This window comes from Draconibacterium orientale (genome assembly GCF_900111425.1).
GTDB lineage: Bacteria > Bacteroidota > Bacteroidia > Bacteroidales > Prolixibacteraceae > Draconibacterium > Draconibacterium orientale.
Genome location: NZ_FOHT01000034.1, coordinates 1 through 57,671, shown reverse-complemented (window position 1 = coordinate 57,671; position 57,671 = coordinate 1). Strand labels below are relative to the sequence as shown.

Here is a 57,671-nt window from a genome sequence, read left to right as displayed (position 1 = left end):
TATTAAGTTAATTATTAGGTAGTTATGGCAAATTTAGATTTAAGCAAGTACGGAATTGTTGACGTACAGGAAATTATCCACAACCCTTCATACGAGAAACTTTATGAAGAAGAAATGAATCCTGCTTTAGAGGGATTCGAAAAAGGTCAGTTGTCAGAGCTTGACGCTGTAAACGTAATGACAGGTGAATTCACTGGTCGTTCTCCTAAAGATAAATTCCTTGTAGATAACGAAGCGTCTGAAGATATTTGGTGGACTACTCCAGAATCTCCAAACGATAACAAAAAAGTTTCAGAGGAAGCTTGGTCTTACTTAAAAGAAATCACAGCAAAACAACTTTCTGGAAAGAAATTGTATGTTATGGATACTTTCTTAGGTGCTAACGAAAACTCTCGTTTGAAAATTCGTTTCATTATGGAAGTAGCATGGCAAGCTCACTTTGTGAAAAACATGTTTATTCGTCCTACTGAAGAAGAACTTGCTAACTATGGTGAGCCTGATTTCGTAGCCATGAATGGTTCTAAAACTCAAAACGACCGTTGGGAAGAGTTTGGTATGAACTCTCCAGTATATACTGTTTTCAACTTGAAAGAAAAAATGCAAGTGATCGGTGGTAGCTGGTATGGTGGTGAGATGAAAAAAGGTATGTTCGCTATGATGAACTACTACTTGCCAAAAGCGGGTATGGCTGCTATGCACTGTTCTGCTAACGTAGGTAAAGATGGTGATGTTGCTATCTTCTTTGGTCTTTCTGGTACTGGTAAAACTACTCTTTCTACTGACCCTAACCGTCAGTTGATTGGTGATGATGAGCACGGTTGGGATGATGAAGGTGTATTCAACTTCGAAGGTGGTTGTTATGCAAAAACCATTAACCTGGATAAAGATGCTGAGCCGGAAATTTACGGAGCTATCAAACGTAACGCTCTTTTGGAGAACGTTACTCTTGATGCTGATGGAAAAATTGACTTTAATTCAGGTCCGGCAAACACTCGTGTTTCTTATCCAATTCACCACATCGATAATATTGCTGTTCCATCAAAAGCAGGTCATGCTAAAAAAGTTATTTTCTTAACTGCTGATGCATTTGGTGTAACTCCTCCGGTTTCAAAATTAACTCCGGAACAAACTAAATATTATTTCTTATCAGGATTTACTGCAAAATTAGCAGGAACCGAGCGTGGTGTTACTACTCCACAGCCAACATTCTCTGCTTGCTTTGGTGGTGCTTTCCTTTCACTTCACCCAACTAAATACGGTGAGGAATTGGTGAAAAAAATGGAAGAACACGGAGCAGAAGCTTACCTGGTGAACACCGGATGGAACGGTACCGGCAAACGTATTTCTATTAAAGATACTCGCGGTATCATTACTGCTATCCTTGATGGTTCAATCGACAAAGCTCCAACTAAGAACTTACCAATCTTCAACCTTGAAATTCCTACTGAATTAGCAGGTGTTGATACTGGTATTCTTGATCCAAGAGATACTTATGCTAATGCTTCTGAATGGGAAGAAAAGGCTAAAGATCTTGGTGCTCGCTTTATTAAAAACTTCGTTAAATACACTGATAACGAAGAAGGTAAAGCATTGGTTGCTGCTGGTCCTCAAGTTGACTAATTCAGATCAATCTTTATATATTATAAAAACCTTCTGTCTTTGGGCAGAAGGTTTTTTTGTGCCCTAAACGGTTCCTTTTACGTGCGACAGGGAATGGTTTCTCAACAAAATGCAGCCTTTCGCACTTCTCAAAATCACGTGGCTTAGAAATATCTCCGTTTAAAATTACCGGGAGGAGGTTCGTTTTAGCTCATCAATAATTTTTGATGTTGTTGCCGCAATATTATAAAACAAGCGCAGCTGTTGCCGTTTTAAACCAGCTTCGGTGTTTCTGATTTGTTGCTGCAGTGTCATTAGCAGTTCCGACAGATCGGATGACAACTTCTCTTCGCGTAAGGTACTTTCTTTTCCGGCTTCACTCATCTTATTATGAATTTGCAGAAACAGCGATTCAATGTTTTTGAATCGCTCAATATTGGCTTCGCGATGCGCTCCCAGTGCCGAAATGTGCGAGAGTAAAGCATGATTCAGATAAGTATTGGTGAGTACACTATCCATTTTGTGTTGTTTACTTTTCGGCTCTTGCCTCATGCTGTTCCAGGCCTGTGCAAGTTCGTTATCGGCCAGGTGCGCTTCACGTCGTGCAATGCGGTATTGCAGGTCGTCGCTACTTGCTTGCTGGTATTCTCTGGCAATGGCTTGAAAATAGTTCCTGTTCTTTTCGAGTGCCGCAGAAATAAGCCCGGAAATGCGCCGGTATTGCCAGCCCGGCCACAAAAAGCGAATGGTGAGAAACGACAATGTTGCCCCAAGCAGGGTGTCAACCAAACGCGGAATCATACTGTTTATGCCTCCATCGTTTGAAATAATGTTAAAAGCACTCAGTACAAAAGTGGTTACAAATATTACCGCTACCGAGTATTTTTTTCGCAGCCAGTAGAAAAAGGCCATCGCCGAGCCCATCATCAGTAAAACCTGTGCTGCAGTGGTGGTAAAAATTTGCAGTAATGCGGCGCCGATAACAATCCCGGTGGCCGTTCCCAGTAAACGCTCAAACAGGCGGCGGCGGGTGTCGCTGTAGGTAATTTGGCTAACAAATAAACTGGTTAGCATTACCCACTGGCCTTTATCAAGATCAAGATAAATCTGGAGAATGTAGCCCAGAGCAAAGGTTAAGCTGAGCCGCAATGCATAGCGCATTCGTGGATGACGAAGAGTAAGCTGCTCTTTTAGGCGTTGAAACGGTGTGCGTTCGTCGCGCCGTAAACGGGGAATCGAGGTGCCTTCTTCCAGGTTGTCGAGGTATTTTAACGAAACGTGCGAACGGTGTAAATTGTGATGTAGCAGGATCAGGTCCTGGGCATCTTCCACAGGCATGGTTTGCAGTTTGTCGTCGATGGCTTTTGAAATCCACTCCAAAGCCGGCGGATGATTGTACGACCTTCCGGTAAGCATATTTTCTGCCACCATTCGCGAAGCATAAGCCAACTGGCGAAGCATTTCACCAAAACCTTCCAAAATCTCGATTTGTTCGTTGCTGTTTCCCAGTTTATCGTGGCGCTGGTGGGTCGATGCGGCACGCTCGTGCAAACTTTGCAACAACATAAAACGCTGAAGATAGTTGTTCAGAGGCTCGGTGCTCTTCATTTCGCGGGCGTAGTTGTTCAATACGTTTTTTATGCTCTCAAGTGCATTCACCACATTTACGTTTAGCAAAGCCAGGTCTTTATTTATGTCTTCCTGGTCTTTTTTTAGGCTGGGAAAAAGCAGGGCTTTCTTGTCGAGGTAATTTCCCAATGCCCTGAAACCGCTGGCCATTTGCTGGTCGAGTAAACGCCACGGATTTCGGAAGATCAAAATCAAAGTGAGTATGCCATGAAACAAAGCTCCGGCAGGTAATAAAACTGCCTGCCAATACCAGGCCGGACTGATTTGGATGCCGAGCATTGCGTAAATACCTACTAAAATAGAGCCGAAGGTAATGGCGCGGTACCGTTCGCCAATTCCTCCAATTAAAATAAATATGATGGTGGAGAGGATAAATCCGGCGCCAAGTATCCAGGTGTAATTATTTAAAAGCCCTACCGAGAAACTTGATATAAAAAAGCTGAGAATGGTTATCGACAACGATTTTATACGCCCTTTCGGATGGTCATCGGTTTCCGACAAAGCGCCGGCCAAAGCTCCCAAAGCCAGTGTTACCCCAAAAAACGGCAGGCCGGCAATTATAAATGGTACGGCCAATACACCCATTGAAATTGTGGCGCGCAAGGCAAACAAACGGTAGGGATGCAACAGAAATACATCGCGGAAAAATTTTATGTTCGTTCGCAAATGGCCTTTTTCCTGGTTCTTCATTGGTAATGCGTAAAATTGTTTTTTACAAAGCTAATGAATGAGAACAGAAAATAACGACTAAAGTTTTTAGCTCTTAGCAATAATATTTTGTAAGGTAGCTTTTATTGTTGGGTATTCGAAATTAAAACCTGCGTTTAGCAGTTTTCGGGATGATACATTTGGTGATTGTGTTAGCAATTGGGCTGCCTTGCCAAACACCAGTTTCAAAGCAAAAGCAGGAATAGTAAAAAATGCAGGACGCTTTAATTGCCGGGCAAAAGTTTGGGTAAATTCTTTATTTGATATCGATTCGGGGGCGGTTAAATTAAAAGTATCACTTGTTTCAAGTGTTTCGGTAGCCCAAACGAATGCATTAACCACATCCTGTTCGTGAATAAAGGGAAAAGCCTGCTCGCCCGACCCGATCTTACCCCCGAGGCCCAGTTTAAAGGGTAGCAGCATGTTGTGTATGGTTTTTGCCTCTTTTCCAAAAACAATTCCGAGCCGAAAAACAATGGTTTGCACATTCATGGGTAAAACCCTTAGTTCGTTTTCCCAGTCCTTTACCACTTCTCCAACAAAACCGTCATCAAAGTTTGTGCTTTCTTCGGTGTGCGAATCCCCTGATCTGTACAGGCCAATTGCCGATGCTGATACTACTTTTTTGGGGCGTTCATTTTCGGGTAAGTCAATAATTGCTTTTACCAGGTTGCGCGTGGTTACCACCCGGCTGTTGTATATGTTTTTTTTATTTTCTGCTGTCCAGCGCTGTAAAATAGGGGCACCGGCAAGGTTAATTATCACATCGGCGTTGCGTAATTCTTTCTGAAGATTTGTTGATGCTCCATAAAGTAGGTTGCGATTAATGCCTGACACAGCATGCCCTTTTTTCAGCAATTCTGATGAAATGAGCCGGCCAATATATCCGTTACTTCCTGTGAGTTTTATTTTCATCTTACCCTGGTTTATTAGGATAACAAAATCTTTAGCTTTTAGTTCCTTAAAATTTGTTAATCGCGCTTGCTAATTGTTACTTTTACCAGATCGAAAAAAATGACAAAGCACAGACAGCATATTTTTGTACGATTGCACAGGTGGCGGTTAAAGCACCTGGGCGAGCGGGGTTTTTTAACCGTGCTAAGTATTATTATTGGTGTTTTGTCGGGAATAGCGGCTGTTGTTCTTAAAAATACGGTGCGTTTTACGGAAGAAATGGTTCACAATCTGGTTGCGAATGAAGTACAGAATTATATCTATTTCGCTTTACCCGTTGTTGGAATTTTTCTCGCAATTCTGGTTATTAAATATATTGTTCGCTCGGAAGTCAGACACGGAATTCCCAATGTGTTGTATAGTATCTCAAAACGAAAAGGGAAAATCTCAAGGCATAACTTATTTTCATCGGTTGTAACGGCTTCGTTAACCGTTGGTTTTGGCGGGTCGGTAGGGCTGGAGGGGCCAACAGTTGCCACCGGAACTGCCTGGGGATCGTGGATTGCCAGTATTTTCCGGCTCAACTATAAAAATACGATTTTGATGCTTGCCTGTGCTTGCGCCGGAGCCATGGCAGCTATTTTTAAAGCGCCCATTGCAGCTATTGTTTTTGCTGTGGAGGTAATAATGATCGACCTGACCGTATTTTCGCTGGTGCCGCTTTTGCTCGCGTCATCAACTGCGGTGGTAACCTCGTATTTATTTTTGGGGCAGGATGTACTTTACCCGTTTAATGTGGTTGATGCTTTTGAATTGGGCGATTTACCTTTCTACATTGCTTTGGGAGCTGTAACCGGTTTTGTATCGGTATATTTTACGAAAATGTACTTGTTTGTAGCCGATATTTTTGAGAAATTGAAAAGCAGCCGAATACGTTTGCTTGCTGGCGGTGCCGGTCTGGGAGCGCTGATCTTTCTTTTTCCGTCACTTTACGGCGAAGGTTACGAGTCGATAAACGAATGTTTGGCCGGCGACTTAAACTATCTTTTCGATAATAGTTTTTTCTATTCGTTACGTGAAGAATTGTGGGCAGCCATGCTACTTATTGTAGCTGTAATTTTGCTGAAGATCGTAGCCACATCGCTTACCTTTGGAGCAGGAGGTGTTGGTGGTATTTTTGCGCCAACGCTTTTTATGGGAGTTAATACTGGAATGCTTTTTTCGCTGCTTATTAACCGACTGGGCATACGAGACCTAAATTCGAATAACTTTGCATTAATAGGAATGGCCGGGTTAATTGCCGGCGTTTTACATGCGCCACTCACCGGAATATTCCTGATTGCAGATATTTCAGGAGGGTACAAGTTGTTTGTGCCGCTCATGGTTACGGCTACATTTGCATACCTTATTGTCAGGGCATTTACGCCAAACTCGGTTTATCATATTCAGTTGGCACGGCGCAAAGAATTGTTAACCCACGATAAAGATGCCAATGTGTTGCAGTTGATGCAAGTAAAAAATTTAATTGAAACCGACTTTGAAGTTTTGTCGCCCGATGCAACTTTGCGCGACCTTACTGAAGCCATTACCAGGGGCCACCGCGATTTGTTTCCTGTTGTAAAAAACGATGGAACGATGGTGGGAATGGTAAAAATGGACGACGTGAGAACGATGATCTTCAACCATGAACTATACGATACAGTGAAAATAAGCGAGTTGATGTATATGCCTGAATTTTCGATCGACCCGAATGACAGCATGGAAATTGTTACTGCTAAATTTGAATCATCGGGGCGCTACAACCTGGCGGTGATAGAAGAAGGCAAATACATTGGATTTATTTCGCGGGCACGTGTGTTTACCCGCTATCGTAAACAGATAATTGATGTTTCTCATGTTTAGAATTTTTAGAATTAACAAGTTGTTGATGAGTAAGTTGCTTAATCGACTTGTTGCCTGGCGAATTGCAAAAATACCGGAAAAGAACTTTTTGTATTTGCTAAGTTTGATTGTTGGGCTGGTAAGTGGATTGGCTGCCCTGCTGTTAAAAAACCTGATTCACTTTGTTGCCGAAGAGTTAACCGGCGTAATTTCTGTTGAAGGGTTTAATTACCTCTATTTGTTGTATCCATTTATCGGGATATTGTTAACGGTGTTGTTTGTTCGCTATATTATTCGCGATGATATTGGGCATGGCGTCTCAAAAATTCTGTATTCAATTTCGAAAAAGAGCAGTAAGCTGAGGCCATCAAAAACCTACTCATCGATGATTGCCAGTTCGTTAACCATCGGTTTTGGAGGATCGGTAGGATCGGAGGCACCAATTGTACTTACCGGTGCATCAATAGGTTCGAACCTGGCACGCATATTTAAATTACGGTATAAATACATTACCCTTATGGTTGGCTGTGGAGCGGCCGGTGCAATTGCAGGTATTTTTAATGCGCCAATGGCCGGTATTGTTTTTACCCTTGAAGTGCTGATGCTCGATTTAACCATGGCCTTTCTAATCCCGCTGCTGATTTCGGCGGTGTCGGCCACAGTAATCTCGTACTTTTTTATGGGCGAAAGCGTAATGCTCCATTTTGATCAGGTGGCACCATTTCATATTAATATGATTTGGATTTACATACTTGTGGGAATTTTTACCGGCTTGCTTGGCATTTATTTTACGCGCGGAACCATGTTTCTTGAAAAGCGTTTCGCGACGATAAACAACTGGTTTGTTCGTGTGCTTATCGGTGCTGTTACGCTGGGTATTTTAATTTTTATTTTTCCTCCGCTTTGGGGCGAAGGTTACACCAGTATTAACTCGGTTTTTAATAATCAGGGGGCCGATTTATTGAACAACTCCATGTTCTTTCAATGGAAAGATAATCCGTACGTTGTACTGATTGTGCTGGCCGCAATACTTATTTTTAAGGTATTCGCCATGTCGGCAACAACCGGCTCGGGTGGTAACGGAGGTATTTTTGCTCCAACACTGTTTACCGGTGCAATTGCCGGTTATTTTCTGGTATTTTTGCTCAACACTTTTTTCGATTTGGGAGTGCCTGAAAATAACTTTGCACTGGCTGGAATGGCCGGAATGATGGCAGCCGTTATGCATGCTCCGCTTACAGGAATATTTTTAACTGCTGAAATTACAGGAGGTTATGGCTTGTTTATTCCCTTGCTTATAACTTCAACGGTGGCGTATTTAACCATCATGCGTTTTGAGCCCCATTCCATTTATACCAAACACCTGGCACAAACCGGCGATTTGATTACGCACCACAAAGACAAAGCTATACTTCGCTCGATGGAAGTAAAAAAATTGATAGAGAACGACTTTGAGATTATTTCTCCCGATGCCAGTTTGGGCGATCTGGTAAAAGCCATTTCAAAATCGAACCGGAACCTTTTCCCGATTGTTGATGAAGAAGGTTATATGAAAGGGATGGTGAAACTCTCGAAGGTGAAACACCTTATTTTCGAGCACGAGCTGTATGACCAGGTGATGGTGAAAGACCTGATGTTTATGCCTGAATTTTATATTTCGTCGAAAGACAATATGGAAACAGTGGCGAAAAAATTTGAAACCTCAAACCGGTACAATCTTGCTGTTATCGACGATGGGAAGTATCTTGGTTTTATTTCGCGCGCAGTGGTATTCTCGAATTACAGAAAAACGTTGGAGTATTTCTCGCACGAATAAAGCTTTGTACGAGAATCAATAAAAGGTTATCATTATTAAAAACCTGCCGTGAGCTGATTCCTGGAATACATTTTGTTTACTTTTGAAATCAATTAAAAGTATTAAACTATGATATCCCGTCGTTCCTTTTTAGCAAAAAGTTCGTTAATGCTTGCCGGCGCAGGTGTAGCCACGAAAGCGTTTTCAAATTCGGTTTTTCAGTCAGCAAATAAATTCCCGGTTGTAATCTCAACATGGAATCATGGTATGGCTGCCAACGAGGCTGCCTGGGAGATATTGGCGAAAGGAGGCCACTCGCTTGATGCGGTGGACGCAGGAGTGCGTGTTCCCGAAGGCGATCCAAATGTAATTACCGTTGGAAAAGGCGGAATTCCCGATGCCAGCGGAAAAGTAACGCTCGACGCCTGTATTATGGACGAGAAAGGACGTGCCGGAAGTGTAAGCTATTTGCAGCACATCGTTCATCCTGTTTCGGTGGCTCGTCTGGTAATGGAGAAAACGCCGCATGTAATGTTAAGCGGGAAAGGAGCACTGGAATTTGCACTTGATAATGGTTTTGAAAAAGAAAAGCTGCTAACCAAAGCCCGTAAAAAGGAGTGGAAAAAGTGGAAAAAGGACAACAAGGAATTCACTAACAATATTAATATTGAGAATGTTACTGAAGATAACCACGATACCATTGGGATGTTGGCGCTCGATGAAGACGGACGTATTTCAGGAGCTTGTACCACCAGCGGAATGGGCTATAAAATGCCCGGCAGGGTAGGCGATTCTCCAATAATTGGAGCCGGTTTGTTTGTTGATGGCCAAGTGGGAGGCGCAACAGCTACCGGATCGGGCGAACTGGTAATGAAAACGCTGGGTTCGTTTCTGGTGGTTGAACTAATGCGCAGCGGCATGTCGCCCGACCGGGCTTGTGAAGAGGCCGTTCGACGCATCGCTAAAAAGATTCCCGATTATCAAAGCCATCAGATTGGTTATATTGCTTTAAACACAAAAGGTGAGTACGGTTCGTTTTGTATCCAGCCCGGTTTTAACTATGCTGTAAAAACGGCTGAGCAAACCGAGCTTATTGAGGCTGAAGCCTGGCTGAAGACCTTATAAAGCGATCAGGTTATTGCTCTCTTAAAATAGAAGATGAACATTTCTCATTCAAGAGCTATTTTATTTCAACACCTTTAAAACATTCATGATGCCCGGGAATCACCAACAGGAATGAAAGTGAAGCCTGACGACAGCATTTCCTAAAAGTAGTTGGATAACAAGGCGCATACAGCGATTGTGCCTTGAATAGCTTATTGATTGCGCCTTTGATTTACTTTCATATTACCCCCGGGTTTCACCCAAGGTTAATCCTATTTTATCCCTTCGGGATATGGAACAGAATTACAAGGTTAATACGAGTTAACTGAACAGCGATGTTTGACTCTAAAGCTTTTTATGGCGCTGAAAGCGTAGAATGTGATTAACCCGGTGTGCAGCACCGGGATGAAACGACTGAAGGGAAATCGTTTGGAATAGTTAGCTGATAAAGGATTGCCCGTACTATCGGACGAAAAACGGCTGTCTTCCTTTAATCGACTTTCAGAAAAAAAGGTGTTCGAAAAAACGAACACCTTCTTTTAAATATCTTTCGGGAAGCTTACCAACGGTCGCCACCGCCGCCACCACGACGATCGTAACCACCGCCGCCGCCTCTGCGGTCGCCACCGCCGCCACCGCGACGATCGTAGCCACCACCACCGCTTCTGCGGTCGCCGCCACCACGGTTGTAACCACCACCGCCACCGCGGTTGTAGCCACCACCGCCGCCACCGCGATTAAAATCACGACGTGGACGCTCTTGTGGAGCATTTGCTTCCTTAACTACGATTTGTTTTCCTTCAATTTCAGTTTCATTAAGTGCAGCAATTGCTGCATTAGCTTCTTCTTCGTTTGGCATTTCAACAAAACCAAAACATTTCGAGTTTCCCGTTTCTCTGTCAAAAATAACTTTGGCAGATGCTACTTCTCCGTGTGCAGAGAACAGCTCATTTAAGTAGTCACCTGTAATCGATGAGTCTAACTTTGCAACAAATAAATTCATAAAAAATAGAAAAATATAAATGTATAAATGTAAAAACTGGCGGCTGTATGCCGCTTTATTTTCAAAAAATTATTGTTAAGTAATAAGAACGTGTCAGACATTAAAACGGAAAATCACAAACACAGGTGAAGTGCGAATTAAAATCTTATATCAAAGTAACGGACTAATTATTAGATTATCACAATAAAAACCTTGTTTTTTTAATTAAAATCTCAAAAAAAATATTCAAATAACAGAGCCTCTCCGAAGAAAGGCCCTGGTAAGGTGAGATTTAAATTAATTTCTTCCGGTTTTCGGAAGATGTTTTTCGTTACTTCTTGTAAGCTAAAATAATAAATTTGTTAGAATTCGTAATGAGGAGCGATAATTTTTTTATTCCGTAATATGTTAATTACTGCATCAACTATCTGGTCGTCTTCCATTGTGGCATAATTAAAAATAACGTCAAAATCCTCGTTTTCGGCTTTCCTACCAATAATCTTTTCAATAAAAGCATCTCTCTTTTTGTCGGCTTGAGTAATGTATTCAGCAGCTTCTGTTTGGGTCATATCTTTAATTTGCATTATTCGGTTAATTCGCCACTCTGCAGGTGCTTCAAGCCTGATGTTTAGTTTGTTGGGTATGCTTCTTAAAATTGCTCCTGCCGAACGGCCAACAATAATCGTGCGTCCGTGGTTGGCCAGCCTGCAAATAATTCCTTTTAACGCCGCAATCATTTTATCGTCCGATATATCGTAAATCGTTTCATCGGCAAAAGCTTTTCCAACGTCTTTTAAAAACAATATCGATTCTTCGGCATCCTCATATTCTCCCCATTTCAATTCATCGGTCAATTCTTCTACAACCTCCAAAAACATATCTTTGTCAACATATTTCCATTCCACATCGGTTTTAGTTTCCGACATGTAGCTGTACCCGGTCAGTATTTTCGAAAGCTTAATGGCTATGCGCTTTGCCGAGCATCCGGCTTGTCGCGAAATGGTAAGAAAAGGACTGGGATAATCGCCTGACTCGAGGTTGATGCATTTCGATTCTGTTAGATAACTGTTCAGAAAATTTTTCATATGATTAGCATTGTTGTTTCCAGCCGTTTCATAACCGGAGTACTCGTATTGTTTTTGCAGGCAATTTACAATCAAATTTTGTGGAATAGAAGCTAATGTGTTATACAATAGCATGTATGGCGAATGTTATTCAGCAACTTTTGTGCGGAAAACTTATTTCTGTATTTTTATAATCAAGAATTTTGTGAGTAATAATTTCATTCGTAATCGAACATGAATAATCAGGTTATAGTGGCGTTGGCTTCGTTTGGTATGTCGGGGAAAGTATTTCATGGCCCCTTGTTGAAAGTGAATCCGAATTTCAGGGTAAAACTGGTGTTGGAGCGGTCAAAAGAACTTTCGAAAGCGTTGTTGCCCGATGCGACGATTGTAAAAAGCTACGACGATATATTAACCGATACCGAAGTTGAACTGGTTGTTGTAAACACGCCTGATCGATTGCATTATACCATGGTGAAACAGGCTCTGGAGGCCGGAAAACATGTGGTGGTTGAAAAACCGGCCACCTTGCGGAGTGCGGAATTACAGGAGCTGATTGAGCTGGCACAGGCGAAAGGTTTGGTTTTTACTGTTTTCCAGAACCGCCGGTGGGATGGCGATTTCAGAACGGTGCAAAAAGTAATAAAGGAAGCCAAGTTTGGGCGGCTGGTAGAGTTTGAATCGCATTACGACCGTTACCGCACCGAAATTACACCCGACAGCTGGAAAGAAGAGGGCGATGAATATTGCGGTGTTTTGTATAACCTCGGGGCGCATATGGTTGACCAGGCCTACGTGTTGTTTGGAAAACCGCAAACGGTTACCGCCCATTTAAAAACAGTACGAACAGGAGGAAAAGTGGCCGATTATTACGATATCCGATTGGATTATGAAGGTTTTTCGGCCTTGTTAAAAAGCTCGTACCTGGTAATGGATCCCGGGCCTCGATATACGATAAATGGTGAGTACGGCACGTTTAAAAAGTGGGGGAGCGATGGGCAGGAAGAGCTGTTACAAGCCGGTAATTTGCCCAAAGGTGACGATTGGGGAAAAGAAGAAACCGATTGGTGGGGAACACTGGTGTACACCGAAAACGACGAGCAGGTGGAAGAACTGGTAGAAACCGTGCCCGGTGATTACCGCATTTTTTACGACAAGCTTTTCGAAGCCATCAGAAACAATAAAGCCTTGCCGGTTAATCCGGCTGAAGCGCTGGAGGTATTAAAGATTTTAGAGGCCTGCCTGTTCAGCAATAAACAGCGGCAAACGGTTTGTCTTTAGAAGCCTTTCGGCAGTGCGGAAGAAACAGGTACTTTAACTCAAAAAACAAGCACTTCGAGTCAAAAAACAGGTGCTTTAACTCAAAAAACAGGTACTTCAACTCAAAAAATGACTTCTTCGAATCGGGAAATGTCGATTACATGTTGGAAAATGATTTAGCATAGTCGAGCGCTTTTTCAAACGAATCTTCCATATCAATGTAATCAATAACTTTTGGGCTGAGACGTTTCTCCAGGTCGGTTTTTAGCTGCGAAGAAACACCCGACAGAATTACTTTCACTCCTTGTTTTTGCAGGATTTTAAGCGAGCTCTGCAGGTTTTTCATTCCCGTTTCGTCGATGAAAGAGACATGGCGCATACGCAGAATCAGCGTGTTGCAATTTTCCCCGATTTCCTGAATTACTTCGGAATAACGACGCGCCGATGCAAAAAACAAGGGGCCGCTTATTTCGTAAACTGAAACACCTTTTGGCAACTGCGAATAGTCTTCAATTACGTCGGTGTCAACAATGTTATTAATACGTTTTTCGCTAATGTCAGCCATACGTTTCATAAACAGGATAGCTGACAGTACCACGCCAACTTCAATGGCAACTGTTAAATCAACCAGCACGGTTAAAATAAAGGTGGTAAGCAAAACAATAATATCGAAAACCGATCCTTTCAGAATGGAAGCAAACGAGCGCCATTCGCTCATGTTATAAGCAACAATAATTAAAATACCGGCCAGGCACGACATCGGAATAAGTTTGGCCCATTTCCCCAAAAACAGCATAATCAGCAACAAGGTAATGGCATGTGCAATACCGGCAATGGGTGTGCGTCCGCCATTTTTTACGTTGGTTGCCGTACGTGCAATCGCTCCGGTTGCCGGAATACCGCCAAAAAACGGGGTAACTACGTTGGCAATTCCCTGGGCAATTAATTCGGTGTTCGAGCGGTGTTTTCCACTTATCATACCATCGGCAACCACTGCCGATAACAGCGACTCGATACCACCCAGCAAGGCAATGGTAAGTGCCGGTTCGAGGTAATTCTGCAAATCGCCCAACCGAATCTGTGGTACGGTAAAATGTATTGTATTACTGATCTCTCCAAAATAGGTTTCAATAGTTGCAACCGGTATTTTAAAAAGCTGTACTACCAGTGTAACAAGGATAATGGCCAAAAACGACCCCGGTATTTTTTTTACAAATTTTCCGCTGATTAGCGTGATGCCAATCGTTGCCAGTGTTACCAGCAAAGCTGCCGTATTTACATTACCCAGGTTACTAATATAAACCTGCCATTTTTCCAAAAATCCCGAAGGAAGGTCGGTAATGGTTAATCCCAGTGCATCTTTTATTTGAGTAGAAAAAATAACCAATGCAATACCGCTGGTAAAGCCAACAATAAGCGGGTGGGGGATAAATTTCAGGAGTGTACCAAGTTTTAACACGCCGAAAGCGATAAGCATAACACCGGCCAGAACCGTAGATATAATAAGTCCGTTAACGCCGTACTGCTGTACAATGCCGTAAACAATTACGATAAAAGCACCGGTTGGGCCGCCAATTTGCACACGGCTACCGCCTAAAAACGAGATAAGAAAACCGGCAACAACTGCGGTAATCAGTCCTTTTTCGGGCGAAACTCCTGAGGCAACAGCAAAAGCAATCGCCAGCGGCAGGGCAACAATACCAACAACAACACCGGCTAGTACATCGGAAGTAATTTGTTTTTTACTGATGCCATTTTTTAAAATCGTAAACAGTTTGGGCTTAAATATTGTATTCATGATGCGGATGAAATTTCGCGCAAAATTACATGGAATACTGCCTCATTGTTCTGAACTTAAGTCGGAAAATTGATCAGATCTGTTCTTTGCAGTAAATCAGCATGTTACAAGGTAAGTATTTTTTAACATTGGCCTGGCTTTCGCTAGTTTTATAAATAATACAGCTGTAAACCTTAGTAAAGTTTCTTCAATTCGGTTTCCATTCGCGAAATGTAATTGTCAACCTGATCCTTGGTCTCGAAGCCAACCAGCATCAAGTCAACGCAGCCCAGCCCAAGAACAAATCGCAGCGAGTTATCTATTTTTTTACTGTCGTTACGTAATTGCCCGTTACCCACCAGTTTCATGCCTATAACGCCTTTTCCCGATTGGTGCAATTGCTGAATAACCTCTACCACTTCCTGCGGATCGGGTTTGTCCATGGCAATTCCATACGGATTTATGCGCGCATGCAACACATCAACCCAGGGGCTTTCAACCGCAGCTTTCATGGCATCGAGCGAATGCACCGAAACGCCATGTGCTTTTATAATTCCTTTTGCTTTCAGGTTCGAAAGAATTTCCATTTGAGGTTTTAAGGTTTCTGTCCAGTCCTCATCAACCATACAATGTATTTGTACCAAATCGATGTAATCGGTATTCAGTTCTTTTCGGAAGCGGTCCACCACAACATTGGCATTGGGGCGTTCATTCTCGGGAATGCCACCCGGGCGTGTCCATATTTTTGTGGTAAGCGTCAGTTCTTCCCGCTTCATTTTTGTCATGGCTTCGGCAAAAAGCCCGTGTGTACCATAGGTATCGGCCAAATCAAAATAACGGATGCCTTTGTTGTATGCATGATGCAACAAATCGAGGCTGGTGTTTTTATCCTGTTTGGTAAGAAAACTGGTGCGGTTGGTGGCATGTACGCCGGTTCCCATCCCCAACAGCGTGGTTTTTATTCCTGAGTTTCCCAGTTCAACCAACTGAAAAGGATCGTGACTTCGTGCCGGAATATTGGCTGCATAAAGTGGATTTGAAAATAAAACATGTGCCGTACCAGCACCAAGCGCTGCGATAAATTTTCGTCTATTGATTTGAAAGTTGGCCATAAGGATATTTTTTAGTCATTTAAATTAAAAACAGTAAGCAAATGAATTTGTTGAATATCATTGGTTTTGGCTGTTGTTTGTCTGTTTCGATTATTGTTTTGGCCGGTAATGTCGTTTTAACCAACTGGCCAGGCCATCAAGCCCGGGGAAAAGTACCCGCTCGGTAATATTTGCCTGGTCGAGTTTGTCGCGTATTTCCCATTTTAATTCAGCAGGAATAACAATGCGCCGGAACAGTTCAGAATGTTTAAGCAGCCACTCGTCCAGAATCGAAGTGGCGCTTGTCATCACCGAAAACAGTGCAAACTGGTTTACAATCCGGTCGTCGATCGATGGCGGTTCAAAAAACAAAGCATGCCCTCTGCCAATGGTTTCATCCAGTTTCTGAATTGTTGGGAAAACAGATTCCAGCATTTCCACGGTAAATGCATTGCATTTTTCAAGCGTAAGCAATTCTTTTAAAGGTTCAGGAATAAGGCGGTTTACCTGCACGAAGTCTACCTTCCAAATTACGCCATCCAGGTCATATTTTTCGGTGTTCGATGTGGCAAAATGCATGGCAATGTATGGCGAGTACGTCCAGTCGAGCAAACGGGTAGCCAAACCATGGTGTTGCGCCAGTACCAAAGCCCGCAGTGGGGTGTTCGCCAGCGAAAAATCGTCGATACGGGCATATTTGCGGAAATTACGCAGCATATGGTATTCCAGCTCCGGACGTTCTCCGCAGTTTCGAACAAAGCTGTTCTCCAGTTTATAGTGGCAGTCGGAAAGACCACGAAATGCAAAGTCGGACCTAAACCGGCCAAGATCCGGTTTCCACGACTGGTGGTAAACTTCCTGTGTTAATTCTTCCCAGCTGTTAACCCGAATATCGTTTGAAGTGATCGCGCAATTCATAATACACCAATTCCGATTTTAAGTTATCTAAAGTACAAAAAAACAAAACAGGAAACCATTCACTGATTTCCTGTTTCATTCTTTGTTTTTTATTTCTATGAGGAGGATGTTACATCAATTGTATTTCAGCGCGTGCCTTAAGCTAAACGCTAAAATTACAATAGTTTATGCCGATTGAAGAGGAAAATTATCTTCGATAAAGCTCATCCTGATTTCACATCGGTATTATTCCATACTTTCTTTCGGAGGTGTTTTTTCTTTTTCCGGGGCATCTTTTTTTGCTTCAGTTTCAAAAGATGCATTTTTTTCGGGTTCAGCAGCTTTTACCTTGTGGGTAATAATTTTTTCTACCGGGTTCGATTTTTTTACCAGGTCGATTTTGTTGCTGATCTTCAATCCGAGAATGTAAAAAATTGAGGAGATGAGGATAAGAGCTTTCATGGTGCTTTCTGTTTTAATTCGAACACCAAATTATGTAAACGTCAGTAAATTCCGAAATTATATCTGTGAATGAGCGGAATTACTCTGCCAATGACATAATAAGCTCTGCAAAATGACATGTACGATCGATTTCCGGTTGGTACCAAACAGGAGATATATCGTCTTTTTGTGAAAAATTTTAAAGTTTCAGTTGTGCCAGATACTCGTGATGAGCACCTTTTTCGAGCAAAGTGCAATTGAAATCCAGTTCGCTGGCAATAAGTTGCAGGGTGTTGAAATCGATAAAAAGCCAGTTGAACTCAGCCTCATCTTTCCTGAAACTTACTTTGTACTGCATTTCTCCGTAGTAATTGTTGTTGGCAATATCAACCCACTGAGATCCGTCTTCTTCTTCAAAAAGGTATTTAATATCCGACGAGTCAATTAAAATCTGGCCCCCTTCCAGCAGAAGGCTTTTCAGGTGAGCCAGCAGTTTTTTCAAACCTTCAATTGTTCCGCCTATTCCGGTGCCGTTCATCAGCAATAAAATGGTGTTGAATTGTTCTTCGTTGTAGTCAAAAATATCAGCATGAACTACTTTTACAATTCCCTGTTTGCGCATCACCTCAACCGAAACTTCCGATTTTTCAAGTGCCGTAACGCTATAGCCTTTCTTTTGCAGAATCAATGAATGGCAGCCTGCTGCTGCTCCAATATCCAAAATACGGCCTTTGCAATTTTTTAGGGCAACTTTTTCAATTTTAGGCAGTTCTTTTTCGTTGCGGAAAAAATACGAAGGCGCAATAGTTTCGCCTTCTGTATAATTTGAATCTACCTGAATTTGAGGCGCTTTACCCCGTTCGAAATATTCTTTAATGGCCTGGCCAATCGGATCGTTCATTTTTAAATATAAATAGTGAATATGTGTGTAGTTGTGTTTTTTATCTTGTGCAAATATATACCACTTTCCTTTAAGTTAATCGATACCTTTCTACAAATTATTCTAAATAAGGTTAAGGTGCTTCTTCCAAAATTAACCCAAAGGAATTAAGTGCTTAAATACTAATGGTTCCAACAAGGTAAGTTACGGCTTTGCCACCAATCTCAACGCGATCGCCTAATTGTTTACAATGCAGAACACCACCTCTTTTCGATATTTGTTTAGCCAGCAGGTTTTGTTTATCCAGTCGAGCCGACCAGTACGGAATAAGCATGGTGTGCGCCGACCCGGTTACCGGATCTTCGTTAATGCCCAATGATGGTGCAAAAAAGCGCGATACAAAATCGTATCTTTCTGATTTGGCCGTGCAAATTATTCCGCGTGAAGTGGCTTCCAGCATTTTTGTGAAATCGGGCTCGAGGTTGGCAATGTCGTTTTCATTTTTAAATACCAGCATCAGGTCTTCGCGTCCTTTAAAACACTCCTGCGGATGGATGCCAAACGCCGTTTTTAAGCCGGTGGGAATATATTTGGCTTCCACTTCTGATGCCGGAAAGTTCAGTACCAGTAAATTGCCCTCTTTTTTTACACTTAGTTTACCGCTTCTCGACTGGAAACAAATTTTATCGGCAGCAAGGTTTAAATGCTGAAACATAACATGCGAAGTAGCCAGCGTAGCATGGCCGCAAAGATCAACCTCGGCTTCGGGCGTAAACCAACGGATATGGTAAGTGTCGTTCTTTTTGATAAAAAATGCTGTTTCCGAGAGGTTGTTTTCCATAGCCAGCTTTTGCATCATATCATCCGGAAGCCACTCATCATTCAGCGGAATAACGGCAGCAGGATTTCCTTCAAAAACTTTCTCGGCGAAGGCATCAACTTGATATACAGTTAGGTTCATAGCATGACGAATTAAGTTGCACGGCAAAGTTAAACGATTCGTTACAATAGTTCATATCAAACACCTTACACGCCAAAGTTTTAATGTTGCTTAAACATTACATTATGTAATGAAGTAAATATGTTGCTGTGCGTTAGAATTTTACAGTGAGTTTTAGGTTGAATTTACGTGATGTAAGGTAATTCGGAACCGCATACTGGTCGCCATAAATGCTAGATACCCAGAAATAAGAGATGGTATTGTTGATATCCAGCAGGTTAAATACTTCGAGGCTTAACGACAAATCGGTAATATGCCTGAAGAATGGGCTGCCGGAGCGGTTTGCCCGGCTTATGAATACTTTTGAAAGGCCAAGATCGATACGGCGGTAAGGCGGCATCCGAAATACATCCTGGTAACGCTCGCCATTTGGTGGCCCGGTGGGCAGGCGTGCACCGTAAAATCCCGACAGCTGCATTTTGTATGTTGGATTTCCCGGTAAATAATCCTGGAAAAACAAACTAAAATTCATCCACTGATCGGTAGGGCGGGGAATCATTCCATGGCCATCGCCTTTTATATCTTCTTCGGTTTGCAGGAACGATAAACTGGCCCACGATTGTAATCCGCTCACAAACTCGCCATTTATTTTAAAGTCAACGCCGGTGGCATAGCCGGTGGCTTCTTCTTCGGCCAGGTAACGTATGCGAACATTGTCTATTTGGTATGGAATCAAGCGGTTCATGTGTTTGTAGTAGGCCTCGGAGGTAAAACGAAACGGTCGGTCCCAGGCGGTGAAAAGCAGATCGGTGCCACCAACTACCTGAAACGAGCGTTGTGCTTTCGAGTCGTAATTAATATAGCCGTCGCTTTGTTTCAGCTCCTTAAAAAAGGGCGATTGATGGTACCAGCCCGCCGACAAACGGAACGACATTTTTTTCTCCCACTCGGGAAAATAGTTTAATGTGGCGCGCGGACTTACCAGCAACTCACTGTTAAAATCCCAGAAATTAAAGCGCACTCCGCCAGTTAAATACAAATCGCCATTTGCGGTGGGCACGCTCCAACTGTCCTGAATGTAGCCGGTTATACGGTTCGAACTGATTTTGTTTTTGGCATTCAGCGTATAAAACAATTTAACTTCGCTATCTGAATAAGGAATGGAATAACCGGCAGAATCGCGGTAGATCCACTCGTTTAACTCGTCGTTTATTTTTTCGTGTTGAAATTTAATTCCCCAGTTTACCAGGTGCTTCTCCGAGTTAAAGGCTCCTTTGTGCGAAAAACTGTAAACGGTTGCATCCAGGCTGTTTCGGGCATGGTTGATAAATGTACCTACTCCCAAATTCAGTGTGCTGTCGCCAAACTCTTCCGAGCCCAGATTTCGCTCCAGCTGGTTTAAATAGTATTGCCCCTGAATGTCGTAAGTCTCTTTTTCCTGTGCATGGTAAGCTGATGCAATAAACTTCAGGTTTAGGTTGGCATTGGGATGATAGTTAGCGGTAATCGCGCCAAGGTAAGTTTGAAAATCATCCTGTTCCTGTCCGTCAAAATATATTTTGGTGTTTAGCGGGTTTTGCCACGTACCAAAAGTTGTTTCGCGGGTTTGCGGAATAAAATTGTATTGGTTTTGCGCTACGTTGCCCAAAAACGATAAGTCGAATTTCTCGTTAAACTGGTAAGTTATGTAGGTCTGAAAATCAAGAAAGCGAGGATCGTATTCGCCCTGTTCATCCAAACTACCCAAAATGTAGCGGTTGGTTTTGTATCGAATTCCTGAAATGTGCGAAAGCTTTCCTTTAAGCGCAACATCTTCAAAATGCGCCGTAGCACCAAGCATACTAACCGATGCTGATCCGCTAAAGTCGCTGGGCCTGCGGTATTTAATATCGAGCACCGACGACATTTTATCGCCATATTTGGCATTAAAACCACCTGCCGAAAAATCGATGGTAGAAACCATGTCGCTGTTTATAAAACTCAAACCTTCCTGTTGCCCCGCACGAATCAGGAACGGACGGTAAACCTCCACATCGTTAACATACACCAGGTTTTCGTCGAAATTACCACCGCGCACCGTGTATTGCGAGCTTAACTCGTTATTTGACGATACACCGGGCAGGGTTTTTAATCCTGCTTCAATACCTCCCGAAGCACTCGAAATGGAGTTGATAATTTTCGGATCGAGACTAACAATACTTCCGCCGTTGCGTCGCTGCTCTTTTACAATTATCTCTGCCAGTTCCAGATTGATTTCCGGCATGGTGATTTGCTTGATAACTGTTTCTTCGCGGTTGGCATAAACCGAATCCTGAAAGGTTTGATACCCCAGCGACGAAAAGATTATCGTGAGCTGTTTACGCGCCGGAATCCGAAGCAGAAATTCGCCGTTGGCATTTGTAGTGGTTCCAAGGGTTGGATATTCTTTTAATACCACATTAACCATATCGATCGGAACGCCGTCCTGATCATTGATAACGCCTTTTAATGTTGCATTATTACTTTGTGCAACAGCAACCATTTGGCTAAGCAGTAACAGAAATAAAGTGGTTAAGTTTTTCATTATTAACACAAAGCTATGCAAAGGTGTTTTATATTCAACATTTTATTGTTCAGTAAATTGTGCTGCCGTGATAATTTATTTTGTTATTCCCGGCCAGTCATCGGTTCTAAAAGGATTGGCCGGCAGCAGCTCCAGGTTATACAGGTTTAAATCATCAGGATTGTCGGCCCAGCCAAAACGTACCGCCAACGGATCGGTAACTGCGTACGAATAAACAACCACCGTGTTTTTATTGATAACCTCTGCTTTTGCCCAATAAAACTGACGATCGGCTCCTGCAATTGAAAATGCTTTTACATAGCCATATTTATCTTTTACCGCCAGTCCCGAGCCAGTATTTGAAAAAGTAATGTAGGCTTTACCATCTTTAAATTCCACCGATTCGAATGTTGGGCCGGTATATACAATATCTTTTCCGTAAGCCACTTTAAATGCATTTAATGCCAGTCGCTTCCCAACATCCTGCTTGTTGCGCGGGTGAATATCATTCGCTTCGCCAATATCGATAGCCGAGGCCATCCCGGTATTTGACAGCTCCAGCGTTTTGGTTTGTGCTTCGCGCAATTCTGCCCATTCGCTATCCGTTGGATTTTGTACTGGTTTCATATAGTTGGCCAACTGCACAAAAAGGAAAGGGAAATCTCCCTGCTTCCATTGCGCACGCCAATCGTTTATCAAATTCGGAAATACGCGCTGATACTGTTTGGCCCGGCCGGCATTTGATTCGCCCTGGTACCAGATAACTCCTTTTATCCCGAATGGTACAATCGGATTAATCATTCCGTTGAATAAGAGGGTAGGATACGAGTTGGGGCCAAGGTTTATGTCTTGCATCACGGCCTTTGAAATTTTGAATTTCCAGTCGCCCGAGATATCGATTTTTTCCTGCCCGATAGCTACGTACTGATCTTCGGGAGCGCCCCATATTCCACCGCCGCCACCGGTGTCGTTAACGCGAACAACGATCATATTTTTACCGGGATTCAAATATTTTTTGTCGATGGTGTAAACACGTTCTTTATCGTACTGGTTTTCGGTTTTTCCAATTTCAATACCATTCAGAAAAGTAATATCAGAGTCGTCGATTTTTCCCAAATGCAGGTTCATATTTGTTTGGGTCTGCTCCTCGGTAAGATCAATTTCTTTCCGGTACCAGCCAATTCCGTCAATGTCAATATAACCTTGTTCTTCCCATAATCCGGGAGCTATGATTTTACTCCAGTCTTTGTCGTTTAACTCCGGATCAGACCAAACAGCTTTCCCGTCTTGCATGCCTTCATCCTCTGTTGGAATGTCGCCCCCAAGTATTTTTCTGATCTCAGCTTCCTTGTTCTTCCTGTACTCTTCAACATTCATTTGTTGCAGCTCGATCATTGGTGCCCTGAAGTCCGGATCGTTTTGAATGGTTTGTGCACTGGTCCAGGTTTCGGCTACTGTGCCGCCCCACGACGAATGTATGAGTCCGATAGGTACATTCATGTCTTCCTGCAACGCTTTGCCAAAGAAATAGCCAACCGCTGAAAAGTTATGCGCGGTTTGTGGGGTACATTCCATCCATTCGCCACTCTCCATATCCTCTTCCGGAAATTGTGCCACCCGACGCGGTACCGTAAACAAACGAATATTGGGATGATTTGCAGCATCTAATTCTTCATCGGCATTTTTTACCTGTGCCAGGGGCCATTCCATGTTCGATTGCCCCGAACACACCCAAACTTCGCCAATCATTACATTGTTTAACGAAATGGTGTTTTTGCCTTTTATCGTTAAAGTGTATGGACCTCCGTATTTTTGAGAAGGAAGTGCAACTTTCCATTCGCCATCCTGGTTGGTAGTTGTTTCAATCGTAGTTCCATTCAACAAAACTGCGACTTCTTCGCCTGGTGCGGCCCAGCCCCATACCGGAATTTCAATTCCTTGCTGAAGCACCATATTCGAACTAAATATTTTGGGAAGTTTTACTTCTGCTTTTGTAGTAGAAACAATGGCAAAAAGTAAAACATATAACAAATGGATTTTTGTCTTCATCGTACTATTTTTTCGTTTTCTCAAAGCTAATGAATTTATGCAAAACACATCATGTAAAACAAATCGATACTGATACAAAGCTTTCCAAATTCATCTGCTTTAGCGTTTGCAGATAACGATCATTGGATTTAAATTCGACGTATATTTCGGGTTAAATTTTTCAGGTTTCGCTTTAAAATAAAATAGAAACAAGCGAATAGTTTTATCTTTGAAGGAAAATTAATTTAACCGATTATACAATGGCAGATTTTAAATATCAAAAACCATTTCCAATTTTAAAAGACGATACCGAATATCGTTGTATTACAAAAGATTATGTATCAACCATTGAAGTTGATGGCCGTGAAATTTTAAAAGTTGATCCGAAAGGTTTGGAAGAACTGGCAAAAGAAGCATTTACCGATGTTTCGTTTTACCTGCGTGCTTCGCACCTTGAAAAGCTGGCCAAAATTCTTGAGGACCCGGAAGCAACCGATAACGACAGGTTTGTAGCACACACCATGTTAATGAACCAGGCAGTGTCGGCCGAGGGCGAACTGCCAACATGCCAGGATACAGGTACAGCAATTGTTATTGGTAAAAAAGGAGAAGATGTATATACCGGTGCCAACGATGCTGAAGCCTTGTCGAAAGGTATTTATGCTACCTACGCCGAAAAGAACTTGCGTTATTCGCAAGTGGTGCCTTTTACCATGACCAAAGAAAAGAATACCGGAACAAACTTGCCCGCACAAATTGATTTGTATGCCGAGCAAGGAAATAAATACGAATTTTTGTTTGTAACCAAAGGTGGTGGTTCGGGTAACAAAACCTTTCTGTATCAGCAAACCAAGTCGTTGCTGACCGAGGAGAACCTGACTAAATTTGTGAAGGAAAAAATTATGGACCTGGGCACTTCTGCCTGTCCTCCGTATCACCTGGCGCTGGTAATTGGCGGTACTTCTGCCGAAGCAACATTGGCGACGGTGAAAAAAGCATCAGCCGGTTATTTAGATCATTTACCAACCGAAGGCAACGAAGGGGGCCAGGCTTTCCGCGATTTGGAGTGGGAAGAAAAAGTAACCAAAATTTGCCAGGAAAGTGGAGTAGGTGCGCAGTTTGGCGGAAAATATTTCGTACACGATGTGCGTGTTATCCGCTTGCCACGCCACGCAGCTTCTTGCCCGGTAGGTTTGGGGGTTAGCTGTAGCGCCGACCGTAACATTAAAGCAAAAATTACCAAAGAGGGTATTTTCCTGGAGCAACTGGAGAAAAATCCTGCACGTTTCTTACCGGCAAAAGCACCGGCTATGAGTCCGGCAGTGGATATTGACCTGGATCAGGGAATGGACAAAGTGTTGGCTGAATTAACAAAGTACCCAACAAAAACACGTTTGAACCTGAGTGGTACTTTAATCGTAGCCCGCGACATTGCACACGCGCAGATTAAACAAATGCTCGACGAAGGCAAACCAATGCCCGAGTATTTTAAAAACCATCCGGTGTATTATGCAGGTCCTGCGAAAACACCAAAAGGAATGGCTTCAGGTAGTTTCGGGCCAACAACTGCAGGTCGTATGGATCCGTATGTTGACGAGTTCCAAAGCCACGGCGGATCGATGATTATGCTGGCAAAAGGAAACCGCTCGCAAGCCGTTACCGACGCCTGTAAAAAACATGGAGGTTTTTACCTTGGTTCGATTGGCGGACCGGCTGCTATTTTGGCCAAAAACAGTATTAAATCGGTTGAGGTAGTCGATTTTGAAGATCTTGGAATGGAAGCTGTTCGTAAGATTAAGGTGGAGAATTTCCCTGCATTCATTATTGTTGACGACAAAGGAAACGACTTCTTTAAAGAACTATAAGGAAATTTAAAGAGATAATAGAAACCTTCGGAGTTTATCCGGAGGTTTTTTTATGCTCTGGATTGTACATTTCAAAAGCAAACGGAAAGCAGTCAGCATCCACTCTCCGTTATCAATTATAAATCTATGCGAAAGATTTGGCGACAAATATAATCAAATGTTCGGGAGTTTTAAAAATAGAAATTCCAGAAGGTGTTGTTATTGAGTGTTTTGTAAAAGAGTAAAAAGTTTTTTTATAAAGTTCTATCAGTTGATACGAAAACATAAAGAATAGAAAGTCAGAGGTAAAGGAGTTAATTTATCTTGTCATCTTTATGATAAGAGGTGTTTCTTATCGGGTTATAATCTATAATGTTAATTCATTCTGAACAGTGAACTTTATTGCGGATTATTGCCGAATGAATAATTTTGCTGAATGTGATGAAAACTTTAGTTTTGGTATCCTTAAAATAATAAAATGAAAAAAGATATTACAATTGGTTGGATCGGCACCGGAGTTATGGGGACATCGATGCTGGGCCACTTAAATAAAGCAGGTTACGAATGTATCACCTATACCCGAACAAAAAGTAAGGCCGAATCGTTGCTGGCAAACGGCGTAAAATGGGCCGACAGTCCGGCTGAGGTTGCGGCAGTTTCGGATGTTATTTTTACGATTGTAGGTTTCCCGAAAGACGTTCGCGAAGTGTACTTTGGCGAAAAAGGTATTCTTGCAAAAGCAAAGCCGGGTGCTGTTTTGGTTGACATGACAACCACAGAGCCAAGTTTAGCTGTTGAAATTTATGAGGCCGCGAAAGTTAAAGGTATTCAATCGGTTGATGCACCGGTTTCAGGTGGTGATGTAGGTGCTAAAAATGGCACATTGTCGATAATGGCCGGTGGCGAAAAAGAAGCTTTTGATAAAGTTTATCCGTTGTTTGAAAGTATGGGCAAGCAAATTGTTTACCAGGGGGCGGCCGGATCGGGGCAGCACACAAAAATGTGTAACCAGATTACCATTGCCGGAACCATGATCGGGGTTTGCGAAGCTTTGTTGTATGGGCATAAAGCCGGTCTCGATTTGCCAACAATGCTTTCATCAATCAGTGGTGGAGCGGCAGGTTGCTGGACACTCGACAACCTGGCACCACGTATTGTAAACCGAAATTTCGATCCCGGATTTTTTGTGGAGCATTTTATTAAAGACATGGGAATTGCCTTAAAAGAAGCCGAAGCAATGGGCTTGTCGTTACCCGGACTGGCACTGGTAAAACAACTTTACCTGGCTGTTCAGGCGCAGGGCCACGGAAAATTGGGAACACATGCATTAACGCTGGCTTTGGAAAAATTGTCGGGCTTGTAATTGCAGTTTTAGTTTCTTATTCCTGAAGTGAAAACCGGGGGCGACTGGCATTATTAACGGTTGGTACATGTTGTCGGGGGCGGATTTCGGAGAGCCTGCCTGCCGCAGGCAGGCGTTACTGTACGCCATCTGGCGGACACGGAACTGCGAAACTAGCCCCGAAACTTCGGGGCGCAGTTGGCGTACCACCGAACCCAGCCATGCAATATGTACTGCAAACCGTTTTTTAATTTTCAAATATTTGTCCTAATTCATAGTCCGCGTAAGATTCGCTACACAGTCTATATTTTATAATTTTTCCATCAGGATTTACAAGATAATTCTGCGGAATGAATTTTACATCATATCGTAAAAAAGCTTCATTTTTCCATCCTTTCAAATCAGATACATTAATCCAAGAAATTGAATCTTGCCTAATTGCATTTGTCCAGCTATTTTTATCACTGTCTGCTGAAATACCCAGGATTTCCAATCCTTTGGGGTTATACTTGTTGTAAATCTTTTTAAGCCATTTAAAATCTGTCCTGCACGGACCACACGACGATGACCAAAAATCAATCAGTACATATTTACCCCTGTAGTCTGAAAGTTTTATTGTATCTCCGGTGGGAGTAACTTGCATAATATCAGGAGCCAAATCTCCAACCTTTGGCGGTTCCGGTAATTCAATATATTTTTCAATTTCAATTCCCTTTTCAGACTCTTTTAACTCGCTGAATAAACTATTAAAAGCAGATTGAATTTGGTCTTTCTTTAAGTGCCTAAAGGCAAGGTAGCTTTCTGAATGAAGGATGTTTAATGCCACGTAAGAGTCTGAGTGATTTGTGATGAATTCAACAATGCTATCGCTCAGATTACTTTTCAATTCTTCAATTATCAGTGAATCTGCTTTCTGTTCTTCAGGCGACTTAAAATAAAGCTCTTCTTGTATTTTGTTGATTTCTTTTGTTGCAGTGTCAACCATCTTGCTATAAACATCAAATTCATTTTGGGACACTGATTTTTCAATGGTTACATTTTTTAAGAACTCAAAGTCTCCAATTATTTTAATTTGTGCAGGTTCAAGCCAAATATACTTTTGGTCTCTGAAAGGTTGCTCATTTCTTCGATTATGTAATAAAAAATATTGGGGATGAGAAAGGGGGAAAGAGTAGTCAAACTCTCCATTTACAACTTGAATGGAATCAACAAGAATCCTATTTTCCATATCCAGAAGGAATAGCGTGGTCTTGTCAGGTGCGTTTTTAAAACTCCCTGTTAAATGACATTCTTCTTTCTCTTTATTACTGCACGAAACAACAAAAAAAAGAAGAAGTATTAAAGCTAGTTGCACTTTCATTGGTTTTCGTTTAAAATGGTTTGAAACTAGTTTATATGTATACACGAAAACCGTACAATAATTCCATCTACAGGAAATTATATCAGCCTTAGGCATACAATATTCAATTTTGTAAAAGTTATTTTCTGTTGTTATTTCAGGGCGCGTATTCAACGGTTTTGGTTTTTAATTGTGTATAAAGTTAGCATAATAAAAAAATAAAACAACACTGGTTTAAATCCTCACATATGGTTTATCTCTCAGTATATAAATACTTAGCATCGGGGGCTAAAGCCCACTTTAGAAGCTGAGTTTACTAACCCCGGCATTAATGCCGGGGTTAAACATAGCACGGCAGAACAGGGCTTTAGCCCGTAAGGCTTATTGCAGGCGGGTTTCCGAAAACCTAATGTTGCAAAAACAGCTAACTACCAGATTACAAGAGATCCCAGGAGCTCTATTTGTAACTTTCGCAGGGCTGCGAAAGCTTCCCGGAGTGCTATTTACTGCTTTCGTAGGCGTACGAAAGCTTCCCAGAGTGCTATTTAGTGCTTTCGTACTACTACGAAAGCTTCACTGTGTTCTCAAAACTGTTTTCGTACTGCTACGAAAGCTTCACTGAGTTCTCAAAACTACTTTCGTACTGCTACGAAAGCTCCACCGTGTTCTCCAAAGTCCTTTCGTAGTGCTGCGAAATCTCCAGCGTGTTCTCCAAAGTCCTTTCGTAGTGCTGCGAAAGCTTCCCAGAGTCCTGGTTGCCGCTTTCGCAGGCGTACGCTGCCACCAAATAGTTCTATTTACTGTTTTCGTTACCATGCTGTGGTTAAACATCCGTATAATGTGTGGCGGGTATTTGCTTTTTCACTTTACTCACTACTCATTACTCATAACTCACTACTGAAACGACGATAAATGTCAGCAAAACAGCAGTGTATTGCAGCACTGGGGCCTGTTTCCGTTTTCTTTATTTATTCCTGAACATTTACGATAAGTCTTTGTTGTAAAGGGTGTTACTAAAATATGTGAAAATCAGTATATCTTACTGTGTAAGCTTCGTAGCATCGTTTAAAATCTATAAGAAAACTATAAAAAAATGGCAGTATTTAATCTGAACATCAACGGAAAACAGCATGAGGTGGATGTTGATCCGTCAACTCCAATGCTTTGGGTACTCAGAGATCACCTGGATTTAGTAGGAACAAAATTCGGCTGTGGAATTGCACAGTGCGGGGCGTGCACCATTTTGGTAAACGGAGTTGCAACGCGTTCGTGTATCACTTTTGTCGACTCGGTGGGTGACAAGGAAATTACAACAATTGAAGGGCTCTCGGAAAACGGAGATCACGCGCTTCAAAAAGCATGGATTGAAGAAGATGTGCCGCAATGTGGCTACTGCCAAAGCGGACAAATTATGAATGCCGCTGGGTTGTTAAATGCGAATCCATCGCCTAGCGACGAAGAAATTGAAATGGCTATGCATGGTAACATTTGCCGGTGCGGAACATATACCCGAATTAAAAAGGCGATTAAAACAGCTGCTAATTCATAATCTGCACCACACTGGTACTACGCTTTTCGCATTAACTAACATTAAAATTATTTCACATGACAACGGTTAAGACAAAACTCGATAGACGTTCTTTTATACGAAGCTCGGCATTGGCCGGTGGCGGATTACTGCTGACTTTTAGTTGGCTGGCTCCGGCTTGCACTACCGACTCGCCCAAACAGCTAACCATGCCCGATGAGTGGTATGAGTTAAACGGTTTTTTGAAAATCGGGAACAATGGAGCGGTTACCATAATGTCGCCTAACCCCGAGATTGGCCAGAATGTAAAAACATCGATGCCGATGATTGTTGCCGATGAACTGGATGTCGACTGGAAATTTGTAATGGTGGAACAGGCACCGTTAAATACCGATATTTTTACCCGGCAGTTGGCAGGAGGCAGCCAGTCTATCCGGCAGGGGTGGAACGGACTCCGAATGGCCGGTGCAACGGGCAGAAGGATGTTACGCGAAGCTGCCGCCCACGAATGGAAAGTTCCGGTAGATGAAATTACTACCGAAGCCGGAGTTTTATACCATAAAAACAGCGGGAAAGAAGCCGGTTATGGTGAAATGGCCTCTGCTGCAGCAGAACTGACCGTTCCTGAAGAGGTAGAGTTGAAAGACATAAAGGATTTTACCATTATCGGTACCTCAAGAAAAAATGTGGATGGTCAGAAAATAGTTACCGGAAAACCTTTGTTTGGCCTGGATTATAAGGCGGAAGGAATGTTGATTGCCATGATCGAGCATCCACCGGCATTTGGTATGAAACTAAAATCGTTTGATGCCACCGAAGCAAAGGCAATGCCCGGGATAATAGATGTTTTTTCCATAAAAACGTATAACGACGACTACCAAATGCAGTGGTCGGATGTTACTGCTTTTACCGAATTAGTAGCAGTAGTTGGTAAGTCAACCTGGGAGGTAATGAATGCCAAACTGATGCTAAACGTGGAATGGGAACCGATCGCGGAAGACAATGCGCAGGGTGTTCCTGCAGGTTTTGAAAGCACTGCCGATCATTATAAAAAGATGGAGGAAGCAGCTGCCAAAGCGGGTAGGGAACAGCGTCGTGACGGAAATCCCGAAGAAGCATTTAAAAATGCTGCCAAAGTAATTGAACGAACTTATACCGCACCATTTCAGGCGCATAGCCCGATGGAACCGATGAACTTTTTTGCCGACGTAAAAGATGATTTTGCGCTGTTGGCAGGCCCTACTCAAACGCCGGAGTTTATGGAGAAAACGGTGGCTGCCCGTTTGGGTTTGCCACTTGAAAAAGTGGATGTGCAAATGACCCGTATGGGAGGAGGTTTCGGACGACGCCTTTATGGCCACTTTATGGTGGAAGCAGCTGTTATTTCGCAGCAAGTGAAAGCACCTGTAAAGTTGATTTACTCGCGCGAAGACGATATGTCGTACGGAATTTACCGTCCGGCTTACCATGCCTTATACCGTGCTGCGCTGGATGCCGATAATAACCTGATTGGTTTCCATGTACGAATGGGAGGAATCCCGGAAAGTCCGTTACATGCCAACCGTTTTCCGGCCGGAAGTGTTGATAACTACCTTGCCGAAAGCTTTACGGTAGAGTCCAATATCAGTACCGGGGCTTTTCGTGCTCCCGGCTCCAATTTCAATGCCGTAGCCGAACAATCGTTCCTCGATGAGGTGGCCGAAGCTGCCGGCAAAGATCCTATTCAGTTTCGCCTCGACTTGCTGAAACGCGCACAGGAAAACCCTGTAGGTAGTAACAATGATTACGATGCAGCGCGCTATGCCGGCGTTTTGGAGCAGGTTCGCGAAAAGTCGGGCTGGGATACCAATTCCGAAGGTAAAAACCGGGGTGTGGCTGCCTATTTCTGTCACAATTCGTATGTGGCAAATGTGGTGGATATCGCCAATAAGGATGGAAAACAGGTAATTGAGAAAGTATATGCTTCGGTTGATTGTGGTATTGTGGTAAATCCCGATGCAGCGGTAAACATGACGGAAGGAAGTATTGTGGATGGAATAGGCCATGCCATGTACAGCGAATTGACTTTCAGTGAAGGGCAGCCGGAACAAAACAATTTTGATATGTATCGTTTGATTCGTCATGCAGAAGCACCAAAAGAAATAGAAGTACATTTTGTGGAAAACAATATCGATCCGACCGGGTTGGGCGAACCACCTTATCCACCGGTAATGGGAGCGCTGGCAAACGCTTTATACAAAGCCAACGGAGAGCGCTATTACCATCAGCCATTTGTGAAAAACAGTATTGGATAGATCTAAGAATAGAACGCAGATGACACTGCTCGAACTGATTTTCGCTGATTTATCTGTGATCATCAGTTGAAATCGGCATTATCTGCGTTCCACCTATACTCAAAATGATTCAATCGTTTTCCGAATATTTCATTTAGTAGCTTTTGTGTTTTGAGGTTTGTTTCTAAACTTTACAGATAAATCAGTGAATATCCGCTAAATCAGCGTTATTAGCGTTCCATCTTCACTCAAAACCGAAACAAATTAAACCGGTTATCGCGGATATTAAACACCAATAGTTTTCCGCTGATTACTTCACCGTAACCGGTTATTATTTTTATAATTTCATTGGCCTGTAGCGTACCTGTTATTCCGGGCAAAACACCTAAAAGGCCAATGTCATCTTCTTTGTAAATGCCGTCTTTTGGGGTTGTTGGAAACAGATTGGTATAAACAGGACCGTTCTGATAATTAAATACACTTATTTGCCCCTCGTAATTTAGCACCGAAGCAAAAGCTAGTGGCTTGTTTAAAGCTGCCGATTTTAAGCCGATCAATTGTCGGGTTTTATAATTATCGGTGCAGTCGGCAATCACATCGTATTGTTGGAAAAGCTTTTCCGCATTTGATTCATCCAGTTTTGTGTCAAATGGCTGAACCTCAATTTCGGGATACAAGGTCTTTATCTTTTGAGCAGCGATCTCCACCTTTTTTTGCCCCACTTCTGCTGAGGTATAAAGTATTTGTCGTTGCAGGTTCGAGGTGCTCACCACATCATCATCAACAATACCGATGTTGCCAATACCCGCGGCTGCCAAATAAACGAGTAAGGGACTTCCAAGTCCGCCGGCACCAATTACCAGCACCCGCGCATTTTTCAGTTTTAGCTGGCCGGTAAGGCCAATTTCCGATAAGGAAAAATGACGTGTAAACCGTGTGCGGTCTTCGTTATTCAGCTCTTTCATAGTGGTGATTATTATGGTGGTGATGGTGATCGTCGCTTATGCAATCGCAGTTTTGGCCCCATTCGCTGGTACCGTCAGCAAAAAACTCGTGCTTCCAGATGGGCACCTCATTTTTCACGCGGTCGATAATGTAGCGGTTGGCGTCGTAGGCTTCTTTTCGGTGCCCCGATCCGGTAATCACAACAACGGCACAGCCGCTGATCTCAACACGTCCAACACGATGAACGCAGGCGGCCTGATTAAGTTTAAAACGCGATTTGGCTTCCTCCAATATCTCGCTAATCATTTTATTGGCCATGGGCTCGTAGGCTTCGTATTCCAAATGGGTAACTGCCCGGCCTTTATTGTTATCGCGAACTTCGCCACTAAAGAGCACTACTGCGCCGCTTTGCGGGTGCCTGAAGTTTTCAAACAGTTCGCTGTAACTGATCTCCGTATTTTGAATGTGCTTCATATCGTTCGGTTTATCCTCCGCTTGACGGTGGAATTAAAAACAAAGTGGTTTGGTCTTTTATCGTTTCATCGAGTGGTACAAATTTTTCGTTCACTGCAATCCGGCAGCTGGTCAGTACCTCTTTTGCCTCCGGGTTTAATTCACCCAGTTTTTCAAGTAGGCAGGCATAACTTTCTTCCGGTGCCACTTCAACGCTGGTTTCGTCGCCAAAGAACTTCTTCAGTCCCGCAAAATATACAATCTTTCTATTCATATTAGCCTCCTATATTTCTCATTGATAATTCGCTGCCATGGAATTTCACTGCTTGTTTAAGCAGCAGTAACCCTTTCAGTTTCTCGATAAGCAGCTGGTCGTTATTGATATACGGCATCAGTTTTTCGCCGTGGGCATTGCTCAGACAGCCAAAAAAGTATCCGTTGCTATCTAAGCGTAAACGGTTACAGTCGTGGCAAAAAGGTGTCGATTCATTGGCGATAATGCCAAATACTCCACCCCTGGAAGTACGCCAGTAATGCGCTGTTGATGCATGTTCGCGCTTCATTTCTTTTATTTCATATTTCTCCTGAATTGTTGAAAGAATTTCTTTTTCGGGAAAGAAAAGCCCATTCTCTGAATGGTATAAATGCCCCATTTTCATCAATTCCAGGTAGCGGATTTTTACCCCCAGTTCGGTGGCATAATCAAGTAATGGAACAATCTGCGAGTCGTTTTTCCCCCGCATGATAACCGCATTCAGTTTTACATTCAATCCGGCTTTTATTGCTGCTTCAATCCCCTGGAAAACGCGCGATGTATCCGATCGGCGTATAATTTTCCCAAAGGTTTTGTTATCGATGGCATCCACCGAAATGTTGATTGAGTTTACGCCTGCATTTATTAGCTTTTCCGCATTTTCTTTTAGAAAAAATGCGTTGGTGGTTAAACGTATGTCGTTAATCCCCAGTTTTTTGATGTTTTCAATAAGTGGGTAAAGATTGGAATAAAGCAAAGGCTCCCCTCCGGTTAACCGAACGCTTTTCAAGCTCGTTAAGCGGTGTACTGCCCGTATCAACTGCGTGAATTCTTCAACTGAAATAGGTTTGTCAGCACCGTTTTGATCGGGTTGAAGGTTTGTATTTTCATCAAACTCATTGTCAACACAATAAACGCATGAAAAATTACACGAGTTCAGGAGACTTATCCTTAGCTTTTCAAATCTTCTGCCCAGCTTATCTTCAATTTTCAACATGTCTATTTAACTTGAAAATCGTTGATTTGTTCAGTTAATTCAGACTGACAGGTATTTTGATTGTAATGGTTTGTGTTAACCGGTAATTATCTGCCAAATGTGAGGATTTTATTGAACAGTATAAATCATTTTTGTGTTATAGTGTTGGTTTGTAAATATTTGATGTATTTTTAGTTAGGAGAATTAAAATTTACCTGCGAAACTAACCTTTAACATTTTTGATATGACACACGAACTGAAACTACTCTTCAACACGCTTAAAAACTGGCAACAATTGGGAAAGAAAGCTGTATTCGTTTCGGTGGTTGACCTTGATGGTTCATCCTACCGACGACCCGGGGTTCGAATGCTGATTCGCGAAGATGGTGAGTATGCCGGAGCAGTTAGCGGCGGTTGTGTTGAAAGTGAGATCGAACGTCAGGCACAAAGTGTTTTCCGTAGCAACATACCAAAAGTTATTACTTACGATGGCCGGTACCGGATTGGCTGCGAAGGTGTTATTCATGTTTTAATTGAACCTGTTGAGCTTTCCGATGAACTTCTGAACGCATTTAATAATCAGCTGGAAAGCAGAAGGCCTTTTCAGATGGATTCGTTTTTTTATACCGAAGTGGGTGAGTACGATGATGTTGGTTCGGTGCTTCATATTAACGGCGCAGACTATCCTTTAAATCCCAATTTTAAACGAAATGAAACTGCAGGGCAAAAGTGTTTCTCGCAAACTTTCGAGCCTTTATTCCAGCTTTTTATTTTTGGGGCTGAGCATGATGCCGTTCAGCTCAGTCAGGCTGCGAAGCTACTGGGATGGGAGGTAACAGTTGTTGCATCGCCAGAAGAGTCGAAATCATGTGATTATTTTCCGGGGGCAGCAGCGTTGATTACTCCATCGTTTGATGCCATCGACACTTCGGTTATTGACGAGCAAACCGCAGTGGTTTTAATGACGCACAGCTTTAATAAGGATGTTCAGTATTTAATGGCGCTAAAAGATATTAATCCGGCATACATTGGTTTATTGGGGTCGGTAAACCGCCGGGAGCGGGTAATTTCGATGTTGCTGGAACAGGTGCCTGATCTTCCGCTGGAGTTTATTGAGCAAATCAATGGCCCGGCGGGAATTAATATCGGAGCTGAAAATGCGTCGGAGATTTCGATTTCGATTCTCGCAGAAATATTAAGCGTGGTTAGAAAACAAAAGCCTGTGGCTTTGCGCGAAAAAGTGGGTACCATTCATGAATAATATTCCTATAGTATTGCTGGCAGCCGGTGCTTCCTCAAGAATGGGGCGGCCAAAACCATTGTTGCCATGGGGCGAAAAAACCTTAATCGAACACCAGCTAAACATCTTGTCGGAAACGGGTAGTTCAGTGTTGGTGGTTTTAGGAAAACAGGCTGAAAATATTATTCCATTACTTAACGATTTGCCGGTAAAATTTACCATAAACGAAAACTGGGAGCAGGGCATGGGAACTTCCATTGCTGCGGGTGTTAACTTTGTAAAACAACAGTTTCCTGATTGTAATGGAGTACTGATTACTTTGATTGACCAGCCATTGATTACAACCAGCCATTTAACAACCTTGCTTACCAATTTTGAAGCGGAAAAGCAGCAAATAATTGTATCGCAAGCTGAATCGGGATGGCAGGGCGTTCCGGTAATATTCGACCGGTTTTACTTCAATGAACTCTCGGAATTAAGCGGGAAACAAGGAGCAAAAACGATCTTCAGGAATTATCTGCATCAGGTAAAAGCTATTGCGTGCGGAGCGATTTTAGACGATATGGATACCTGGGCACAGTATGTAAAACTCAGGAATGATCAGTAGCTGAAAAACGGATATTGATAATTGCCTTGTTAATCGTTTGCCAGATTTACAATATGGCAGGCCACAACTCCGGCAGTTTCTGTGCGCAGGCGGGCATTTCCCAACGAAATGGCTTCAAATCCATTTTCCAGGGCAAGTTCCACTTCCTCGGGACTAAAATCACCTTCAGGACCAATTAAAATGAGCACGTTGTCGCCCGGATTGACAACATTTTTTAGATGAGGTTTTTCACCTTCGTTGCAATGGGCAATGAATTTTTTTGTTTCAGTGACTTGTTCTAAAAGGTCGGAAAGTTTTGTTAACTCATTTAGTTTGGGCAGGTATGCTTTTACTGATTGTTTCATGGCCGAAACCAGGATTTTCTCCAAACGTTCGGGTTTTATCACTTTACGTTCCGAATGTTCCGAAAGGAGAGGAGTTACCTCGTCAATCCCAATCTCGGTGCACTTTTCCAGAAACCATTCTGTACGGTCGATATTTTTTGTGGGGGCAATGGCAATGTGCAAATGAAAATCTTTTTTGCCAAATTCAGTTTGCGATTCAATAATGATTAGTTGGCATTTTTTGGGGTTGGCATCGGTGATTCTCGCTTTGAAGAATCCGCCTTTACCGTCAACCAGCTCAATATCGTCGCCTTCTTTTAAGCGAAGCACACGAACAGCATGTTTCGATTCGGTTTCATTTAAAATAACTTCGGCACCTGAAATATCCGGGACATAAAATAACTGCATGGATTCAAAACTTTTTCAAGTGCCAAAGTTAGTAAAAATGTTATTCTGATTTTGTAGAAACAATGATGTCAGGAACAAACAGTATGGTGAATTTACGATTCCGGCTCTTCGCTAAACTTAAATGTCTTATATAAAAATCCCATTGCAGGGAAAATAATCAGTACACCAACTACTAATGCAATCAATAAGAATAGCTGCACTTGCTCGGGTGCCTTTGCGGCCTGAATGGTAATATCGTGGCCGCTATTTGTTTTCACCAGCACCGGAAACTGAATGGCAAACCATCCGGTAACAATCAGCGTAGTTTGAAGCCCGGCAGTTAACCGCAACCAGTTGCCTTTGTTCTTATTCAAAAAATACCAGAACGCCGGCAATGCCAGTGTGGCTATTACAATACAAGCTACGCTTATCGGTGAATTTATAAAGTCTTTCAACAGTGGATGACCGGCAACTTTTGCCGTTGCAAACACAATTGCTCCCATTACAACCAACGAGATTAACAAGCGTTTGGTCATGCGTGTAAAATAAATGATGTAGTCTTTGTCATCGATTTCGCTAACGGTAAAAATACCCGCCAGAAAGGCAAACAACAGCACCATAAACAAACCCATGCTTACCGAAAACCAGTTAAGCCACGGGTGAATGTAAACAGTATAAAATCCAAGTTGATAGTCCATTGAGATTTCGCCCAAAATCAGCCCTCCAACCGTAACGCCTAAAAAGAATGTTGTGAAAACACTGGAGTAGCGAAATATGGCCGAATAAATTGCTTTCGGCGTTTTTTCATCAATATCGTAATGGCGGAATGTAAATGCCGATCCGCGGGCAATAATGCCGAGCAACACCAGCAACACCGGAATGTGCAAAGCCGTAAGAACGGTGGAATAAACCGATGGAAACCCAACAAACAGGATTACAACTACCAGAATGAGCCACACGTGGTTGGCTTCCCAAACCGGCGCAATGGCCCGCGACACAATTTTTGATGCTTTACCTCTTGATAAAAGTTCGAGAATACCGCCGCCAAAATCGGCGCCTCCAAGTAAAACATAAAGCAGTAAACAAATAACCAGTATAATGAGATTAGCTTCAGCCATTTTTCAGATATTTTGATTGTAATAGTTTTATTTGGCGGCTCAACAGCCAGGTAACCACAAAAGTTAGTATGATGTAAACCACACTTATGGTGTAAAAAGTGTACTGGATGCCCGGCATTGGCGTTAACGAATCTTCTGTTTTCATAATGCCGTAAATGATCCAGGGCTGGCGTCCCACCTCGGTAACGATCCAGCCGGCTTCAACGGCAATAAACCCGAGCGGAGTTGCAATGGCCAGCAAACGAAGCCACCATTTTTTCTCCAGCCAGTGTTTCCATTTGTAGGTTCCGGCAAAAAACAGGGCGGCAATCAGCATTAAAAACATCCCAATCCCTACCATCAATTGAAACGAATAGTGGGTAATTGGTACCGGTGGCCATTCTTCTTCCGGAAATTCTTCCAGTCCTTTTACTTCGGCGTTAAAATCGCCGTGCGCCAGGAAACTCAGGAATCCGGGCAGTTTAATGGCGTATTTTACTTCGCGGTTTTCAACGTCGGGAATTCCGCCGATAATCAGTGCTGCTTTTTCCTCTGTTTTAAAATGCGACTCGAAAGCAGCCAGTTTTGCCGGTTGCAGTTTGGCAACATTTTTAGCAGCCAAATCGCCACTTAAAGGTTGAAGAACAGCAGCCACAGATGCAAATGCCAGTGCTATGGTTATGGCTTTGGCGTGAATCTCCAGCTTGTTTTTCATGTATAGAACAGCGTGCACTCCGGCCACTGCAAATCCGGTTGCCGAAAAGGCTGCAATGGTCATGTGGTGTGCCTGCGAAAACCATGCTTTGTTGAACATGGCTTTTACCGGATCGATGTTAAAAGCTTGTCCGTTAATCCAGTCGAATCCCGAAGGAGCATTCATCCAGGCGTTGGCCGAAACCACAAAAATTCCTGAAAGCACACCTGAAATTCCTACAACCATTCCGGTGTAGAGGTGAACCCATTTGTTCAGGCGTTTCCAGCCGTAAAGGAATAATCCCAGGGCGATGGCTTCCACAAAAAAAGCTGTTCCTTCCCACGAAAAGGGCATCCCGAAAATGGGCCCGGCGTGCTTCATGAATGTGGGCCATAACATCCCTAATTCAAATGATAATACGGTACCGGAAACGGCACCAACGGCAAAAAATATTGCCACACCTTTTGCCCAGGCTTTTGCCAGATCGAGATAAACCGGATTTTTTGTTCGCAGCCATTTCCATTCGGCAACAAACATAAACCACGGCATTACCATTCCTATGCAGGCAAATACGATGTGAAATCCTAACGAAACGGCCATTTGCATTCTTGCGGCCAAAAATTCATCCATGTTTTATCCTATTTTCTGTTTACATTGTATGTCATTCCTAACAACAATTTCTTCTTGTAGTTTGAGTTTTTTTGTCGATTTCTCCATTCTATATAAGCAATTCAATCCAAAATACTGACTGATTGGAATATAGCATTGAAAAGTTACGTAAAAGCAATGCTAATTTAGAAAATATAATTAAGTAATAACAGGAAGTTTCAGTGATTTAAGTAAACTAAAGTTTAAAAAGTAATGAGGACACGGCTATTTAAACATACGTGGAACAAGATGAAAAGCCAGTTTTCCGCTTCGCGCTTCTACCTGGTCCCAGTTTTCAACAGCGAAGTTTATTCCAACGGTTGATGTGGTTGGCATGTCGCTGTAAAACTCTTCGAGTAAATTACATACGTAGTAATAAAAGCCCGGATTATGCCCAAAAAAGAAAACCGTATTTGAACTGGGTGGCAGTTTGTGTATCAGCTCCAGAAATTCGTCGGTGGTAAGCCCGTCGTATATGTCCTCAACAGTAATAATGTCCTGGCGTTTGAAGTCGAGGTTTTCGGCAAAGATCATTGCCGTTTTAAACGCGCGTTTGGCAGGGCTTGAAATAATGGTATCCGGAACTATTCCCAGTTTTTTCAGATCCTGACTTACCAGTTTTGCGTCGTTTTTACCACGTTCACGCAGGTCGCGTGTAAAATCATCTTCGTACCCGTAAGGTACGGCTTTGCCATGTCGAACGATTACTACTTGTTTCATCTGTATAAATTAACGACCGGCACCGATACTTTACGGCAGCGGTCTGGTTAGCCTCTTTTATACCGGTTCGTAAAGGTCAATGCTCACTTCTGCCAATGCTCCAATTTTAGGTACGGTACCGGTAAAGTGCGGGGTATTGTTGTGAAAATCGATCGCCGCCTGATCTTTCCATTTCTCAATAAGGCAATAAGTTAAGGGATCGTCCACTTTTTTATGCAGCACGTATTCAATGTTCCCATCCTCGGCGCGCGATGCTTTTCCCAATTCTTCAACGAGTTTCAAAAATGTTGATTCCTGTTCTTTTTGTACTATAAATTTGGCTACAATTGTAATCATCGTGTTCTTTTATTAGTATGAATCTTCCCGGCCAAAACTGAATTATAAAAGGTAAATTCGGTTTTTAATTAAGCTGTAGAAGTTGTAAAAACAAATTTAACTTAATTTGTAGCAATAAGACAAATTTTAATGAGACGAATTGGACTGTTATCGGACACACACGGATTTATTCACGAGCGTATATTTACTTTTTTCGATCAGGTGGATGAAATTTGGCATGCCGGCGATTTTGGAAATATAGAAACGGCAGATCGCTTGGCTGAATTTAAACCTTTGAGAGGTGTTTACGGAAACATCGACGGGCAGGATGTGCGTGTTGTTCATCCGATGCATCAGCGTTTTAAATGCGAGAATGTGGATGTTTGGATGACGCATATTGGCGGTTACCCGGGGCGTTACGAGCGCTATGTAACACCTGAAATTTACCGCAAGCCGCCCAATCTGTTTATTAGCGGGCATTCGCATATTTTAAAGGTTATTTTCGACCACAAACTTAACTGTTTGCATATGAACCCCGGAGCTGCGGGTTACAAAGGTTTTCATAAAGTGTGCACGGCAATGCGTTTTGTTATCGACGGAAAAGATATTCGCGACCTTGAAGTGTGGGAGTTTCCACGTCACGAAGCGGTTCCGCGCAAATAATTTCACTGATTATTTCAGTTCCTGAAGTTCAAACAATTGTTTCCAGAGGCGGTTGAATTCTTCTTCGTATTGTTTAACGATCTCAAATTTTGTGGTTGCCACCAGGTTTTCGTGGTTGTGTTTGGTGGCGGAGTAAGTCCAGTTAAAACTGCCGGTTATGGCAATTTTATTGTCGATAATGCCAAACTTGTTGTGCATGTGGTAATGCGAATGATCAATTTTTGTCGGGATTCTGGCTTTGGCAAGCTGTGCGATTTCCGAACCATTATCCTCCATTTTTTCATCGTCGGTAATGATACGTACTTTTACCCCACGTTTATGGCAGGAAATTATTTTACGCGCCAGCTCGTTGTCGGTAATGGTAAAAATGCAAAGGTCAACGGTTTGTGTGGCGTGATCGAGCAGTGTTTTTATCTCATTTTTTATGTCGTTTCCCGGACTGAAAAATACCCGGTTAAAGTGAAATGCATGCGCGTTAATAAGTGTGATGCAGGTTTCTAACCACGAAATAACATGCTTGTGGCCCGATGTTTCCAGCTCTTTGCCCTTGTCTATCAGCATCTTTTTTAATGCCTCTCTATCCTTCCGATTGAGTTTTTTTAATCTGCCGGTGATCGATTTTGGAACCTCTTTCTCATGCAACGAATTGCTGCGTTTCACAAAGTAATTAAAAAGGTCTTGCATGACATTTAAGTTAAAAGTAGAAAGTAAAAAGGCAAAAGTTAAAACTGTCAATCTTTAATCAATCTGTATTCAATCTCCATCAATCTATTTTCAATCTCCATCAATCTGGTTTTAAAAACGAATGAGCTACCCAGTTATTTTTCTCCACAAAACCGGCATCTTTCATGCCCAGCGATTCTGCTTTTGATTTAATATCTTTAATGTCTTCGGTATAAAAACCACTCATAATCAATGTGCCGCCATCGTTCAGTACTTTGTGATAAGATTCCATATCGTTCAGCAAAACATTTTTATGAATGTTGGCAAAAATCAAATCGAACTTTTCATTTCCGAGCAGGCTGGCATCTCCCAGTTTTGCATCAATGTTTGTGATGTTATTCAACGCCGCATTTTCGCATGTTCCTTGGTACGACCATTTATCGATGTCGATGGCAGTAATTTGTTTGGCACCTTTCATTGATGCCAAAATGCTGAGAATTCCGGTGCCGCAGCCCATGTCGAGTATAGTTTTGCCGCTTAAATCGTTTTGCAGAATCGACTCGATTATTGTGGCTGTGGTTTCGTGGTTTCCGGTACCAAAAGCCATATTGGGCTCAATTACAATTTCGTATTTCGCGTGGGGATATTCGGTATGAAACGGTGCCCGGATCATACACTCGCCGCCAATTACCAAGGGCTTGAAATAGTTTTTTTCCCACTCTTCATTCCAGTTCTGATCGGCGATAAGCTCCGATTTTACATCAAAAGAAAAATCGCCGGAGAAACCTTCCAGAACTTCATTCATACTTTCTTCAGCGTATAAAGTTGCCGGAATAAATGCATCGAATCCGGTTTCGGTTTCCACAAAACTATCGAAACCAATTTCGGCAAGTTGCGCATTTAAAACGTCGCGTAACCACTCTTGAAAAGGGCTAATTTGAATACTTATTTTTTGGTAATCCATTTGTTTGATATTTGTGGCGAAGGTATAAAAAAACGGCCACCGACGCTTGTTTCGGGAAGATTGCTTCTTCTTTAATCGATAAATTTATTGGGAAAGATATTTACGGCGATAAAACCGAATATTCCTGTAAAGGCAATAATTATCAGGTCAATAATTTCGGCTCTGATTTTTTTCTTTTGTAGGCGGATAATGAAGTATTGCCCGGCAATTAGAACAAGACTAAAAATTAGCCACCAATACGATTGACTCACTGTCAGGAAGAAATTTACAAAGCTGGATTTATCATCCGTGATTTTTAACTCGGCCGGAAACAGAAACTGTGCAAGTTTTCCCTCGGAGCTTGATTGGTAAGTCGGGCGGGTTTCAGTATATTCATCAACCTTGTTATGGTCGCGGTTTAAAACCTGCGTTCTGATAAACCCGCTGCCAATTGTTATAACGTTGAAATTAAAATAATCGCCGTAGATTCTGATCTCGTATTCATCCGGATTAATATCATCTACCTCAAATTTTTCCAGCATATAATCGTATGGTGTCAGCACGTACAACTCATTATTTTCGGTAAATAAATAGGCGTAATAAAGTTGGTCGCTAAAATCAACACACTGAATGGTTTTGAACTTCATTTCCCCGGGAAGATCAACTTTTCGGACAAAAGGTACGCCTTTGGCCATTTTTACATGAAATAGCTGGTTGGCTGAATCGATAACCAGATAACCTTCGTCGCACGATTTTCGGGTGGTTGGAATACCGTTTATCGATTTTGCGGGGAATTTAAAACCCCGGTTATAAAGAACGGCCGAGAACATCCGGCTTTTCTCTTCAAGAATTTTGTTGCTTTTGGCATCGATGAATTCCATGCGCCAGGTGATGCGGAAAAAGTCGCCGGGCATTTCCAGGTTTGCGCGGCCCGATTTCGATTCAAACAAAGGATATAGTTTGGGTTTTGGGGCATGAATTTCATCGGGTGTTATCCGGAAGATTGAGCGAAAAATTCCGGTGTGCTGGATGTTTATTTTTTGTCCGTTTATAGAATCGGGCATTGTTCCATCCATTACCAATTGACGTGTGTACATCAGCGGTAACTTCTTTTCGTAGGCCTCACGCGTTAGTTTTGTTCCTTCACGGTTTGTCCATTTATCGTCAGCATCCGGTCGGAAGATCATAAAGTCATGGTCGATACAGCTGTATTGTATTAAAGGAGTTTTGGTTGGTTTTTCAAAAGCCATCCTGTAAAATTGAGGCAGTACAACCGACAAACCAATAATGGCTGTAAAAACTAAAATATATCTGCTGATTTTTACCATATTACATTTCTCCTTTTCTAAACCGGTATCCCGAAAATAACAAGGCAACAGATAACAGAACTGTAAACACAATTAACAGCGGAAGGGCAGGAGAGTAGGCTCTTGCAGCGGCTGTTTGAAGGTAGATGGGCACAAGAGTGGCGGCTACCAAAAGGTATAAAAAACGATATTTCCACACCGGCTCCAATACTATTAATGCAGTTAGGAAATAAACGGTAAAACCGCATAAAAACCAGGGAGCTACTGAGATTAAGGCTGATTGAATAATTTCGGAAGGAAAATACATCCCGCTCAGGCCGGTAAAAAGTACAACCAGAACCGCAGCAATTGCCAACAGGCAAAAGGCACCGAACAACATCATCGCCAGCAATGCTTTGTTTTCGTTAAGCGGCAAATGAAACGTGAGCTTAATTCGTTTGTTTACGGTTTCGGGGAAATACTGGGCAAGTGCAATTACCAGGGCTCCCAAAAGGGGCACAAATTTGAATAAGCTGTATTCGTAAAACTGATTTCCCTGAAAAAGGATGCTATACCAATAGTTTTCTGCCTGGCTGAATTCAAAATCATGCTGAACTTTAAGAAATATGTTTCCAACAACCAAAATACCAAGAGCCGCATAAATAAATGCAAACCATCTGATTTTTAGCCATTCTTTATATAGTATCGATTTCCACATTTTGCTAATATTTTCCGGTTAGGCCAATAAATGCATCTTCCAAACCCATTTTTACCTGCCTAAAGTTTTTATGTGCAATTCCGTTATTTTTCAGGAAGTTCAGAATCGTATCTTCCGACTCGTAAGTATATAATTCCAACTTGTTGCTCACTTTCTCGCTATTTATTACAAAATCCTCATTTGAAATATCGACTGACGGATCATCAAGCTCCAGGTAAAACTGTTTAAACTCCTGCATAAACGATTTTACATCGCGTTGCGCCAACACACGGTTAAAATCCATTATCAGCAAATCGTCGATCAGTCGTTCCATATCCTGAATAATGTGCGAAGTGGTAAAAATGGTTTTGTTCTTTTCTTTGGCATATTCGCGCAGGTAATCGATAAAAAGGCGACGATAACCGGGATCGAGCCCCATTGAAAAATCGTCGAGAATAAGTAGGTCGGGATCCTGCGCCAAAATAAGTCCGAGTGCCACTTGCGAACGCTGTCCGCACGACATTGTGGCGATTTTTTGCTTTGGCGAAACCTGAAGTTTCGACATGAGTTGCCAGTAGGGGGCGTTATCCCATTTCGGGTAGAATTTCGAATAAAATTTCTCGATTTGATGTATGTTCATAAACGCATACTGAACGTGCCCTTCGATAAGAAAACCAATGCGCGCCTTGTTTTGCGGCGATAGGTTTTGCGTGTTTTCTCCGTAAATCAGGCATTCTCCGTTTTGGGGGTGCAGAAAGCCATTTAAAATATTAATGGTAGTGGTTTTGCCCGTTCCGTTTTTGCCTAAAAGCCCCAGAATACTTCCTTCCTTTACGTTAAAACTCAGTTTTTCGTAAACCAGCTTTTTGCCGTAGTAATGGGTTAGGTTTTTACATTCAATTACATTCATCTGAGTACGTTTACTTCTGTTAAAACATAAAGCCAAGTTTTGCAGTTAAGATTCCAATGTTTTCATTTGAATTGATAACTTCCCGGAATTCGTATCTTATTTTTAAAAATAGTTCGTCAATATTTTCCGATTTTGGCAACTTGTATGTACAATTTATTCGAGGAGAAATATTTATAAAATCGGCTGTGTCGTATTCAAAATCATGTATGTAAAGCTGTTTGTTTTGCCGGCGGGTAATTGTTTCGTCGTTTGAAAGGTTTAATTCCTGATCAAGATTGTGACGATAATTTAGTTGAAGCCCGGGAGCAAAACACATTTTTCCAAAGTAAAAGTCTTTTTCAAAATTTACGCCAAGCTCAATGTTCGCATAATCGGCATTAAAAATTTCAGGAATGTAATAATACTTTTCCGTTTTTAACTTGTAATGGGCGTAAACACGGCTTTCCCAGTTAATTTGTTCGTGGTTGTAAAGCTTTAAAAACTTATATTCTAAAGTGGCATCAAACTCTTTCCGGTTCAGTTTTAGATTTTTAGATAAGGTAATGTATTCTGTTTGATTGTCGTCATTTAAAATGGCATCCTGTATGTATTCTATTCCGTCTCCATTGAAATACGAGGAGCCAAAGGTAATTTTCTGTATGGCCGATTGAGTGTATTTGGTAAACTGCTGATTGAGCTCAATTGTAAACGTTTTCCAATCGCCGGCATCCGCTTTTTTTATTGTGGTTGTTCCGTCTTCTGTAATTTCTTTGCTGTAAGTTGCTCTGATTTCTGTTAATGAGCTAAATTCACTAAGTTTTGTGTCAAGCTGTACTCCGGCTGATATACTATTTTGATTAAAGAATCGTGATTTTGTTTCTCCTGTTTCCGAAGAGTAAAATCCCATTCCTTTAAACATAAAATAGGTTGGGTCGGGATCGTTTGTTACCACCTGTAGGTAATCAATATCTTCTTTTTTGTTTCGATAGGCCAGGTCAAAACCCAGATTATTAGTTGGAAAATGAATGATAATTGATGGATGAAGAGAAAAGTCGGTAATCACAGTTCGTGGTCGTGGATCTTTTTGTTTTGCACTTTTTCCGATATGGTAATCTGCTAAAAGACCAAACGACAAATTATCCGTTAGTTTTTTTGCAACACCCCCAGAAAGGTTAAAACTTTCTTTATGAATATTGGCTCCGGGAATAGAATCTCCAATTATATAAGGATTCCCTCTGTATGGATTAAAAAGCCCGGTATATAAATTCCCCGTTTCGTCACTATTTTGGTAGGCTAATTTCCCAAAGAAATAGGTATCGTTTATTACCAGGTAACTCTCAGTAGAAAGCGAGTAGTTATCTATATGAGAAGCCTCCCGTACTCTTTTGCTATCTCCATCTGCCAATTTATACTCCCCGAAAACTTCCCCGATGTTTTGGTTTGCATTAAATGTTAAGCCAGCTATATTTCCGCTACCAAGCCATTGGTTTTTTAGTGTGAAAAGTTTTAATAAATGGAACGAATAAGTACTATCCTTTTGCACACTATTCGCTAATCCTCTTTCTGCTGTTAAAAAGGATAAAGACAGAATAAGTGCAATCTGAAGTTTAGTCATCTTAATCGAAACATTAAAAGTTCGAGCTGTAGGTTGTGGCAGTTGATTACTGTTATGCCTTTTTTATTCGTCTGCACTTGTTGGATTTACTCCCGGAGTTGGTGTTAAATCATGCAGAAAATCTTCCGAAGAATTATTGGTGTCTTTATAAATTACGCGGTCACCGATAATCATTTTGGCTTTACGGCGAACGGATAACGAAGATTTGTTACTCGCTTCAATATAGGTATATCCGGCATCTAATTCGGCAGGGAGACGTTTGTAGATCTCTTCAGCATCAAATCGGGCACATTCCACTGCATCAACAACAAATGATTTGTCAATCATGAGGTACTCAGTGGTTCTTGTACTTCCTGGTTTTGCCATAAAATTGTTTGCATCCGAAACGTAATTTTCCCAGTTATTGGAAGGCAGTCTGAAAATTACTATGGCCGGACCTAAACTGGAAGCAGTCCAATCATACATCGTTGTACTTGTTGCATACACCAATGTCAAATTCGATACTGCAGAAGCATCCAGGTCTTTACCCGACGATTCAACATAAGTTTCCCAGTCGGCGTTTCCCAGGTTGACTGGAGAATTGGGATTGCCGATTTCATCAGTTTGATGGTCAATTCCATCCTGAGCAATAATAAAACTTTCTCCCGGAAGAACAGGATGTTCCATTCCATTTCCCGGAACAATCCATGTGTGAAACGTTAGGGGGATTCTATCAAGTAATTCGCCATTATCGTCAACCCATGAGGTTGGTGATGAGGTTGTGGTAGTTTCATGAACGGCAATACATAAACCATCGGCGTATAAGGTATCTCCTGAATTGTTGTAAATTTCAAAAAACTGATCGGAATAATATCCTTTGTCTTCAACAGTTAATGACCCTGCATAATAGATTTCTTTGAAAATAAAACCACCTGTATTATCTGCTAAAACCAGGTTCATTGTAGCGGTAGACTCGGAAATTAAAGAATAGTTGGATATTATGCCGTTAAAAATATATTCCTCCCCATCGTTGCCGTTAACAGCAAAACTTGCCGTAAAATTGTAGTTACCTTCAACCAATTCAAAAATGGCATAACCGTCGGACGCGGCTGTAACCGTCGTGGTTCTTGTATTATTGGTGTTGGTTGCCGTTACAACAACATCTGACGGGAAGTTGGCAACAGTAAAACCATCAGGGTAATTTACTTTTACGGTTATGATATAGCTGGGTGTAACATCATCTTTGCAGTTTATTACTAATAAACTCATTAGTAAGCATAAGGATATAAGTGCAAATTTTCTCATAATATGATTTATAAATCGGTTCTTTATATTTACAAGCTAAATGTTAGGTCTGCTCCGAAGTAGGCAATTTGATTTAATCGGGTATAAGACCCACTTCGTTCATTTTTATATAATGGTCGGTGATTAAACACATTGTATGCAAAAAACGACAACTTCGCAAATTTTTCAAATTCCTTGGTTAATTTTAAATTCAGTTGCCAGTTTATCGGATACGATTCCTTGTCATAAAAATCATCGTCACGTTTCTCTACCATTGTTGAGTAGGGAGCTTCATTCGAGTAATTATCCTGCCATTCGTGGTATTGCATATCCATATCGTAAAAACCTACCGGATCTATATAAATAATTTCTCCCGCAGGAAACTGGCCGTATAATTTGTCGTTATTTTCGTCTCTGGTATAGGCAACAGGCGTTCCGGATTTGTTTTCCCAGAAACTTTCAGTCTTATTCATCCAAATCGTTTGGAGGTTGAGTGAAAAGATCATTTTCAGTTCAGGAATATGGGTGATTGTCTGGAAATTCGAATTTAAACGTTGAGAAACGGTTCCGGAGTTGCCCGGTAATACAGATAAATACGGGAAATAATCTCCCTGGTACGAAGAAGTTATTCTTTCCACCACAGGAACTGCATGTCTTGATCTTTTTATGTAGTAATATGCCCCGTCAACCATGAGTTCTGTTTTAACTGGGTTTATGCGACCAAAGTTAACAACATATTCTATCCCTTTCTTGTCGACGCTGTAGTTATTTTTTGGAGTTTTAAATTCTTCAAATACACTTTTTTGCTCGTAGCCCAAGGTATTGGTCGCTCCATTTTCCTCGTATGTAATTTCTCCATTTTCAAATACGGGTAAAAATCCCTCACCCAATTGATCCCATTTGCGGTAATTCATTACAAAGTATTGGTTTTCCCAACCAAAGCCATTTCTGATTTTTTCGCGAAACCCGGTGAGGATAACGTTTGTACCATAAATATTGAAATCAGCTCCCAATTCATATTTGTTATTTGTCATCGGTTTTAAATCAGGATTGCTAGTGTCTTCAATTATTTCTGTTGTTGAAACAACTAATTCCGGCGAATAATTAAAACTCAATTTATCAATGTAAGCGGCATCCGGATACATGTGCAACATTGTAGGAGTTTTTGATGTTTTTCCGAAGCCTCCTCTAATAGTCAAGTTTTGAGAAATATGGTAAGCGAAATTAATTCGTGGTTCAAACGATGTAAATCCATTGGTAGAGAATATACCTTGTGGAAGAAAGTTATTGTAACGTATTCCTATTTGTGTTTCCAAAGAGTTGTTGCCAATTGGTAAATTAATTTTGTCTTCAGCAAAGAGAGCCAGCTTTCTGCTTGCCGGAATATCTTTAAATGCCCGCGGACGGGTTGTGATGGCATCTCGTGGGGGCTGGTTTAAATCGTACTGTCTGCCTTTTCCATTGTTACCTGATTGCCGCCAATCTAAACCATACATAACAGAGTTGCTTATACTTCCAAGCTTAAATCTTGAGTCGAGTTTTACTGTTGCAAAATAATTGTACGGTTTCCCATCAACGCTTAGTTCAGAGTAATACTCTGAAGGTAAAATGTCCACTTCGTATATGCCTGCCGTGTAGGTTGTTGGGATAGGAGTTGCCTGAGCTGAATTGAGTGCATAGCTGTAAAAATCCTGTTGTGTAAAGCTACCCGAAAAGTTATAGGTAATGTTGCCAATCCACCATTTCTGAAGCGACCATTTTCCATATAATTTTAAATTTACCCCTGATTCTTTTTCTCGCTGACGTTCCAGTTGACGTTGATCAGGATCTTTCTTTTCATTGTCGATTGTCTGGAAATAGTTTCCTTTAAAATTAATACTGAGAGGCTTCTGTTTCTTAAACAAGGTATTTGAGTAGCCAAACTGGCTGTTTAGTCTTTTATAACTTCTTGCAGGCCTACGCAGATCATCATATGAATGCGTAATATCGAAGTCGATATTTATGGCACCTTTATTTTCGCCCTTTAGCAAAAATCCTTTTGAAATTGCTGCCTGCTTAATCTTAGGATCTGCTTTCAGTTTTCCTTTAAAAGGCGTTTTGCCTGATTTGGTTTTTATCAGCACGGCGCCGCTTGTTAAATCTCCATATTGTACCGAGGGAATACCGCGGATAACCTCAACCGATTCGATATAATCGGTAGATATTTGACGAAGATCGACACCTCCTCCTGCTGTTGAAAATTCACTTGATTGGCCCTGCCGGGTTGTATTTAACGATTGCATATTCGCATCGTTGTCCATTGGTGTTCCATCAATAATTATTGCAGTTCCCAGAGCATCATTGGCATTCGCCTGCCTGGTTTTGTCCTCACCCGAGTAGGTGTTTATATCCCTGATTGTTACCTGGTTGGCTTTTGATAAATCGGGATTTAACGAGATCTGTCCCGGTATTAATTGAATGATATCCGTTAGACTTGTGGGTTGTGAATGTTCAATAGCGGCATTTTCAATAGTTGACGATGAACTTAAATTGGTATTTTCACTTGCAACAACGGTTATTTCATCCAGACCAAGCGAACTTGCCAGCATATATAGTTTATAGTTTTCTGAATCCTGTTTAATTTCAACAGCACTTTCATAGCTTTCATAACCTAAACACGAAGCTTGTATCGTATATTTCCCACTGGGAATATTATTAAAATTAAATTCTCCATTTAAATCAGATGTTGTCCACCTATTCAGCTCTGTTAGCTGGATGGCAACCAGACTAATGTGTTCCTTGGTTTTTATGTTTTGAACTACTCCGGAGAAATTATAATTATTTTGGGCAAGCAGATATAAAGGTAGCAGGGTAATTATGAGGGTAATTATATGCTTTAAAGTCTGGTTCATAGTTACTATTCAATAACGACTTCTTTATCCTCTGCTGTAATTTTTCTTTGTTATCATATTATTAAACGAATGTACAGTTTTTGAATGCATTTCGATGACGAATTTAACTTTCCTCTGTGAAAATTTAAATATAATCAATATTCAGCTTGTCGATTTGACTTTATACCGATTACGAATTTACGTGTATAAAACGAATAGTATAAAGATGATTGAGAAATTGGTTGGTTATGATTATAAACAATGTTTGAAAAGGAGATGAGCAGTTATTCCTCCCCATAAATGCCCATTTTCTCAAGCACCTCAACCGCTTTGTCAAACGTGTGGTAAAGGTCGCCTTCTTTTTCGTCCCAAACCTGGCCTTTGTTTATTCCTTTCAAGTTGCGGTCTGGTCCTTCGTAAAGAATTACCGTTTCAAGGGCTTTCATTTTTACCGAATTCTCATCAATATGAACCACTTTGGCTTTTGCTGGTTTTCCCGAAATGGGTTTTCCCCCTTTGGTTACCTGTATTACGAGGCCGTAGCAGATTTTTCCTTCTTCCACCCAAACAGGAATTTTTACCCGCAGGGCATCGCTCATTTCAATTTTTTTCTCCTGGTAGGTGTATGACGCTATTTCTTCCGTATTTTTATAAGAATGACAACTGATAATGCATAATGAGGTGAACAGAATGACTAATAATACCAGTTTTTTCATACAGTTAAAATGTTTGCTTTTGGCAGTGTAGTATAAAACTCGCATGCTTTTAAATACTCCTCCCGGGAGTACTGTATTGCCTGCTCGTTTCATGCAACAAAAAATTTGACTCAACAAATAAGATCACGATCCTTTGAATAACAATGCGACTCTGGCAGATGTTTCGAAAGACCGGGAACAAATGTAGTAAATATGAATTTAAAATGGCAGGTGCCAGATTATTGTTACCAAAAAAGCCATTTCCCGACTGTGCAGAAAATGGCTTTTATGTATTTTGCAATTTGATAGTTTCCTTAGAAACCGTTGATGATTCCGATGAAGTCTTCAGCTTTTAACGCAGCACCACCAATTAAACCACCGTCAACATCTTTGTTGGCGAACAATTCTTTTGCGTTGCTTGGTTTGCAGCTACCACCATAAAGGATTGAAGTTCCTTCAGCAACTTCTTCGCCAAATTTAGCGGTAATTGCAGCGCGAATGTTAGCGTGCATATCTTGTGCTTGCTCAGAGCTGGCAGTTACACCAGTACCGATGGCCCAGATTGGTTCGTAAGCAATAACGATTTTTTTGAAATCGTCAGCTGACAGTTGGAATACTGTTTCTTCCAATTGGTTAACAACATATTCGTTGTGTGTACCGGCTTCGCGAATATCTAATGCTTCACCACAGCAGTAGATCGGAGTTAATCCGTTTTCAAGTGCAAGGGCAACTTTTTTGTTCAGGATTTCACTTGTTTCGCCATAGTATTCACGACGCTCAGAGTGACCTAAAATTACGTACTCAGCACCTGTTGATTTTACCATCTCGGCAGAAACTTCGCCAGTGAAAGCGCCTTTTGCTTCAGCAGCACAGTTTTGTGCAGCAACACCAATTCTGTCGGTATTTACGGTGTCAACTACTTTTGTAATGTGTGTAAATGGTGTTCCCAAAACAACCACCACATCGTCAGCAGCTTCGCTTGCTACAACGGCATCAACAGCTTTTGCCAACTCAACACCTTCTTGTAAAGTGGTGTTACATTTCCAGTTTCCTGCAACTATCTTTTGTCTCATATTATTGAATTTTAGTTTATTCGGTTTTCAAAAATCGATCACAAATTTAACCGAAATTATTGATTCGCGGGGCATTGAAAATAATGCTTAAATATTATTAACTATTTGTTTATTTAAAATTGGTTGAATGAGAGGCTGGAGGCTTGATACTAGATACTGGATACTGGATACCGGACTTTATACTCTTGCTACCGACGCTACGCTCAACTTTTTCTTTTTTCCTTTACACTTTTGCCATGAGGCTTGATATCCGATCCTATTCATCGCCTGTAAGATAACGGTTATCTGGTAAAGGTTTATAGTCATCTAGCGGCAGCGATTCATTTCAAAACGTAATACGGTCTCCTTCTTTTATAAGACACACGCCATCTTTCTTCCGGTTGCTTTTCTCTAAAAGAAGATAATCGTAAAAAAACATCAGCGAGGGTTTATCTCCCATAAGATAATGATGCGCTGACATCTGATAGTGATTCTCTGAAAGAAGAGCAAGGCTATCTTCCATAAGATAATGCTTCTCTGACAGGTTTTTGAGATTGATGGAGATTGGTTTGAGATGAATAGAGTGAGCACTGAGGCGGTGAGATTTAATGTGATTGCTAAATAACAAAACTGTTAAATTGTAAACTGTTCTTCTCGATGACGTTTTTCCTTTCTCTTCGTGGAACTTTGTGCTAAGAGAAGATTGATAGAGATTGATATAAGATTGAAGCAGATTGCTAAATTGTAAAATAGCAAACAATAACTGCGACTGCAAACTGTGACTGCAACTCTCTATTCAAATTCAGCCTCAACCTCTTCGGGCGAAGGAATATCGTTGTAATGCCATTTATCAAGAATGGTTCCGTCTTTCATAACAATTAATCCCGGGTTCGAACGAATCATTGTTTTTAAGGTAATTTCATCGCAATTAAAGAACTCGTAAGGCGCATCGTTCTGCGCAGCAAATTCCATTGCTTCATCCTGCAGTGTAGAGGTAAGGCAAACAAACGAATACCCTTTATCCATTGCCCAATTCGCCAGTGTGTTTATTTCTTCCTGCGACTTGGTGCTGGTTTTATGCAGGTCGTAAGCCACCAGCATAAACACATAATTTTCGTCGTAAATAAAAAAGTCTTTTATGTCATCTCCTTCGGGCGATTCAATGGTAAAATCATGAATGGGCGGTTCGTAACCTTCCTGCACCAAATTCGATTCCATGTCGTGGTATTCCCAGTTAGTGGTGTCTTGCCACGGATAATTTTCTTCGGTGAATTCTTTTACCTCGTCGGTATTTTTGTTCTTGTAATAAAATATATTCTCGTAGATTTCCTGTGGCGCATCATCAGGAATACTCATTGCTTCCGGAATGTTTGTTCCCACTTTGTAAGGTCTGAAATCAAAAATTGGCAAGTGGTTGTACGAGTGGTAAACTATACCAAAGTAAACGATAAAAATACCTATACTCAGTATTCCCGGAACTATACTTTTTACTTTGTCGGCAAACCAGTTTCGGTTAACAACAACAATAATTGCCAGTGTAATGAATACCAGGTTTTTATAAAAAGTTTCCCAGTTCGAGATTACCAGTGCATCGCCAAAACAACCGCAATCGGTAACCGGATTTTTTAGTGCGATCCACAGTGTTAACGGTGTAAAAAAGGCCATAAATAACAAGCCCAGCCACGAAAATAACCGTATACGCCAGTTAAAGAAAAAGGCCACACCAATGGCAAATTCGGCAAAAGCCAGCAAAACTCCCAGCGGAAATGCTGCCCAAAGCATCCAATCCAATCCCATGGCATTAAAGTAGTCGGTAAATTTGTAGGCCGATCCCCAGGGGTCGATTCCTTTTACAAATCCGGAGAAAATAAAAACAATACCAAAAAGAATTCGTGCGAGTTGCTTAACAATATTCATAAGATGAGTTTATTCGTTGTTTTCAAATTCAATTTTAATCATGGCAAAAACCGAATAATTGATCATGTCCATATAGTTGGCATCAATTCCTTCCGAAATAAGTGTTTTCCCCTGATTATCCTCTATTTGTTTTGTGCGTTGTATTTTCATTAAAATCAGATCGGTGTACGAACTGACGCGCATATTTCGCCAGGCCTCGCCATAATCGTGGTTTTTATCCATCATCAGCGTTTTGGCTTCGTTAAAATACTTGTCGTAAAGCTCCTGGATGGTTTCGTTTGGCACTTGCTTGTCCGACGGCCCCAGCTCCAGCTGGATCAATCCCATAATGCAGTAGTTTATAATACCAATAAATTCGGGTTTTACACCTTCGTCAACTTTTGCAACACCTTTTTCTTCAATGCTTCGTATGCGCTGTGCTTTAATGTAAATCTGGTCGGTAAGCGAGGTCGGACGCAATATTCGCCATGCTGTTCCGTAATCGGTCATTTTCTTCGAAAATATATTACGGCATATTGAAATTACCTGGTCGTATTGCTGGTTTGTTCTGTCCATTATTTTGTGTCTTTTTTTCTTCTTCTTGAGCCAATTGTGCTTAAATCGCTAAGTTCTGTGTATTTTTGTATGCTCAAATTGCCGGATAAAAGTAGGAAAAAATGGCAAATTTGGCCTGTTTTATTCTACATTTGTAGTTAACGACAATAAATAGATAGTTAATGATTTGTTAAACATAAAAGCTCAGTTCTTATGTTGATTACGCAGTCTGCGGGTAAATTTCTAAAACGAAACAGTACATTACATCTTGGCGAAAAGGAAGTTGATTTATCCATTCCGGTAGTTGCCGGAATTGTAAATATTACGCCCGATTCGTTTTTCGATGGTGGAAAAATGGAAGATGAGGCCACCATGTTAAAGGCCGTTGAAAAGATGGTTGCCGATGGCGCCGGAATTATTGATGTGGGTGCGGTTTCCACGCGTCCCGGGTCGAAAACGGTTTCAACAAAAGAGGAGCTGGCGCGTTTGTTGCCCGCAGTAAAAGCCATTCACGCGGCTTTTCCCGATGTGGCACTTTCGGTAGATACGTTTCGTTCGTGGGTTGCTGTGCGTGTTATTGATGAAGTTGGGCCAATAATCATTAACGATATTTCAGGTGGATCGCTTGATAGCAATATGTTCGAAACTGTTGCAAAATTGCAGGTTCCATACATTTTGTCGCATATAAAGGGCACGCCGTTAGATATGCAGGAAGATCCTCAATACGACGACCTGATTCGGGAGGTGGCGCAGTATTTTGCAGAGCGTGTAAAAAAGCTGAATAAACTGGGCGTAAAAGAAGTTATTCTTGATCCCGGTTTTGGATTTGGGAAAACGGTTGACCACAATTATGAATTGCTGAACAAACTCGATGCCTTGAAAGTTTACCAGTTGCCGGTAATGGTGGGATTAAGCCGTAAATCGATGATTTGGAAGGCACTTGATGCTCAACCCGAAACGGCGTTGAACGGCACGACGGTGGCCAACACTCTGGCGTTAATGGGTGGGGCTGACATTTTGCGTGTACACGACGTAAAAGAAGCGGTTGAAGCCGTAAAAATATTTTGTGAAATTAAAGCAACAATCATTTAATGCTTGCATTTATATCCATAAGATTTCTTGATATTCTCGATATTCTGTTGGTGGCATTTTTGCTCTACCAGCTTTACCGTCTCATAAAAGGAACGGTAGCTTTTAATATTGTAATCGGTCTGTTTTCACTCTACCTGGTTTGGCTGATTGTGAGAGCGCTGAACATGGAGTTGTTAGGGTCAATAATGGGGCAGTTTATCGGTGTTGGTGTGCTGGCGCTTATTATTGTTTTTCACCCTGAGATCAGAAAGTTTCTGGTGTTTATCGGCACTAATTATAATGTTAATAAAATTCTGATGCTCGATAAATTGTTTAGCCAGGGAAGAACTAAAAGTATCAATCATCAACAGATTGATAATATTGTTGATGCCTGCCAGTCGATGGGAAAAACAAAAACAGGTGCGCTGATTGTTGTGGCTAAAGAATCCGAATTAAACGACCAAATAAATACCGGCGAAAAGATCAATGCAAAAATATCATCGGCGCTTATTCGCACAATATTTTTTAAGAATTCGCCACTGCATGATGGTGCTATAATTATTAAAGGAAACCGTATTGTTGCAGCAGGCTGTATTCTTCCGCTAACCCAAAAGGAACTCGACAAAGCTTTGGGGCTTCGCCACCGCGCAGCTGTTGGTATGACCGAAAATACCGATGCCCTTTGTATCGTAGTTTCGGAAGAAAGAGGATCGGTTTCGGTAGCGCAGAAAGGTGAAATTAAACGGCGTTTATCAAAAGAAACGCTCGTGCAAATTCTGGAAGAAAACATCATTGAAGATGACGAGACTGCCGGTCATAAAAAGTAGTTTCAGGGAATAAGCGAATCACTCCTAAATTTTTTTAGCACTATTTTTTTGAACCTCTGCGACTGTAAAATCGTTCAGCTTAATGTTAATTTATAGAAGTTGTCAAAAGTTAACTGTTGAAAAGAAAGAATGATATTTCAATATTGAGACACAATATTTTATATCATTCTTTCAAAAAATCGTGTTGAGT

The 57,671-nt window shown here is 41.6% G+C and carries 49 protein-coding genes; 14 read left to right on the top strand and 35 right to left on the bottom strand.

The window, feature by feature from the left end:
• Nucleotides 1-24 precede the first annotated feature (24 nt).
• Nucleotides 25-1,620 carry a phosphoenolpyruvate carboxykinase (ATP) gene (pckA, locus tag BMW53_RS16670; RefSeq protein WP_038563006.1) on the top strand — a complete coding sequence of 532 codons (1,596 nt, stop codon included), beginning with the start codon at nucleotides 25-27 and terminating at the stop codon, nucleotides 1,618-1,620.
• A gap of 165 nt (nucleotides 1,621-1,785) precedes the next feature.
• Here pckA and BMW53_RS16665 read toward each other — a convergent pair whose 3' ends face one another.
• Together BMW53_RS16665 and BMW53_RS16660 are read right to left on the bottom strand one after the other, a co-directional pair.
• Nucleotides 1,786-3,918 carry an FUSC family membrane protein gene (locus tag BMW53_RS16665; RefSeq protein WP_038563003.1) on the bottom strand — a complete coding sequence of 711 codons (2,133 nt, stop codon included), beginning with the start codon at nucleotides 3,916-3,918 and terminating at the stop codon, nucleotides 1,786-1,788.
• A gap of 66 nt (nucleotides 3,919-3,984) precedes the next feature.
• Entirely contained in the window at nucleotides 3,985-4,851 is an 867-nt protein-coding gene (locus BMW53_RS16660) for a TIGR01777 family oxidoreductase (RefSeq protein ID WP_074781023.1), read from the bottom strand.
• Between the two features lie 99 nt (nucleotides 4,852-4,950).
• On the opposite strand from BMW53_RS16660, the gene BMW53_RS16655 reads away from it, so the two are divergent.
• From BMW53_RS16655 to BMW53_RS16645, 3 genes are all read left to right on the top strand, one after another.
• Complete coding sequence (locus tag BMW53_RS16655) at nucleotides 4,951-6,732, top strand: chloride channel protein (RefSeq protein ID WP_038563000.1); 1,782 nt, start codon at nucleotides 4,951-4,953, stop codon at nucleotides 6,730-6,732.
• A 25-nt stretch (nucleotides 6,733-6,757) separates the two neighbouring features.
• Nucleotides 6,758-8,527: a chloride channel protein gene (locus BMW53_RS16650; RefSeq protein ID WP_038562997.1), complete on the top strand. Its 1,770-nt coding sequence runs from the start codon at nucleotides 6,758-6,760 to the stop codon at nucleotides 8,525-8,527.
• A 108-nt stretch (nucleotides 8,528-8,635) separates the two neighbouring features.
• Nucleotides 8,636-9,631, top strand: coding sequence for a glycosylasparaginase (locus BMW53_RS16645; protein ID WP_038562994.1), 996 nt, complete (start codon nucleotides 8,636-8,638; stop codon nucleotides 9,629-9,631).
• A 538-nt stretch (nucleotides 9,632-10,169) separates the two neighbouring features.
• Here the strand turns inward: BMW53_RS16645 and BMW53_RS16640 are convergent.
• Together BMW53_RS16640 and BMW53_RS16635 are read right to left on the bottom strand one after the other, a co-directional pair.
• Nucleotides 10,170-10,613, bottom strand: a complete 444-nt coding sequence (locus BMW53_RS16640; RefSeq protein WP_038562991.1) for an RNA recognition motif domain-containing protein — start codon at nucleotides 10,611-10,613, stop codon at nucleotides 10,170-10,172.
• 341 nt (nucleotides 10,614-10,954) lie between these two features.
• Nucleotides 10,955-11,677 (bottom strand): cytidylate kinase-like family protein, encoded by a 723-nt coding sequence (locus BMW53_RS16635; RefSeq protein WP_168136451.1) that lies wholly within the window; start codon nucleotides 11,675-11,677, stop codon nucleotides 10,955-10,957.
• Between the two features lie 213 nt (nucleotides 11,678-11,890).
• Here BMW53_RS16635 and BMW53_RS16630 point away from each other — a divergent pair, with 213 nt between their 5' ends.
• Nucleotides 11,891-12,937: a Gfo/Idh/MocA family oxidoreductase gene (locus tag BMW53_RS16630; RefSeq protein WP_038562985.1), complete on the top strand. Its 1,047-nt coding sequence runs from the start codon at nucleotides 11,891-11,893 to the stop codon at nucleotides 12,935-12,937.
• Nucleotides 12,938-13,073: 136 nt separating this feature from the next.
• On the opposite strand, the gene BMW53_RS16625 is transcribed toward BMW53_RS16630, so the two are convergent.
• The 8 genes from BMW53_RS16625 to BMW53_RS16590 all read right to left on the bottom strand — a co-directional run bounded on the left by BMW53_RS16625 (nucleotide 13,074) and on the right by BMW53_RS16590 (nucleotide 23,533).
• Complete coding sequence (locus BMW53_RS16625; RefSeq protein WP_038562982.1) at nucleotides 13,074-14,714, bottom strand: SulP family inorganic anion transporter; 1,641 nt, start codon at nucleotides 14,712-14,714, stop codon at nucleotides 13,074-13,076.
• Nucleotides 14,715-14,887: 173 nt separating this feature from the next.
• Complete coding sequence (locus BMW53_RS16620; protein WP_051568093.1) at nucleotides 14,888-15,805, bottom strand: aldo/keto reductase; 918 nt, start codon at nucleotides 15,803-15,805, stop codon at nucleotides 14,888-14,890.
• A 90-nt stretch (nucleotides 15,806-15,895) separates the two neighbouring features.
• Nucleotides 15,896-16,702 carry an FRG domain-containing protein gene (locus BMW53_RS16615; protein ID WP_038562979.1) on the bottom strand — a complete coding sequence of 269 codons (807 nt, stop codon included), beginning with the start codon at nucleotides 16,700-16,702 and terminating at the stop codon, nucleotides 15,896-15,898.
• A 225-nt stretch (nucleotides 16,703-16,927) separates the two neighbouring features.
• Nucleotides 16,928-17,143 carry a hypothetical protein gene (locus BMW53_RS16610; RefSeq protein ID WP_074781017.1) on the bottom strand — a complete coding sequence of 72 codons (216 nt, stop codon included), beginning with the start codon at nucleotides 17,141-17,143 and terminating at the stop codon, nucleotides 16,928-16,930.
• A 178-nt stretch (nucleotides 17,144-17,321) separates the two neighbouring features.
• Complete coding sequence (locus tag BMW53_RS16605) at nucleotides 17,322-18,023, bottom strand: class I SAM-dependent methyltransferase (protein ID WP_038562976.1); 702 nt, start codon at nucleotides 18,021-18,023, stop codon at nucleotides 17,322-17,324.
• Nucleotides 18,024-18,177: 154 nt separating this feature from the next.
• The gene (locus BMW53_RS16600; protein WP_038562975.1) at nucleotides 18,178-18,963 is read right to left on the bottom strand and encodes a PhzF family protein; all 786 of its coding nucleotides are present in this window, start codon (nucleotides 18,961-18,963) and stop codon (nucleotides 18,178-18,180) included.
• 133 nt (nucleotides 18,964-19,096) lie between these two features.
• Nucleotides 19,097-21,505 (bottom strand): TonB-dependent receptor, encoded by a 2,409-nt coding sequence (locus BMW53_RS16595; protein ID WP_038562972.1) that lies wholly within the window; start codon nucleotides 21,503-21,505, stop codon nucleotides 19,097-19,099.
• A gap of 75 nt (nucleotides 21,506-21,580) precedes the next feature.
• Nucleotides 21,581-23,533 (bottom strand): sialate O-acetylesterase, encoded by a 1,953-nt coding sequence (locus tag BMW53_RS16590; RefSeq protein ID WP_038562970.1) that lies wholly within the window; start codon nucleotides 23,531-23,533, stop codon nucleotides 21,581-21,583.
• 239 nt (nucleotides 23,534-23,772) lie between these two features.
• Here BMW53_RS16590 and BMW53_RS16585 point away from each other — a divergent pair, with 239 nt between their 5' ends.
• On the top strand, nucleotides 23,773-25,377 hold the full coding sequence (locus tag BMW53_RS16585; protein ID WP_038562967.1) for a fumarate hydratase: 1,605 nt from the start codon (nucleotides 23,773-23,775) through the stop codon (nucleotides 25,375-25,377).
• A 457-nt stretch (nucleotides 25,378-25,834) separates the two neighbouring features.
• On the top strand, nucleotides 25,835-26,719 hold the full coding sequence (locus tag BMW53_RS16580) for an NAD(P)-dependent oxidoreductase (RefSeq protein WP_038562965.1): 885 nt from the start codon (nucleotides 25,835-25,837) through the stop codon (nucleotides 26,717-26,719).
• 226 nt (nucleotides 26,720-26,945) lie between these two features.
• Here the strand turns inward: BMW53_RS16580 and BMW53_RS16575 are convergent, their stop codons facing one another.
• Both BMW53_RS16575 and BMW53_RS20985 read right to left on the bottom strand, forming a co-directional pair.
• A complete protein-coding gene (locus BMW53_RS16575; protein ID WP_074781014.1) occupies nucleotides 26,946-28,058 on the bottom strand; it encodes a TlpA disulfide reductase family protein in 1,113 nt (370 codons plus the stop codon).
• Between the two features lie 625 nt (nucleotides 28,059-28,683).
• Entirely contained in the window at nucleotides 28,684-28,821 is a 138-nt protein-coding gene (locus BMW53_RS20985) for a hypothetical protein (RefSeq protein ID WP_175463515.1), read from the bottom strand.
• Nucleotides 28,822-29,130: 309 nt separating this feature from the next.
• Here BMW53_RS20985 and BMW53_RS16565 point away from each other — a divergent pair, with 309 nt between their 5' ends.
• Nucleotides 29,131-29,586, top strand: a complete 456-nt coding sequence (locus tag BMW53_RS16565) for a (2Fe-2S)-binding protein (protein ID WP_038562953.1) — start codon at nucleotides 29,131-29,133, stop codon at nucleotides 29,584-29,586.
• 56 nt (nucleotides 29,587-29,642) lie between these two features.
• On the top strand, nucleotides 29,643-31,859 hold the full coding sequence (locus BMW53_RS16560; RefSeq protein ID WP_038562951.1) for a xanthine dehydrogenase family protein molybdopterin-binding subunit: 2,217 nt from the start codon (nucleotides 29,643-29,645) through the stop codon (nucleotides 31,857-31,859).
• Between the two features lie 227 nt (nucleotides 31,860-32,086).
• Here the strand turns inward: BMW53_RS16560 and BMW53_RS16555 are convergent, their stop codons facing one another.
• From BMW53_RS16555 to BMW53_RS16540, 4 genes are read right to left on the bottom strand one after another with little or no spacing between them, the layout of a single operon-like run.
• Nucleotides 32,087-32,803 (bottom strand): HesA/MoeB/ThiF family protein, encoded by a 717-nt coding sequence (locus BMW53_RS16555; protein ID WP_038565631.1) that lies wholly within the window; start codon nucleotides 32,801-32,803, stop codon nucleotides 32,087-32,089.
• On the bottom strand, nucleotides 32,787-33,257 hold the full coding sequence (locus BMW53_RS16550; RefSeq protein ID WP_051568092.1) for a molybdenum cofactor biosynthesis protein MoaE: 471 nt from the start codon (nucleotides 33,255-33,257) through the stop codon (nucleotides 32,787-32,789). The genes BMW53_RS16555 and BMW53_RS16550 overlap by 17 nt, the downstream gene beginning before the upstream one ends.
• Nucleotides 33,258-33,267: 10 nt before the next feature.
• Entirely contained in the window at nucleotides 33,268-33,510 is a 243-nt protein-coding gene (locus tag BMW53_RS16545; protein ID WP_038562948.1) for a MoaD/ThiS family protein, read from the bottom strand.
• Nucleotide 33,511: 1 nt separating this feature from the next.
• Nucleotides 33,512-34,486, bottom strand: coding sequence for a GTP 3',8-cyclase MoaA (locus BMW53_RS16540; RefSeq protein WP_038562945.1), 975 nt, complete (start codon nucleotides 34,484-34,486; stop codon nucleotides 33,512-33,514).
• 223 nt (nucleotides 34,487-34,709) lie between these two features.
• On the opposite strand from BMW53_RS16540, the gene BMW53_RS16535 reads away from it, so the two are divergent.
• Complete coding sequence (locus tag BMW53_RS16535; RefSeq protein ID WP_038562943.1) at nucleotides 34,710-35,726, top strand: XdhC family protein; 1,017 nt, start codon at nucleotides 34,710-34,712, stop codon at nucleotides 35,724-35,726.
• Nucleotides 35,719-36,312, top strand: coding sequence for a nucleotidyltransferase family protein (locus BMW53_RS16530; RefSeq protein WP_051568091.1), 594 nt, complete (start codon nucleotides 35,719-35,721; stop codon nucleotides 36,310-36,312). The genes BMW53_RS16535 and BMW53_RS16530 overlap by 8 nt, the downstream gene beginning before the upstream one ends.
• Nucleotides 36,313-36,341: 29 nt before the next feature.
• On the opposite strand, the gene BMW53_RS16525 is transcribed toward BMW53_RS16530, so the two are convergent.
• From BMW53_RS16525 to BMW53_RS16505, 5 genes are all read right to left on the bottom strand, one after another.
• Nucleotides 36,342-37,043, bottom strand: a complete 702-nt coding sequence (locus BMW53_RS16525) for a 16S rRNA (uracil(1498)-N(3))-methyltransferase (protein WP_038562939.1) — start codon at nucleotides 37,041-37,043, stop codon at nucleotides 36,342-36,344.
• A gap of 92 nt (nucleotides 37,044-37,135) precedes the next feature.
• A complete protein-coding gene (locus tag BMW53_RS16520) occupies nucleotides 37,136-38,140 on the bottom strand; it encodes a cytochrome d ubiquinol oxidase subunit II (RefSeq protein WP_038562936.1) in 1,005 nt (334 codons plus the stop codon).
• Nucleotides 38,133-39,443: a cytochrome ubiquinol oxidase subunit I gene (locus BMW53_RS16515; RefSeq protein WP_038562934.1), complete on the bottom strand. Its 1,311-nt coding sequence runs from the start codon at nucleotides 39,441-39,443 to the stop codon at nucleotides 38,133-38,135. Before BMW53_RS16515 ends, BMW53_RS16520 begins: the two co-directional genes overlap by 8 nt.
• Before the next feature lie 243 nt (nucleotides 39,444-39,686).
• Nucleotides 39,687-40,181 carry a SixA phosphatase family protein gene (locus BMW53_RS16510; protein WP_038562931.1) on the bottom strand — a complete coding sequence of 165 codons (495 nt, stop codon included), beginning with the start codon at nucleotides 40,179-40,181 and terminating at the stop codon, nucleotides 39,687-39,689.
• A 57-nt stretch (nucleotides 40,182-40,238) separates the two neighbouring features.
• On the bottom strand, nucleotides 40,239-40,517 hold the full coding sequence (locus BMW53_RS16505) for a putative quinol monooxygenase (RefSeq protein ID WP_038562928.1): 279 nt from the start codon (nucleotides 40,515-40,517) through the stop codon (nucleotides 40,239-40,241).
• Between the two features lie 129 nt (nucleotides 40,518-40,646).
• Here BMW53_RS16505 and BMW53_RS16500 point away from each other — a divergent pair, with 129 nt between their 5' ends.
• Nucleotides 40,647-41,159 carry a metallophosphoesterase family protein gene (locus BMW53_RS16500; protein ID WP_038562926.1) on the top strand — a complete coding sequence of 171 codons (513 nt, stop codon included), beginning with the start codon at nucleotides 40,647-40,649 and terminating at the stop codon, nucleotides 41,157-41,159.
• A 9-nt stretch (nucleotides 41,160-41,168) separates the two neighbouring features.
• On the opposite strand, the gene BMW53_RS16495 is transcribed toward BMW53_RS16500, so the two are convergent.
• The 12 genes from BMW53_RS16495 to BMW53_RS16435 all read right to left on the bottom strand — a co-directional run bounded on the left by BMW53_RS16495 (nucleotide 41,169) and on the right by BMW53_RS16435 (nucleotide 55,604).
• Nucleotides 41,169-41,843 (bottom strand): phospholipase D-like domain-containing protein, encoded by a 675-nt coding sequence (locus BMW53_RS16495; RefSeq protein WP_051568090.1) that lies wholly within the window; start codon nucleotides 41,841-41,843, stop codon nucleotides 41,169-41,171.
• 100 nt (nucleotides 41,844-41,943) lie between these two features.
• Complete coding sequence (gene prmA, locus BMW53_RS16490) at nucleotides 41,944-42,786, bottom strand: 50S ribosomal protein L11 methyltransferase (RefSeq protein WP_038562923.1); 843 nt, start codon at nucleotides 42,784-42,786, stop codon at nucleotides 41,944-41,946.
• 71 nt (nucleotides 42,787-42,857) lie between these two features.
• Nucleotides 42,858-44,015 (bottom strand): DUF4857 domain-containing protein, encoded by a 1,158-nt coding sequence (locus BMW53_RS16485; RefSeq protein ID WP_175463514.1) that lies wholly within the window; start codon nucleotides 44,013-44,015, stop codon nucleotides 42,858-42,860.
• A 79-nt stretch (nucleotides 44,016-44,094) separates the two neighbouring features.
• Complete coding sequence (locus tag BMW53_RS16480; protein WP_038562920.1) at nucleotides 44,095-44,769, bottom strand: hypothetical protein; 675 nt, start codon at nucleotides 44,767-44,769, stop codon at nucleotides 44,095-44,097.
• Nucleotides 44,770-44,773: 4 nt separating this feature from the next.
• Nucleotides 44,774-45,658: an ABC transporter ATP-binding protein gene (locus tag BMW53_RS16475; protein WP_038562917.1), complete on the bottom strand. Its 885-nt coding sequence runs from the start codon at nucleotides 45,656-45,658 to the stop codon at nucleotides 44,774-44,776.
• Between the two features lie 19 nt (nucleotides 45,659-45,677).
• Nucleotides 45,678-47,252, bottom strand: a complete 1,575-nt coding sequence (locus BMW53_RS16470) for a DUF6850 family outer membrane beta-barrel protein (protein ID WP_038562914.1) — start codon at nucleotides 47,250-47,252, stop codon at nucleotides 45,678-45,680.
• Between the two features lie 63 nt (nucleotides 47,253-47,315).
• Nucleotides 47,316-48,500: a DUF4876 domain-containing protein gene (locus BMW53_RS16465; protein WP_038562901.1), complete on the bottom strand. Its 1,185-nt coding sequence runs from the start codon at nucleotides 48,498-48,500 to the stop codon at nucleotides 47,316-47,318.
• Between the two features lie 65 nt (nucleotides 48,501-48,565).
• Complete coding sequence (locus BMW53_RS16460) at nucleotides 48,566-51,406, bottom strand: TonB-dependent receptor (RefSeq protein ID WP_038562898.1); 2,841 nt, start codon at nucleotides 51,404-51,406, stop codon at nucleotides 48,566-48,568.
• Between the two features lie 263 nt (nucleotides 51,407-51,669).
• Entirely contained in the window at nucleotides 51,670-52,101 is a 432-nt protein-coding gene (locus BMW53_RS16455; RefSeq protein WP_139178218.1) for a hypothetical protein, read from the bottom strand.
• A 293-nt stretch (nucleotides 52,102-52,394) separates the two neighbouring features.
• Nucleotides 52,395-53,153, bottom strand: a complete 759-nt coding sequence (gene tpiA / locus BMW53_RS16450; RefSeq protein ID WP_038562893.1) for a triose-phosphate isomerase — start codon at nucleotides 53,151-53,153, stop codon at nucleotides 52,395-52,397.
• A 771-nt stretch (nucleotides 53,154-53,924) separates the two neighbouring features.
• Nucleotides 53,925-55,049, bottom strand: a complete 1,125-nt coding sequence (locus BMW53_RS16440; RefSeq protein ID WP_051568087.1) for a BT_3928 family protein — start codon at nucleotides 55,047-55,049, stop codon at nucleotides 53,925-53,927.
• A gap of 9 nt (nucleotides 55,050-55,058) precedes the next feature.
• Entirely contained in the window at nucleotides 55,059-55,604 is a 546-nt protein-coding gene (locus BMW53_RS16435; protein ID WP_038562891.1) for a DUF1599 domain-containing protein, read from the bottom strand.
• Between the two features lie 192 nt (nucleotides 55,605-55,796).
• Between BMW53_RS16435 and folP the strand changes: the two genes are divergently transcribed.
• The gene (folP, locus tag BMW53_RS16430; protein ID WP_038562889.1) at nucleotides 55,797-56,675 is read left to right on the top strand and encodes a dihydropteroate synthase; all 879 of its coding nucleotides are present in this window, start codon (nucleotides 55,797-55,799) and stop codon (nucleotides 56,673-56,675) included.
• On the top strand, nucleotides 56,675-57,481 hold the full coding sequence (cdaA, locus tag BMW53_RS16425; protein ID WP_038562887.1) for a diadenylate cyclase CdaA: 807 nt from the start codon (nucleotides 56,675-56,677) through the stop codon (nucleotides 57,479-57,481). Before folP ends, cdaA begins: the two co-directional genes overlap by 1 nt.
• Nucleotides 57,482-57,671 lie beyond the last annotated feature (190 nt).

Coding starts and splice junctions, on each gene's coding strand:
- BMW53_RS16630 (WP_038562985.1), top strand. CDS start 11,891: ATGAATAATCAGGTTATAGTGGCGTTGGCTTCGTTTGGTATGTCGGGG.
- BMW53_RS16650 (WP_038562997.1), top strand. CDS start 6,758: ATGAGTAAGTTGCTTAATCGACTTGTTGCCTGGCGAATTGCAAAAATA.
- BMW53_RS16505 (WP_038562928.1), bottom strand. CDS start 40,517: ATGATTACAATTGTAGCCAAATTTATAGTACAAAAAGAACAGGAATCA.
- BMW53_RS16525 (WP_038562939.1), bottom strand. CDS start 37,043: ATGCAGTTATTTTATGTCCCGGATATTTCAGGTGCCGAAGTTATTTTA.
- BMW53_RS16470 (WP_038562914.1), bottom strand. CDS start 47,252: ATGACTAAACTTCAGATTGCACTTATTCTGTCTTTATCCTTTTTAACA.
- BMW53_RS16600 (WP_038562975.1), bottom strand. CDS start 18,963: ATGAACCTAACTGTATATCAAGTTGATGCCTTCGCCGAGAAAGTTTTT.
- BMW53_RS16495 (WP_051568090.1), bottom strand. CDS start 41,843: ATGCAAGACCTTTTTAATTACTTTGTGAAACGCAGCAATTCGTTGCAT.
- BMW53_RS16480 (WP_038562920.1), bottom strand. CDS start 44,769: ATGTGGAAATCGATACTATATAAAGAATGGCTAAAAATCAGATGGTTT.
- BMW53_RS16605 (WP_038562976.1), bottom strand. CDS start 18,023: ATGAACGATCCGATTGGCCAGGCCATTAAAGAATATTTCGAACGGGGT.
- BMW53_RS16440 (WP_051568087.1), bottom strand. CDS start 55,049: ATGAATATTGTTAAGCAACTCGCACGAATTCTTTTTGGTATTGTTTTT.
- BMW53_RS16475 (WP_038562917.1), bottom strand. CDS start 45,658: ATGAATGTAATTGAATGTAAAAACCTAACCCATTACTACGGCAAAAAG.
- BMW53_RS16550 (WP_051568092.1), bottom strand. CDS start 33,257: ATGAAGCACATTCAAAATACGGAGATCAGTTACAGCGAACTGTTTGAA.
- BMW53_RS16585 (WP_038562967.1), top strand. CDS start 23,773: ATGGCAGATTTTAAATATCAAAAACCATTTCCAATTTTAAAAGACGAT.
- BMW53_RS16595 (WP_038562972.1), bottom strand. CDS start 21,505: ATGAAAAACTTAACCACTTTATTTCTGTTACTGCTTAGCCAAATGGTT.
- BMW53_RS16580 (WP_038562965.1), top strand. CDS start 25,835: ATGAAAAAAGATATTACAATTGGTTGGATCGGCACCGGAGTTATGGGG.
- BMW53_RS16520 (WP_038562936.1), bottom strand. CDS start 38,140: ATGGCTGAAGCTAATCTCATTATACTGGTTATTTGTTTACTGCTTTAT.
- BMW53_RS16510 (WP_038562931.1), bottom strand. CDS start 40,181: ATGAAACAAGTAGTAATCGTTCGACATGGCAAAGCCGTACCTTACGGG.
- BMW53_RS16460 (WP_038562898.1), bottom strand. CDS start 51,406: ATGAACCAGACTTTAAAGCATATAATTACCCTCATAATTACCCTGCTA.
- BMW53_RS16645 (WP_038562994.1), top strand. CDS start 8,636: ATGATATCCCGTCGTTCCTTTTTAGCAAAAAGTTCGTTAATGCTTGCC.
- folP (WP_038562889.1), top strand. CDS start 55,797: ATGTTGATTACGCAGTCTGCGGGTAAATTTCTAAAACGAAACAGTACA.
- BMW53_RS16635 (WP_168136451.1), bottom strand. CDS start 11,677: ATGAAAAATTTTCTGAACAGTTATCTAACAGAATCGAAATGCATCAAC.
- BMW53_RS16625 (WP_038562982.1), bottom strand. CDS start 14,714: ATGAATACAATATTTAAGCCCAAACTGTTTACGATTTTAAAAAATGGC.
- tpiA (WP_038562893.1), bottom strand. CDS start 53,153: ATGAGACAAAAGATAGTTGCAGGAAACTGGAAATGTAACACCACTTTA.
- BMW53_RS16665 (WP_038563003.1), bottom strand. CDS start 3,918: ATGAAGAACCAGGAAAAAGGCCATTTGCGAACGAACATAAAATTTTTC.
- cdaA (WP_038562887.1), top strand. CDS start 56,675: ATGCTTGCATTTATATCCATAAGATTTCTTGATATTCTCGATATTCTG.
- BMW53_RS16615 (WP_038562979.1), bottom strand. CDS start 16,702: ATGAATTGCGCGATCACTTCAAACGATATTCGGGTTAACAGCTGGGAA.
- BMW53_RS16610 (WP_074781017.1), bottom strand. CDS start 17,143: ATGAAAGCTCTTATCCTCATCTCCTCAATTTTTTACATTCTCGGATTG.
- BMW53_RS16455 (WP_139178218.1), bottom strand. CDS start 52,101: ATGAAAAAACTGGTATTATTAGTCATTCTGTTCACCTCATTATGCATT.
- pckA (WP_038563006.1), top strand. CDS start 25: ATGGCAAATTTAGATTTAAGCAAGTACGGAATTGTTGACGTACAGGAA.
- BMW53_RS16620 (WP_051568093.1), bottom strand. CDS start 15,805: ATGGCCAACTTTCAAATCAATAGACGAAAATTTATCGCAGCGCTTGGT.
- prmA (WP_038562923.1), bottom strand. CDS start 42,786: ATGGATTACCAAAAAATAAGTATTCAAATTAGCCCTTTTCAAGAGTGG.
- BMW53_RS16435 (WP_038562891.1), bottom strand. CDS start 55,604: ATGGACAGAACAAACCAGCAATACGACCAGGTAATTTCAATATGCCGT.
- BMW53_RS16655 (WP_038563000.1), top strand. CDS start 4,951: ATGACAAAGCACAGACAGCATATTTTTGTACGATTGCACAGGTGGCGG.
- BMW53_RS16575 (WP_074781014.1), bottom strand. CDS start 28,058: ATGAAAGTGCAACTAGCTTTAATACTTCTTCTTTTTTTTGTTGTTTCG.
- BMW53_RS16560 (WP_038562951.1), top strand. CDS start 29,643: ATGACAACGGTTAAGACAAAACTCGATAGACGTTCTTTTATACGAAGC.
- BMW53_RS16500 (WP_038562926.1), top strand. CDS start 40,647: ATGAGACGAATTGGACTGTTATCGGACACACACGGATTTATTCACGAG.
- BMW53_RS16530 (WP_051568091.1), top strand. CDS start 35,719: ATGAATAATATTCCTATAGTATTGCTGGCAGCCGGTGCTTCCTCAAGA.
- BMW53_RS16515 (WP_038562934.1), bottom strand. CDS start 39,443: ATGGATGAATTTTTGGCCGCAAGAATGCAAATGGCCGTTTCGTTAGGA.
- BMW53_RS16565 (WP_038562953.1), top strand. CDS start 29,131: ATGGCAGTATTTAATCTGAACATCAACGGAAAACAGCATGAGGTGGAT.
- BMW53_RS16545 (WP_038562948.1), bottom strand. CDS start 33,510: ATGAATAGAAAGATTGTATATTTTGCGGGACTGAAGAAGTTCTTTGGC.
- BMW53_RS16540 (WP_038562945.1), bottom strand. CDS start 34,486: ATGTTGAAAATTGAAGATAAGCTGGGCAGAAGATTTGAAAAGCTAAGG.
- BMW53_RS16590 (WP_038562970.1), bottom strand. CDS start 23,533: ATGAAGACAAAAATCCATTTGTTATATGTTTTACTTTTTGCCATTGTT.
- BMW53_RS16535 (WP_038562943.1), top strand. CDS start 34,710: ATGACACACGAACTGAAACTACTCTTCAACACGCTTAAAAACTGGCAA.
- BMW53_RS16465 (WP_038562901.1), bottom strand. CDS start 48,500: ATGAGTTTATTAGTAATAAACTGCAAAGATGATGTTACACCCAGCTAT.
- BMW53_RS16555 (WP_038565631.1), bottom strand. CDS start 32,803: ATGAAAGAGCTGAATAACGAAGACCGCACACGGTTTACACGTCATTTT.
- BMW53_RS16640 (WP_038562991.1), bottom strand. CDS start 10,613: ATGAATTTATTTGTTGCAAAGTTAGACTCATCGATTACAGGTGACTAC.
- BMW53_RS16485 (WP_175463514.1), bottom strand. CDS start 44,015: ATGGCTTTTGAAAAACCAACCAAAACTCCTTTAATACAATACAGCTGT.
- BMW53_RS16660 (WP_074781023.1), bottom strand. CDS start 4,851: ATGAAAATAAAACTCACAGGAAGTAACGGATATATTGGCCGGCTCATT.